This window comes from Rhizobium bangladeshense (assembly GCF_017357245.1).
GTDB classification, from domain to species: Bacteria; Pseudomonadota; Alphaproteobacteria; order Rhizobiales; family Rhizobiaceae; genus Rhizobium; species Rhizobium bangladeshense.
In genome coordinates this window covers 1,705,344-1,760,601 of the sequence record NZ_CP071612.1, presented here as the reverse complement: position 1 = coordinate 1,760,601, position 55,258 = coordinate 1,705,344, and the positions used below count along the sequence as shown (strand labels likewise).

Here is a 55,258-nt window from a genome sequence, read left to right as displayed (position 1 = left end):
GCGCCTTGCCGCCGCCGTCGAGGAAGGTCATCGCCATATTCGCCATGAGGGGCGAGGCGAAGGTCTCGTAATGGGTGAGATCGGGCAGGATCGCCAGCCGGTTCTTCGACATGTTTTCCCGCATCCAGCCGGCATCACGCAGCCCGCCGCCAAGCTTCTGATAGAAGTCGACGATGTGCTCGGGCCGGATCATGTCGGCATCGCCGTACATCAGCATAACCGGCATGGTGAGCTTCGCGACGGCATCGCCATACTCATTGGGCTCGCGCATCAGCGCGCCCATGGCGTCAAGCAGTTTAGGAAATTCGGACACATCAGGCGCCACCGCCTTGTAGGAGAGGAACATCGGCGTGTCCTTCATCATCTCTGCCATGCCGGCGCCGACGGCCGCCTGCTGCGGCAGCATCTCCGGAAAGAAGCCATTCTGCGCATAGGGCGCCGAGAGGATCACCAGGCGGCGCACCTGGTCCGGCGCGTTCGCCGCCATGTGGAGGGCCACGCCGCCACCGAAAGAATAGCCGAAGACATCGAGCTTATCGTAGCCGAGCTGCTTCACCAGCACCGCGAGATCGGCCCCTATTGCCGGAAGCTCGATCGGCCGGTCGCCGAGGGGCGTGCGGCCATGGCCCTGCAGATCGACGGCGATCACCTGCCGGTGGTCCGTGAAGACAGGCATGACGGGCTTAAACATCTCGATCTGCCCAAGTCCGCCGTGAAGCAGAAGCAGCGGTTCGCCCTCGCCGCGGATCTCGTAATAATAATCGATGCCGTTGACCGGCACCCTTCCCTTCCTGACGATCGGCGCGATGATCTTGTGATCCTCGACAACAGGCGCAGCGCCGCCAACTGATATATCCGGCGCGGCCAGGAATGCGGCAGCCGTTGCAACCATCGAAATCAGCGTCATCTTCGACATGTCCTTGCTCCAAGTTTGCATCGATACCGCAAGGACGGCGGCGATCATCCCTTTCCGACACCGCCGCCGAAATTTCTCCCGACCCAAGCAGGCGGCATGGGCTGGAGGGCCGATTTCCAACTTTTCATTAACCCGCGAGCTGGTAAAATCTCGTCGCTACGATTTCAGACGCTGCGAGACCAATGCCGAAACCGAATTTCCGCTTCACCCATTACGATCTCAAGGAACAGCGAGCCGGAGCGATCGTCGAGGTGTCGTTGAATGCGGTGAACAATGTTCGTCTGATGACGGCGCCGAATTTCCAGCGCTTCACCGAAGTTCTCGATTTCAAGTATATCGGCGGAGTGGCGCGCAAGTCGCCCGTCAAGCTTGCCGTTCCGGAAAGCGGCCACTGGCATGTCGTCGTCGATATGGAAGGCCATCACGGCCTTGCCGAATCCACCGTCAAGGTGATCGCCGCGCCAGCCAATCAGAAGACGCCGCGTTCCTCCTAACATTCAGGCGAGGTCAGCGCGGATTGCGCTCCTTGCGAAGCTTCGCCCACCATTCCAGCCGCTTCCGAATATCGCGTTCAAAACCGCGTTCGGGTGGATCGTAGAAGGTCTGGCGGCCCATTTTCTCCGGGAAATAATCCTGGCCGGAAAAGGCGTCCGGTTCGTCATGGTCATAGCGATAACCTTCGCCGTAGCCCTCGCCCTTCATCAGCTTGGTCGGCGCGTTGAGGATATGCTTGGGGGGCAGCAGCGAACCATTCTGCTTTGCGGCCAGGCTTGCCGCCTTGAAGGCGGTATAGACGGCATTCGATTTCGGCGCGGTGGCAAGATAGACGCAGGCCTGGGCCAGCGCCAGCTCCCCCTCCGGCGAGCCGAGGTAGTCATAAGCATCCTTGGCGGCGTTGCAGATCACCAGCGCCTGTGGATCGGCAAGCCCGATATCCTCCACCGCCATGCGCACCAGACGCCGGCCGAGGTAGAGCGGATCCTCGCCGGCATCGAACATGCGGGCGAGGTAATAGAGGGCGGCATCCGGATCCGAACCGCGGACCGACTTATGCAGCGCCGAAATCAGATTGTAGTGGCCGTCCTGTGCCTTGTCATAGACCGGAGCCCTGCGTTGGACGATGCGCGTCAGGCCTTCAGTGTCGAAGCTCTCGCCCTCGCGCGCGGCACGCCAGACCTCTTCGGCAAGCGTCAGCACGGCACGACCGTCGCCATCGGCCATGCGGATCAGGCTGCCGCGCGCCTCCTCGGTCAGCGGCAACGGCTTCTGCTCGATCGCCTCAGCGCGCTTCAGCAGTTCCTCGAGACTCTCCTCGTCATGCGATTTGAAGGTCAGAACGCGGGCGCGCGACAAAAGTGCGGCGTTGAGCTCGAAGGACGGATTTTCGGTGGTGGCGCCAACCAGGATGACGGTGCCGTCCTCCATAACAGGCAGAAAACTGTCCTGCTGGGCGCGGTTGAAGCGATGGATCTCGTCGACGAACAGCAGCGTCTGACGGCCATCCATGCGTCGCATGCGGGCAGCCTCGAATACTTTCTTCAGATCAGCGACGCCGGAAAAGATGGCCGATATCTGCTCGAAGGCCAGCCCCGCCTCGCCGGATAGCAACCGCGCTACCGTCGTCTTGCCGGTGCCGGGCGGACCCCAGAAGATCATCGAACCGAGGGAACCGCTCTCGATCATGCGTTTCAGCACGCCGTCCTCACCGGTCAGATGTTCCTGACCGGTGACATCGGCGAGCGTCTTCGGCCGCAGCCGGTCGGCGAGCGGCCGCCTGGCGGCAACCTCCTCCGGAACGCGCGGCGCGAAAAGATCATCGCTCATCGGAAGAACTGCCGTATCCGCTGCCCATCGCGCTCGATCTCCACACGCCAGAGGCCGGGGTCGCTGTTGGCAATTTCGACAAGTTCGCTGGTCGACTTCACTTCCGTGCCATTGATCGAGACAATGATATCCTTGGGCTCGAAACCGAGACGGGCAGCCGGCGAGTCCTCCTTGACATCGGAAACGACGACGCCGGCAGATTCAGGCGGCATGCGCAACTCGTCGGCGACGCGCGGCGAAAGATTCTCGACAACAACGCCGGTAAAGGGTGTGCGCCCGCCGATGATGCGCTGATCGCGCGGCGAAGTCTCCGGCGCGCGCGCAAGCGCAAGCGACAACTGCTCCTCGTGGCCGTTGTCGATGACGGTAAGATTGACCGTTTTGCCGAGGCCGGCCGTTGTCAGGCGATAGAGCAGTGCGTCGGGATGCTCGACGGCGATGCCGTTCACTGATGTGACAATCTGGCCGGCTTTCAGTCCGGCCTTTGCCGCCGGCCCGCCTTCCGAAACCTTGACCACCAGCGCGCCGAGCACTTTGTTGAGCCCAAGTGCTTCTGCGACCTCTGACGTCACCGCATCGAAGCTTGCGCCGACATAGGGCCGCTCGAAGGATTTGACGCCGGCATCGGCCGAAGCGAGGAAGACCTTGACGAGGTTGGCGGGAATGGCGAAGCCAATGCCGTTCGAGCCGCCGCCACGCGAGAAGATCGCGGTGTTGATGCCGATCAGCTCGCCCTTCATGTTCATCAACGCGCCGCCGGAATTGCCCGGATTGATCGAGGCGTCGGTCTGGATGAAGAAGCCGAACTCGTTCCTGACCACCTGGTTGCGGGCAAGTGCGGAGACGATACCGCTCGTTACCGTCTGGCCGACGCCGAAGGGATTGCCGATCGCCAGCACGAGATCGCCGACCTCGACGGTATCGGAATTGCCGATCGGCAGCGTCGGGAAGCTCTCCTTGGTGTCGATTTTTAGAACGGCGAGGTCGAGGCGGTCATCGCGCAGCACCACCTTGCAGGGGAATTCGCGGCCATCCGAGAGCGCCACCTTGATGTCGTCGGCGCCTTCGACGACGTGATTATTGGTGACTACGGTGCCATTCGCCTCGACGATGACGCCGGAACCGAGCGAAGACTGCTTTTCCGAGCGGTTCGGCATCTGCTGGCCGAAAAACTGCTCGAAGAAGGGATCGCCGGCAAAGGGAGACTGACGCTGGATAATCTTTTCCGCGTAGACATTGACGACGGCGCCCGAGGTCTGCTTGACCAGCGGCGCGAAGGAGAGCTGCATCTGCATCTGGCTCTCAGGCACGGTCTTTGCCGTCTGCGCCTGGGCCGCAGCCGGCAGGACGAGCATGAGAGCGAACAGCGAAACGGAGGCGCGCTTGAACAGGCCTTGCATGGGTATCCCTTTTGAATCCTCTTGAGCAACGTTGTAGAGCATGATGCCGAAAAGTGTGAGCGGTTTTCAGGCGACATCATGCTCTAACTATTTAACTGCGAACAGGAATCAGAATTTAGGCCGAACCGGCCTAAAATCATCCTGCTCTGCGGCCCGACGCTAGAAAGGAAAGAGGGCGGAAGCATGGAAGAATAAGGCAAGGAAATGTCCTGAAGGCGCGCCGAATTTGATTCAGGAAGATTGGCCATGCAGCTGATATCAAAAGCCAAAAACTGGGCAAAGTCACTGAAGCGTGACATCGTTGCACTGTGGCTCGCCGCCCGGGACCGTCGGGTCCCCTGGTATGCGAAAGCGGTCGTCGGCGCCGTCGCGGCGTACGCGCTTTCGCCGATCGATCTGATCCCCGATTTCATTCCCGTGCTCGGCTATCTCGACGATCTCGTCATCGTTCCGCTCGGCATCCTGCTGGCGACACGTCTTGTTCCGGCAGAGGTGATGGCCGCGCTTCGCGTGGAGGCGGCAAGGCGGATCGAACGCCCTTCCAGCCGGGCCGGATTGATCTTCATCCTTGCCGTCTGGCTCACCTGCATCATCTTTCTGGCTCTGGCAGTGCGCAAGCTGATTTGATCGGCAGTAAAGGAAGATGATGACACGGCGAATGTTGGCCGCTTTCGGTTTGGCGATCCTGATTTCCACATCGGATCTGGCATGGTCTGCGAGCTTCGATTGCGATGGCAAGGAATTGAAGCCGGACGAAAGGCTTATCTGCGACAACCGCGCGCTCAATGATGCCGATGTGAAGATGGTGACGACCTTCGAACTGCTCTCCGGGCTGATGGCCATGGGCTCGCGCGGAACATTGCAGGACGAGCAGACCGCCTGGCTGAAGAAGCGGCAGGAATGCGGGGCCGACGCGGCCTGTATCCAGGCTGCCTACGACGAGCGGATGAAGCAGCTCGACGAGACCTATAAAAACATCAACCGGCCGCTTTGACAGCGGCCGGTCGGAAGAGAAGCTGACTCTCAATCAGCCTGTCCGTAGGTTGGTCCGCTCAGCGGACGTTCAGATCCCGGACGGCGCCGCGATCGGCGCTCGTCGCGAAGGCAGCGTAAGCCTTGAGCGCGGTGGTGACGTTGCGCTTGCGAACTTCTGTGGGATGCCAGCCCTTGCTATCCTGCTCGGCGCGGCGGGCGATGAGTTCGGCCTCGCCGACCCGCAGGCTGATTGTGCGGTTCGGGATGTCGATGTCGATCATGTCGCCTTCACGGACGAGACCGATCGTCCCGCCATTCGCCGCTTCCGGCGAGACGTGGCCGATCGAAAGGCCCGAGGTGCCGCCGGAGAAGCGGCCATCGGTGATGAGCGCGCAGGCCTTGCCGAGACCCTTCGATTTCAGATAGCTCGTCGGGTAGAGCATTTCCTGCATGCCGGGGCCGCCCTTCGGGCCTTCGTAGCGGATCACGACGACATCGCCGGCCTTGATCTCGTTGGCGAGGATCGCCTTGACAGATGCGTCCTGGCTTTCGAAGACACGGGCCGGACCGGAGAATTTCAGGATCGATTCATCGACGCCGGCGGTCTTGACGATGCAGCCGTCAATCGCAAGATTGCCCTTCAGCACGGCAAGGCCGCCATCTTTGGAGAAGGGATGCTCGACCGAACGGATGACGCCGTTCTGGCGATCCGTGTCGAGCTCGTCCCAGCGGGCCTCCTGGCTGAAGGCGACCTGGGTCGGGATGCCGCCGGGGGCGGCGCGATAGAAGCTGCGGACGGTTTCGCTGTTGGTGCGGGTGATGTCCCAGCGATCGATCGCATCGCCGAGCGTCTCTGCATGAACGGTCGGGCAATCCCGGTTTAGGAGCCCGCCTTTATCGAGCTCTCCGAGAATAGACATAATGCCGCCGGCGCGGTGAACGTCTTCCATGTGGACATCGCTCTTGGCTGGCGCGACCTTCGACAGACACGGCACGCGGCGCGACAGCGCGTCGATATCGGCCATGGTGAAGTCGACTTCGCCTTCATGGGCGGCGGCAAGGATATGCAGGACAGTATTGGTCGAACCGCCCATGGCGATATCGAGGGCCATGGCATTCTCGAAGGCCTGCTTGGAGGCGATCGTGCGTGGCAGCGCCTTGACGTCCTCCTGCTCGTAATAACGGCGGGCAAGATCGACGATCAGGTGACCGGCTTCGACGAAGAGCCGTTTACGGTCGGCATGGGTGGCGAGCGTCGAGCCGTTGCCGGGCAGCGACAGCCCGAGCGCCTCCGTCAGGCAGTTCATGGAGTTTGCGGTGAACATGCCGGAGCACGAGCCGCAAGTCGGACAGGCTGAACGCTCGATGACCTTGACGTCTTCGTCGGAAATCTTGTCATCGGCAGCCGCAACCATGGCGTCGACGAGATCAAGCGCATGCGTCTTGCCGTGCAGCACGACCTTGCCGGCTTCCATAGGGCCGCCTGAGACGAAGACCGTGGGGATATTGAGGCGCAGCGACGCCATCAGCATGCCGGGGGTGATCTTGTCGCAGTTGGAAATGCAGACCATGGCGTCGGCGCAATGAGCATTGACCATGTACTCGACGCTGTCGGCGATCAGCTCGCGCGAGGGCAGCGAATAAAGCATGCCGTCATGGCCCATGGCGATGCCGTCGTCGACGGCGATCGTATTGAACTCCTTGGCGACGCCACCGGCCGCCTCGATTTCGCGGGCGACGAGCTGGCCGAGGTCCTTCAGGTGCACGTGGCCCGGCACGAATTGGGTGAAGGAATTCACCACTGCGATGATGGGCTTGCCGAAATCCGAATCCTTCATGCCCGTTGCGCGCCAAAGGCCGCGCGCGCCCGCCATGTTGCGGCCGTGGGTCGTGGTTCTGGAACGGTAAGCTGGCATCGGTTTCTTCCTCGACGTGTCGGAAATATCAGGCGAAGCGGGCGGCTGTGGAGCTTGCGGCCAGGCGATCGCTGCTGTTTGGAATTGTCCTAATCCAATCGACGGGGACTGTCACTACCGGGAAGGCCAAATCCGGTACGCCGCCGGAGAAGCGATGCGAAGGGCATCGGTCATATACGGCTCGACGAGAGGATTTGTTACAACCTATTCCATCACAGGCGAACACAAAAAATTGGCTACCTGTCGGCAGTATTCAAGGCATAGAGATTGATCCGAACATGCAGGCGGCTCGTTTAAGGACTATATTCGGAATATCCGCCCTGGAGGTTTTCGACATGCCAAGCTATCGCCCCCCCAAAATCGCGTCTTCGGAGATCACGCCGCGCCAGGTTTATCTGGGCCGTCGTGAATTCCTGGGTGCTGCAACGCTTGGCGCGATGGCGCTTTACAGCGCAGGCAAGGCGCGCGCGGCGGCGCTTTCCGTCGTCGAGAGCAAATACAAAGTCGATGAGAAGACCACGCCGCTCAAGGATGTGACGACCTACAACAACTTCTATGAGTTCGGCCTCGACAAGGGCGACCCCGCCGCTCTGTCCGGCGATTTCAAGCCGCTGCCCTGGACGGTCAAGGTCGACGGCATGGTCAACAAACCGGGCACCTTCGACATTGAGGCGCTGATGAAGGAATTCCCGATCGAGGAGCGCACTTATCGCATGCGCTGCGTCGAGGCCTGGTCAATGGTCATCCCCTGGGACGGTTTTCCGCTGGTATCGCTGCTCGACAAGGTGGAGCCGCTCGGCAGCGCCAAATATGTCGCCTTCGAAACCGTCGTGCGGCCGGAAGAGATGCCGGGGCAGAGGGGTTTCTTCCAGTCGCTCGACTGGCCCTATGTCGAGGGCCTGCGGCTGGACGAGGCGCGCCACCCGCTGACGCTGCTTGCCGTCGGGCTCTATGGCGAGACACTGCCGAACCAGAATGGTGCGCCGATCCGCCTCGTCGTGCCGTGGAAATACGGCTTCAAGGGCATCAAGTCGATCGTCAGGATCACGCTCACCGACCAGCAGCCGAAGAACACCTGGCAGGTGACCAATCCGCAGGAATACGGCTTTTACGCCAACGTCAATCCGGCCGTCGACCATCCGCGCTGGAGCCAAGCTACCGAGAGGCGCATCGGCGAAAGCGGCTTCTTCGGCGCAAGCCGCCACCCCACCCTGCTCTTCAACGGCTATGCCGACGAGGTGGCTAACCTTTATGCCGGTATGGATCTGAAGGCGAATTTCTGATGGCCGAACTGTCGCTTGCCATTCCGAAGCGCTGGCAGCCCGCATCCGTCTGGCTGCTTTACATCGCTGGGCTCTCACCTGCGGCCTGGACCTTCTATCTCGGCGCAACCGATCAGCTCGGCGCCGATCCGGTCAAGACCTTCGAGCTCTTCCTTGGCATCTGGACGATCCGCTTCCTGATCGCAACACTTGCGGTATCCCCTGCCCGCGAGTTATTCGGCTGGAACTATCTGCGCTACCGCCGCGCTCTCGGCCTTTTGACCTTCTACTACGCGCTGATGCACTTCACCGTTTACATGGTGCTAGACCAGGCGATGGATATTCAGGCCGTCATCAACGACGTGCTGAAGCGCCCGTTCATCATGTTCGGCATGGCAGCCCTCGCGATGCTCATTCCGCTGGCGGTGACATCCAATAATTTCTCGATCCGTCACCTCGGCCAAAACTGGATCTGGCTGCACCGGCTCGTCTACATCATCGCCGCTAGCGGTGCACTGCATTTCGCGCTCTCGACCAAGATCCTCGATCTCGAGCAGTATATCTATCTCGGGCTGATCATCGCGCTCATCCTCTACCGCTCCTGGCGACCGATTGCGCGTAGCCGGAAGAAAGGTCAGGGGCGGCAACGCAATCGTGCGGTGGCGTCGGTCTCCTGAGGGCGAAAGCAATCCAGGAAAAGAGCGAAGCCGTTTCCGTCCGGAAATGCTGCGGCTTCCGTAGAAGCTGAGCCGCGCTGGCCAGCCGAGGGCGACGCGCGGGACCGAAGGCAGAGGCTGCGCCACTTCCGTTCTCAACTGATGCAAAACGAAAACAGCCGGGCTTTGCAGCCCGGCTGTTCCGTTTCCGGCAAAGCGGAAGATTAAGCGGCGACGGCCTGCTCTTCGGCGGCGACGCGGGCCTTGTCGGCCGCGCCCTTGGCATAGGTGTCGCGGTCAACGAACTCGATCACGGCCATGGCAGCGTTGTCGCCCTGGCGGAAACCAGCCTTCATGATGCGCAAATAGCCGCCGTTGCGGGTGGCGTAACGCGTTGCGATCGTATCGAACAGCTTCGAGACGACGGCGGCATCGCGGATCTGCGAGATCGCCTGACGGCGAGCATGCAGGTCACCACGCTTGCCGAGCGTGACGAGCTTCTCGACGATCGGGCGGATTTCCTTGGCCTTCGGCAGGGTCGTGACGATCTGCTCGTGGGTAATCAGCGAAGCCGCCATGTTGGCGAACATCGCCTTGCGGTGGCTTGCAGTTCTATTCAGCTTGCGGCCGGCTTTACCATGGCGCATTGCTATTCTCCTTTAATGCAGGCGCCCTTACGCTAACCGGGCCTGCCGTTTCCTGGCACATGCAGGCGATCGGCCTGCTGTTTGACGGGGAAAGGCAGCCGAAAGAGCCTGCCTTTTGTTATGTTCTTGCGATCGGCGTTTGGGCGGAAAACCGCTTTGCGCTTTTCCTCACGCCGCTCAGTACTGGTCTTCGTAACGCTTGGCGAGATCTTCGATGTTCTCGGGCGGCCATGCCGGCACTTCCATGCCGAGGTGCAGGCCCATGGAAGCGAGAACTTCCTTGATTTCGTTCAGCGACTTGCGACCAAAGTTCGGGGTGCGGAGCATTTCTGCTTCGGTCTTCTGAATGAGGTCGCCGATGTAGACGATGTTGTCGTTCTTCAGGCAGTTTGCCGAACGGACCGACAGTTCGAGTTCGTCCACCTTCTTGAGGAGAGCCGGATTGAAAGCGAGTTCGGTGACTGCTTCCTCTTCGGTTTCCTTCTGCGGCTCGTCAAAGTTGACGAAGACGCCAAGCTGATCCTGGAGGATGCGCGCCGCGAAAGCGACGGCGTCTTCACCGGTGATCGAGCCATCGGTTTCGATGGTCATGTTCAGCTTGTCGTAGTCGAGAACCTGTCCTTCGCGGGTGTTTTCAACCTTGTAGGACACCTTCTTGACCGGCGAATAAAGGCTGTCGACCGGAATGAGGCCGATCGGAGCATCTTCCGCGCGATTGCGCTCGGCAGGAACATAGCCCTTGCCGTTGTTGACGGTGAATTCCATCCGGATTTCGGCGCCCTCGTCGAGCGTGCAGATCACATGCTCGGGATTGAGGATTTCAATATCGCCGACCGTCTGAATGTCTCCAGCCGTGACAACGCCCGGGCCCTGCTTACGCACGACCATGCGCTTTGCGTCGTCGCCATCCATCTTGATGGCGATTTCCTTAATGTTGAGCACGATATCCGTGACGTCTTCGCGGACGCCGGGAATCGATGAGAATTCATGCAGCACGCCGTCAATCTGCACTGCCGTGACGGCAGCACCGCGCAGCGAGGAGAGCAGAACGCGGCGCAGCGCGTTGCCGAGGGTGAGGCCGAAGCCGCGCTCCAGCGGTTCGGCGACAAGCGTCGCCCTGGTGCGCGAGCTCGAGGAGAACTCCACCTTGTTCGGCTTGATCAGTTCCTGCCAGTTCTTCTGAATCATGAGTTTGCCTTCCGTTCGTTGCCACCATCCAATCGTGGCAACCGAGCTTGAAAACCACCGGGAGCGCCATGGCGCTCACCGGTGACGAGAGCGATGATCAGACGCGGCGCTTCTTGCGCGGACGGCAGCCATTGTGCGGGATCGGCGTCACGTCGCGGATGGACGTGATCATGAAACCCGCAGCCTGGAGCGCGCGCAGAGCCGATTCACGACCCGAACCCGGACCGCAGACTTCGACTTCCAGCGACTTCATGCCGTGCTCCTGGGCCTTCTTGGCGCAGTCTTCGGCAGCGATCTGGGCAGCGAAGGGGGTCGACTTGCGCGAGCCCTTGAAGCCCTTGGCGCCGGCCGACGACCAGGCGATCGCATTGCCCTGCGCATCGGTGATGGTGATCATCGTGTTATTGAAGGTCGAGTTGACGTGAGCGACACCCGACGAGATATTCTTGCGCTCGCGACGGCGAACGCGGACGGCTTCCTTAGCCATGTTATTCCTTTCGTTGATCTCTTCACCGCCGTAATACCAGCGGCTACACCGGAACGGCGCCTATATGGTCCCGCTCCAAACTCAAAAGAGGCCGGCGCGGACCGCCAGCCTCCCTACCCCGGTTTCCCGGAAATTACTTCTTCTTGCCAGCAATTGCCTTTGCCGGACCCTTGCGGGTGCGGGCATTGGTGTGCGTGCGCTGACCACGGACCGGAAGGCCGCGACGATGACGCAGGCCGCGGTAGCAGCCGAGGTCCATCAGACGCTTGATGTTCATCGCGGTTTCGCGACGAAGATCACCTTCGACCTGATAGTCACGGTCGATGGTTTCGCGGATCTGAAGGACTTCAGCGTCCGTCAGCTGATGCACACGGCGTTCAGCCGGAATACCGACCTTCTCGACGATTTCCTGTGCGAATTTCGGACCGATCCCGTGAATGTAGGTCAGCGCGATGACCACGCGCTTTGCAGTCGGGATGTTGACGCCAGCGATACGTGCCACGCCTGTTCTCCTTGCATTCCAGTTGCCATCCGGCAAGTGGGCTTCGTTATGCGGCCCTCAGGACCGCTCGTTCAGATTTAATGTCCGTAACATGTCAAAACGACCGCACCCGGACTTCCCAGGGAAATCCGCGCCGATCGCAGGGAATGTCGCGAGTTGGCGCGGTGTTTAGCGGAATCACTGCTGAAAAGCAACCGTTTCCGCCAAGTTTATTTTCAAGCCTTAAAGCTTGGAAAGAATGGTTTCGACCTCGGCAGTCACCTGATCGATCTCCGCCATGCCGTCCACGGACTTGAGTTTGCCCTTGGCATGGTAATAGCCGATCAGCGGTGACGTCTCCTTGTAGTAGACCTGCAGCCGGGCCGTCATCGTCTCCGGATTGTCGTCGGGACGGCGCTTGAAGTGGGTAGAGCCGCACTTGTCGCACACGCCTTCATTGGCCGGAGCCTTATCCGTGTCGTGATAGACGCTACCGCACTGCGCACAGGAGTAGCGACCGGCAACACGCCGGACGAGCTCAGCGTCATCAACGCGGAATTCGATGACCACAGAGAGATCGAGACCCTTTGCTCTCAGCATCGCTTCCGTGGCGTCCGCCTGAACGAGCGTCCTGGGGAAGCCATCGAGAATGAAACCGTTTGCGCAATCGGGCTGATCGATTCGCTCCGAGACGATGGCGATGACGATCTCATCCGAGACAAGCTTGCCAGCGTCCATGACAGCCTTGGCACGCTTGCCGACCTCCGTGCCGGCGTTGACCGCTGCCCGCAGCATATCTCCCGTGGAAAGCTGCGGAATTCCGTGCTTTTCCACGATCCGCTGGGCTTGGGTTCCCTTGCCCGCGCCCGGCGGCCCCAAAAGGATAAGTCTCATCGCCCCCTCTTTCCTCCACGCAACTTCGATTTCTTGATCAGGCCTTCGTATTGCTGCGCGATCAGGTGACCCTGGATCTGTGCCACCGTATCAAGAGTTACGCTAACCACGATCAAAAGCGAAGTCCCACCAAGGGCTAATGGAATGCCGGTTTGCGACACCAGAATCTCAGGAAGGATGCAGACGAAGACAAGATAGATGGCGCCGATCACCGTGATGCGGGTCAGCACATAGTCGATATATTCGGCAGTGCGCTCGCCGGGACGGATGCCGGGAATGAAGCCGCCGTGCTTCTTCAGATTGTCGGCCGTGTCCTTCGGATTGAAGACGATAGCCGTATAGAAGAAAGCGAAGAAGGCGATCAGCGCCGCATAGAGCACCATGTAGAGCGGCTGACCGTGGCCGAGCGCGGCAACGATCGAGGTCGCCCAGGCCGGCATCGACGTCGTGCTGGCGAAGCCGGCGATCGTTGCGGGCAGAAGCAGCAGCGACGAGGCGAAGATGGCCGGAATGACGCCCGATGTGTTGAGCTTCAGCGGCAGGTGCGAAGTGTCGCCCTGGAACATGCGGTTGCCGACCTGGCGCTTCGGATACTGGATCAGCAGGCGGCGCTGGGCGCGCTCGACGAAGACGATGATGCCAATGACGGCTATCGCGACGACGATGACGAGCAGGATAAGGCCGGTCGACAGCGCGCCGGTGCGGCCGAGTTCGAGGGTGCCGGCAAGAGCGCTCGGAAGGCCGGCTGCGATACCGGCGAAGATGATCAGCGAAATGCCGTTGCCGATGCCGCGCGAAGTGACCTGCTCACCGAGCCACATCAGGAACATCGTGCCGCCAAGCAGCGTCAGGACGGTGGATACGCGGAAGAACCAGCCCGGGTCGACGACCAGGCCCTGGCCGCTCTCCAGACCAGCGGCGATGCCGTAGGCTTGCAGCGCACCCAGAATGACGGTGCCGTAGCGGGTGTACTGGTTGATGATCTTGCGGCCCTGCTCGCCTTCCTTCTTCAGGTTTTCGAGCGCCGGCACCACCGAGGTCATGAGCTGCACGATGATCGAAGCGGAGATATAGGGCATGATGCCGAGCGCGAAGATCGCCATGCGCTCGACCGCGCCGCCCGAGAACATGTTGAAAAGGCCGAGAATGCCGCCCGCCTGGCCGCGGAAAGCCTGGGCATAGGCTTCAGGATTGAGGCCTGGAAGCGGAATATGCGTGCCGAGCCTGTAGACGAGGAGAGCTGCCAGTGTGAACCACAGGCGCTTCTTCAAATCCTCGGCTTTGGCAAAGGTCGAAAAATTGAGGTTGGATGCCAATTGTTCCGCTGCAGAAGCCATGCGATTCTCCGCGCTACCAATTCCGGCGTCTCTGGGGAAATAGCCGGCCCCGGAATCGGTATGAAAATTATTCAAAACCGGGCTCTGGACGGATTGCAGCGCAACCCCTTGCCTCACCCTTGTTTTCCAGTCTTACCGGCATGACGCGGGCGCGCCAGCCAAGTTTTTGTGAGGCCCACATATGGGAGCAAAATCGCCCGGTGTGAAGCACCCCGGGCGATATATCATCAGATATTATTCTGCTGCAGCCGGAGCCGAAAGCAGCGTCACGGTGCCGCCGGCCTTTTCGATCTTCTCGACGGCAGGCTTGGAAGCGCCTGCAACGACAATGGTGATCTTGGCCTTGAGCTCGCCGTCGGCGAGAACGCGAACGCCGTCCTTGGCGCGGCGAATGACGCCAGCGGCCTTCAGGGCAGCTGCGTCAACAGTCGCCTTGGCATCGAGCTTGCCGGCGTCGATCGCCGCCTGAATGCGAGCAAGCGACACGACAACAAAGTCGGAAGCGAAGATGTTGTTGAAGCCGCGCTTCGGCAAGCGACGATAGATCGGCATCTGGCCGCCTTCGAAGCCGTTGATGGCGACGCCGGAACGGGACTTCTGACCCTTGACACCGCGACCACCGGTTTTACCGGAGCCCGAGCCGATACCGCGGCCGAGGCGCTTGCGGGCGTGGGTAGAGCCTTCGTTGTCCTTGATTTCATTAAGTTTCATGAGCGTTTCCTCCGTCTCACTTCTCGTCGACGATGCGAACGAGATGCTGGACAGCACGGATCATGCCACGAACGGAAGGAGTGTCCTCCAGCGTGCGGCGACGGTGCATCTTGTTCAGTCCGAGACCGATCAGCGTGCGCTGCTGGACGTCCGGACGACGAATCGGGCTGCCGATCTGTTCGATCGTGACAGTCTTCGCTTCAGCCTTCTTGGTAGCCTTGGCCATTGGTCAGCTCCTCTTATTCTTCAGAGGCGTTGCCGGAGGCGCTACGACGAGCCTGCAGCGTTGCATACTTGATGCCGCGCTGAGCTGCGATGTCCTTCGGGTGAACCTGGTGCTTCAGAGCGTCGAAAGTGGCGCGAACCATGTTGTAGGGGTTCGACGAACCCGTCGACTTAGCGACGACGTCGTGCATGCCGAGAGTTTCGAACACGGCGCGCATCGGGCCGCCGGCGATGATGCCGGTACCAACCTTGGCCGAGCGCAGCAGAACCTTGCCGGCGCCGTGGCGGCCATGAACGTCGTGATGCAGCGTACGGCCGTCACGCAGCGGTACGAAGATCAACTCGCGCTTGGCGGCTTCGGTTGCCTTGCGGATGGCTTCCGGCACTTCGCGTGCCTTGCCATGGCCAAAGCCGACGCGGCCCTTCTGGTCGCCAACGACGACGAGTGCTGCGAAACCAAAACGACGGCCGCCCTTGACAACCTTGGCGACGCGGTTGATCGCGACCAGCTTGTCGACGAATTCGCTATCGCGCTCTTCACGGCTCTGGCGGTCTTCCCGCTGCGGCCTTCTTTCCTGTGCCATTGTCCTCTTCCTTTTTCTTTTCCGGGTGCAATCGGCAAACACATGTGGACCGCATCAGCCTCCCCTTCTTGCCGGGGAGTGCCTGCGGTCCGGCGAAAAATCCGGCCGGAGCGACAGCGCCGGCCGGAAACTGATCAGAAGGTCAGACCGCCTTCGCGGGCCGCTTCGGCGAGAGCCTTGATGCGGCCGTGATAGATGAAGGCGCCACGGTCGAACACGACGTCCGTAACACCGGCCTTGGAGGCGCGCTCGGCGACGAGCTTGCCCACGGCGGCGGCGGCGGCGGTATCGGCACCGGTCTTCAGAGAACCGCGCAGATCCTTGTCGAGGGTGGAGGCGGACGCAAGCGTCTTGCCGGCCACGTCATCGATGATCTGGGCGTAGATGTTCTTCGAGGAGCGATGAACCGACAGGCGCGGACGGCCATTGGCCACCGACTTGATATGACGGCGCACGCGGTTGGCACGACGTGCAAGTGCTTCTTTCCTGCTAGCCATTTCGCGTGATCCTTACTTCTTCTTGCCTTCTTTGCGGACGATCCGCTCGTCGGCATACTTGACGCCCTTGCCCTTGTAGGGCTCGGGACCGCGATATTCACGGATTTCGGCGGCAACCTGGCCGACCTGCTGCTTGTTGATGCCACTGACAACGATTTCAGTCGGCTTCGGAACAGCGATCGTAATGCCGACCGGCGGTTCGTAGACCACGTCGTGGCTGAAACCGAGGGCCAGCTGCAGGTTCTTGCCCTGCATGGCGGCACGGTAACCGACGCCGTTGATTTCAAGCTTGCGCTCGTAACCGTCCTTTACGCCCTTGAAAATGCCTTCGATCATCGTGCGGGACATGCCCCACTTCGAGCGCGCATCCTTGGACTGGTTCAGCGGCGTCACGACGACCGCGTTGTTTTCGAGCTTGAGGCTGATTTCGTCGTTAGCGACGAAGAACAGCTCGCCCTTCGGGCCCTTTGCAGTAACCTTCTGGCCATCGACCGTAGCCGTGATTCCAGCAGGCACCTGAACGGGCTTCTTACCGATACGAGACATGTTTCAATCCTGTCTGTTCGCTATGGAGATCCTTGCCCGATCTTAGAAGACCGAGCAAAGAACCTCGCCACCAACGTTCTGTTCGCGAGCCTGGTGATCGGCCATCACGCCCTTCGGAGTCGAAAGGATGGTGATGCCGAGGCCGTTCGCGACCTGCGGAATGGACTTGACCGAGACATAAACCCGGCGGCCCGGCTTCGACACACGGCCGATCTCGCGGATCACCGATGCGCCTTCGTAATATTTCAGCTCGATGTTGAGCTCCGACTTGCCATTGCCGAAATCGACAACGGAATAGCCACGGATGTAGCCTTCGGACTGCAGGACATCGAGAACACGCGCACGGAGCTTGGACGCAGGCGTCGAAACCGACGACTTGCGGCGGGAAGCGCCGTTGCGGATGCGGGTGAGCATATCACCCAACGGATCAGTCATTGTCATCTAACCTGCTCCTTACCAGCTCGACTTGACGATGCCCGGCACCTTGCCGAGATTGCCGAGTTCACGCAGCGCGATACGCGACATGCGCAGTTTGCGGTAGTATGCGCGCGGACGGCCCGATACTTCGCAACGGTTGCGAATACGGGTCTTCGATCCATCGCGCGGCAGGGATGCCAGCTTGATCGAGGCCTTGAACCGCTCTTCGATCGGAAGAGCCTGGTTCATGATGATCGCCTTCAACGCAGCCCGCTTTGCGGCCTGGTTGGCGACCGTATTACGGCGGCGCTTGTTCTTTTCAACTGCGCTTGTCTTCGCCATGTCAGGTTCCTTTTCTACGCTCGTCGTTACGGTTATTGACGGAACGGGAAGCTGAACTCCGTCAGGAGAGTCCGTGCTTCGTCGTCGGTCTTCGCCGTCGTGCAAACGATGATGTCCATGCCCCACATCTGATCAACCTTGTCGTAGTTGATTTCAGGGAACACAATGTGCTCCTTGATGCCCATGGCGAAGTTGCCACGGCCGTCAAAGCTCTTCGGGTTCAGGCCGCGGAAGTCGCGAACGCGCGGGAGCGCGATATTGACCAGACGATCCAGGAACTCGTACATGCGAGCGCCGCGCAGGGTTACCTTTGCGCCGATCGGCATGTTTTCGCGGACCTTGAAGCCAGCGATAGAGTTGCGTGCGCGGGTGATGACCGGCTTCTGACCGGCGATTGCTGCGAGGTCGGCGGCAGCAACCGTCGGCTTCTTCGAGTCAGCAGTCGCTTCACCGACGCCCATGTTGATGACGATCTTGTCGAGCTTCGGGATCATCATCTCGTTGGAGTAGGAGAACTTCTCCTGCATCGCCTTACGGATGCGCTCGACATATTCCTTCTTGAGCCGCGGCTCGTACTTTGCCTCAGCCATCGATCACTTCTCCAGAACGCTTGGCCACACGGACCTTCTTGCCGTCAACGACCTTGAAACCGACGCGGGTCGGCTTGCCGTCCTTGTCGACGATTGCAATGTTGGACAGGTGAACCGGGGCTTCCTTGCTGATGATGCCGGCTTCCTGGGTCTGCGTCTGGCGCTGATGGCGCTTCACGACGTTGACGCCACGGACGACCGCACGATCTTCCTTCGGCATGACCTGTACGACTTCGCCGGTGCGGCCCTTGTCCTTGCCAGCGAGCATGACGACCTTGTCGCCTTTACGAATCTTCTGCATCGCTTCGCTCCTTACAGTACTTCGGGAGCCAGCGAGATGATCTTCATGTGGTTCTTGGCGCGAAGTTCGCGCGGAACCGGTCCGAAGATACGGGTACCGATCGGCTCTTTCTTGTTGTCGATGAGGACTGCTGCGTTGGTGTCGAAGCGGATGACCGAGCCATCCGGACGACGGATGTCCTTGGCGGTGCGAACGACGACCGCCTTCATCACGTCACCCTTCTTCACGCGGCCGCGCGGGATCGCTTCCTTGATCGAAACGACGATGACGTCGCCGATCGAGGCATACTTGCGCTTCGAGCCGCCCAGCACCTTGATGCACATGACACGACGTGCGCCGGAATTATCCGCGACGTCGAGGTTTGTTTGCATCTGAATCATATCAGGTCGCCTTCTTGGTTTACCGGAATGGTTGGGCCATGCCCCCTATTCCGGCTTATGAAAATGTCAGCCGGCCAGCCTGCCGTAACGGCAAGCAAAACACGGCAATAGCTGAATAGCGCGGGGTCGATCGTGCCAGGGTGGTTTCCCGAACGGGACCTTCCGTGCGCTCAAAGCAAAAGAACGCCCGGCATTCGAGCGTTCCGACGCTGCTTCATACAGATATTTCGGCGAGACGCAAGGCCTCGCGCAAAATTCTGTTACTTGCCCTGGGCGGCGATGACCGTCCAACGCTTGTCCTTGGAGATCGGCGCGCATTCCTCGATGGATACGGTATCGCCGATCTTGTACTGGTTGTTCTCGTCGTGGGCCTTGTACTTCTTGGAACGACGAACGGTCTTCTGGAGCAGCGGGTGAGCGAAACGACGCTCAACGCGAACTACTACCGTCTTCTCGTTCTTGTCGCCAACGACGACGCCCTGCAGGATGCGCTTCGGCATGTTTTTCTTCCTTTAGGCCTTAACTTCTGCCGCCTTCTGGCGGGCAATGGTTTTCACGCGGGCGATGTCCTTGCGGACTTCGTTGATGCGCGAGGACTTTTCGAGCTGGCCGGTCGCCTTCTGGAAGCGCAGGTTGAACTGCTCCTTCTTCAGCTTGGCAAGCTCGTCCTTGAGTTGGTCGGCGCTGAGCGCGCGAACGTCTGAGGCTTTCATGAGCTCAATCCCTTACTCTGCAATGCGCTGAACGAAGCGCGTCTTGACCGAGAGCTTGGCAGAGCCGAGGCGAAGCGCCTCGCGGGCGATCTCTTCGCTGACGCCGTCGATCTCGAACATCATACGACCGGGCTTGACCTTGCATGCCCAGTACTCAACGGAGCCCTTACCTTTACCCATGCGGACTTCGGTCGGCTTTGCGGTTACCGGAACGTCCGGGAACACGCGGATCCATACACGGCCGGCGCGCTTCATGTAACGCGTGATCGCGCGGCGGGCCGCTTCGATCTCGCGTGCGTTGACGCGGTTGGGTTCCTGAGCCTTCAGGCCGAATTCGCCGAATGCCAGGTCAGAACCGCCCTTGGCGACGCCCTTGATGCGGCCCTTGAACTGCTTGCGGTACTTAGTACGCTTTGGCTGCAACATTTTCTTACTTCTCCGAGCTTATCTTTCGCCAGCGCTAATTACGCGTTGTCGCGTTCGCGGCGACGATCGCCACGGTCGCGTTCGCGGCTTGCCGGACCCTGTGCGTCGCCTTCCAGCGCGCGACGTTCGGAAGCCATCGGATCGTGCTCAAGGATTTCGCCCTTGAAGATCCAGACCTTGATGCCGCAGATACCGAATGCGGTCTCTGCTTCAGCCGTGCCGTAGTCGATGTCGGCGCGCAGCGTGTGCAGCGGCACACGACCTTCGCGGTACCATTCAGTACGGGCGATTTCAGCGCCGCCGAGACGGCCGGCGCAGGTGATCTTGATGCCTTCGGCGCCAAGACGCATTGCCGACTGAACGGCGCGCTTCATGGCGCGGCGGAAAGCCACGCGGCGCTCGAGCTGCTGGGCGATCGACTGAGCTACCAGCGTCGCGTCGACTTCGGGCTTGCGCACTTCGACGATGTTGAGGTGCGTTTCCGAATTGGTCATGTCCGACAGCTTCTTGCGGAGCTTGTCGATGTCGGCGCCCTTGCGGCCAATGATCAGGCCTGGACGGGCCGAGTGGATCGTGACGCGGCACTTCTTGTGCGGACGCTCGATGACTACCTTGGAGATGCCTGCCTGCTTCAGTTCGCTCATGACGAACTTGCGCATCTTCAGGTCTTCGTGCAGCAGCTGGCCGTACTCGGCATTGTCCGCGAACCAGCGGCTATCCCAGGTACGGTTGATGCCGAGACGGAAACCGATCGGATTGATTTTCTGACCCATTATGCGGCCTCCTCTGCTGCCTGCACTTCACGAACGACGATCGTCAGGTGCGCGAAGGGCTTTTCGATGCGTGACGCACGACCGCGGCCACGAGCGTGGAAACGCTTCATGACGATCGACTTGCCGACATACGCCTCGGCGACGACAAGAGCGTCGACGTCGAGGTCGTGGTTGTTCTCGGCGTTGGCGATCGCGGATTCGAGCGTCTTCTTGACGGCACCTGCGATGCGCTTGCGGGAGAACTCCAGCTCAGCGAGTGCACGCTCGACCTTCTTGCCGCGGATCGCCGCAGCAACCAGGTTGAGCTTCTGGGGGCTGACGCGGAGCGTGCGGGCGACTGCTTGCGCCTCGTTGTCCTTCAGCCGGCGTTCGGCTTTTGCCTTGCCCATTGTTACTTCCTCTTCGCCTTCTTGTCCGCGCCGTGACCGTAGTAGGTGCGGGTCGGAGAGAATTCACCGAATTTGTGGCCGACCATGTCTTCATTGACGCTGACCGGAACATGTTTGCTGCCGTTGTAGACGCCGAAGGTAAGACCGACGAACTGCGGCAGGATCGTGGAGCGACGGCTCCAGATCTTGATCACTTCTGCACGTCCGCCTTCACGAACCTTCTCAGCCTTCTTGAGAAGATAGCCGTCAACGAACGGACCTTTCCATACTGAACGAGCCATTGGAGACTTCCTCTCTTACTTCTTACGCTGATGACGCGAGCGCATGATCATCTTGTCGGTCGACTTGTTCGACCGGGTGCGCTTGCCCTTGGTCGGCTTGCCCCACGGTGTCACCGGATGGCGACCGCCGGAGGTGCGGCCTTCACCACCGCCGTGCGGATGGTCGACCGGGTTCATGACAACACCGCGGTTATGCGGACGCTTGCCGCGCCAAACGGTACGACCGGCCTTACCGTCGTTGATGTTGGCGTGGTCCGGGTTGGACACGGCGCCGATCGAAGCAAGGCAGACGCCGCTGACGAGGCGCTGTTCACCGGAGTTCAGGCGAAGGATCGCCATGCCCTGGTCACGACCGACGAGCTGCGCGTAAGAGCCGGCGGAACGAGCGATCTGACCGCCCTTGCCCGGCTTCATTTCCACGTTGTGAATGATGGAGCCGACCGGGATGTACTGCAGCGGCATGGTGTTGCCGGGCTTGACGTCGACAGCCTTTTCCGAAGCGATGACCTTGTCGCCGGCAGCGAGACGCTGCGGAGCGATGATGTAGGCCTGCTCACCATCCGTATAGGTCACCAGCGCGATGAAAGCGGTGCGGTTCGGATCGTATTCGATCCGTTCGACCGTGCCCTCAACATCGAACTTGCGACGCTTGAAGTCGACCAGACGGTAGCTGCGCTTATGACCGCCGCCGATGAAGCGGGCAGTGATGCGGCCGAGGTTGTTACGACCGCCGCTCTTGGTCAGACCTTCCGTCAGCGCCTTGACCGGCTTGCCCTTGTAGAGCGAGGAGCGGTCCACGATGACCAGCTGACGCTGGCTCGGGGTCGTCGGATTGAATGTTTTCAATGCCATTTTTTTATTCCTCAGAGACCGGTGGAGACGTCTATCGTCTGGCCTTCAGCCAGCGTCACGACAGCCTTCTTCACGTCCTTCTGCTTGCCGACGAAACCGCGGAACCGCTTGGTCTTGCCCTTGCGCAGCAGAGTGTTGACGGCCGTAACCTTGACGCCGAACAGCGCCTCGACAGCAGCCTTGATTTCCGGCTTTGTCGCCTGCTTGGCGACATTGAAAACAACCTGGTTGTTTTCAGATACCAGCGTGGACTTTTCGGTGATCGCCGGAGAGACGATCACATCGTAGTGGCGAAGATCGGTCACTTGAATCGCTCCTCTAGCGCTTCAACCGCAGCCTTGGAAAGCACGAGCTTGCCGCGGCGCACGATATCGTAAACATTGATGCCCTGAATCGGCAGAACATCGATGTTCGGGATGTTCTGAGCGGCGAGCTTGAAGTTGCCATCAAGCTCTGCGCCGCCGATGAAGAGGGCGTTGGTCAGGCCGAGCGTCTCGAAAGCCGACGCGAGAGCCTTGGTCTTGGCTTCAGCGGCAACCAGGTTGTCGATGACGATGACGTCATCGGCCTTGATCTTGGCCGAAAGGGCGTGGCGAAGGCCAAGTGCGCGAACCTTCTTCGGAAGGTCGTGCTCGTGGCTGCGGACGACCGGGCCGTGGGCCTTGCCGCCGCCGCGGAACTGCGGAGCGCGAGCCGAATGGTGGCGGGCGCGGCCCGTACCCTTCTGCTTGTACATCTTGGCGCCGGTGCGCGAAACTTCAGCGCGGCCCTTTGCCTTGTGCGTGCCCTGCTGCTTCTTGGCAAGCTGCCAGCGGATGACGCGGGCGAGAATGTCTTCGCGGGGCTCGAGGCCGAAAATCTCGTCCGAAAGGGAAACCTTCCCGGCGTCTTTTCCCTCGAGGGTCTTGACGTTCAATTCCATTGATCTGGCTCCCTTACTTCGCGGCCGACTTGACGGCGTCGCGCACGATGATCCAGGCACCCTTGGAACCGGGAACAGCACCCTTGATCAGGATCAGACCACGATCTTCGTCGGTCGAAACCACTTCCAGGTTCTGCGTCGTGACGCGCGTCTGGCCCATGTGACCAGCCATCTTCTTGTTCTTGAAAACCTTGCCCGGATCCTGGCGCGAGCCCGTCGAACCGTGCGAACGGTGTGAAACCGACACACCGTGCGTGGCGCGCAGACCGCCGAAGCCGTGGCGCTTCATGGCGCCGGCAAAACCCTTACCGATCGTCGTACCCGTCACATCAACGAGCTGACCGGCGGCAAAGTGACCAGCCTTGAGCTCCGTGCCGATCTCCAGCAGATTGTCTTCCGACACGCGGAATTCTGCGAGCTTGGCCTTCGGCTCGACGTTGGCGACGGCAAAGTTGCCGCGCATCGCCTTCGACGTGTTCTTTACCTTCGCCTGGCCGGCACCGAGCTGAACTGCGGTATAGCCATTCTTTTCGACAGTGCGCGTGGCAACGACCTGGCAGCCGTCCATACGCAGTACCGTTACCGGGACATGCTCGCCGGCGTCGTTGTAGACGCGGGTCATTCCCACCTTCTGTGCAATCACACCTGAACGCATCGGTTCAATCCTTCCAACTCAGCTCGAGCAAGCTCAGAGCTTGATCTCAACATCGACACCGGCGGCGAGATCGAGCTTCATCAGCGCGTCTACCGTCTGCGGGGTCGGGTCTACGATGTCGAGCAGGCGCTTATGCGTGCGCATCTCGAACTGTTCGCGGCTCTTCTTGTCGATGTGCGGGGACCGGTTGACCGTAAACTTCTCGATGCGGGTCGGAAGCGGAACGGGGCCCCGGACGCTTGCACCGGTGCGCTTCGCCGTCGACACGATCTCGCGCGTAGAAGCATCGAGAATCCGGTGATCGAACGCCTTCAGGCGAATGCGGATATTTTGGCCGTTCATTCGACGTTATCCTTGTGTTTGTTTCCTCATGTCTCTGGACAAGACACGGGTTGTTCTTTCTTCCTAAGGCGGACCACCGGTTTCAAAGATCGAGAGGGCGCCGATGCCAGCATCCCTATCCAGTCTTCAGGGCCTTCTAGCCCACCTTATTTGGTTGTTTAGTCACCGCTTCGTTGTCCAAAGCGGTACGCAAATCGCGCTCGCGCGCCATTTGCTACATTTCTGTGTAATAAGCAAGCGGCTTACGCCGCCTGCATCATAATATTGTCATCGAATCGGCCACCCCACCGGAGTGGCCGAATGAATTACTCGACGATCGAAGCGACGATACCTGCGCCGACGGTGCGGCCGCCTTCGCGAATAGCGAAGCGCAGCTTTTCTTCCATCGCGATCGGAACGATCAGCTCGACGTCAACCGTGACGTTGTCGCCCGGCATGACCATTTCCGTGCCTTCCGGCAGCGTCACGATGCCGGTAACGTCGGTCGTGCGGAAGTAGAACTGCGGACGGTAGTTGGTGAAGAACGGCGTATGACGGCCGCCTTCTTCCTTCGTCAGGATGTAGGCTTCTGCCTTGAACTTCTTGTGCGGCTTGACAGAGCCCGGCTTGCACAGGATCTGACCACGCTCGACACCGTCACGGTTAACACCGCGGATCAGCGCGCCGATGTTGTCGCCAGCCTGGCCCTGGTCGAGCAGCTTGCGGAACATTTCAACGCCGGTCACCGTCGTCTTCGACGTCGGACGGATGCCGACGATCTCGACTTCTTCACCAACCTTGACGATGCCACGCTCGACGCGGCCGGTCACCACAGTACCACGGCCCGAGATCGAGAACACGTCTTCGATCGGCATCAGGAACGGCTGGTCAACCGGACGCTCAGGCGTCGGGATGTAGGAGTCAACCGCAGCCATCAGTTCGCGGATCGCGTCTTCGCCGATCTTCTTGTCCGAATCTTCAAGAGCAGCAAGCGCCGAACCCTTGACTACCGGAATGTCGTCGCCCGGGAAGTCGTAGGACGACAGAAGCTCGCGAACCTCAAGCTCAACAAGCTCGAGAAGCTCGGCGTCGTCAACCTGGTCGACCTTGTTCAGGAACACAACGATCGCCGGAACGCCGACCTGGCGGGCCAGCAGGATGTGTTCGCGCGTCTGCGGCATCGGGCCGTCAGCAGCCGAGCAAACCAGGATCGCGCCGTCCATCTGCGCTGCACCGGTGATCATGTTCTTAACGTAGTCGGCATGGCCGGGGCAGTCGACGTGCGCGTAGTGGCGGTTCGGAGTCTCATACTCAACGTGCGCCGTCGAGATCGTGATGCCACGCGCCTTCTCTTCCGGAGCCGCGTCGATCTGGTCATACGCCTTGAACTCACCGAAGTACTTCGTGATCGCTGCCGTCAGAGACGTCTTGCCGTGGTCAACGTGGCCGATCGTGCCAATGTTGACGTGCGGCTTGTTGCGCTCAAACTTACTCTTTGCCATTTTCGGCTCTCCGTTTTGCTAGTCCCCGAGGGGATCTAATTCTTGTTATCGGTCAATTGGTATTCCGGTCACTTCTGACCGGAATACTTTGCCTGGATTTCGGTTGCGACGTTCGAGGGGACCGGTGCGTAGTGATCGAAGGTCATCGTGTACTGAGCGCGGCCCTGCGACATGGAACGCAGGTTGTCGACGTACTTGAACATGTTCGCCAGCGGAACGTTGGCGCTGATGACAACCGCGATACCACGGCTTTCCTGACCCTGGATCTGGCCACGGCGGGAGTTGAGGTCGCCGATAACGTCGCCGACGTAATCTTCCGGGGTGACGACTTCGACCTTCATCATCGGCTCGAGGAGCTGAGCGCCGGCCTTCTTGGCTGCTTCACGGAAGCAAGCGCGGGAAGCGATTTCGAACGCCAGGACCGAGGAGTCGACGTCGTGGAAGGCGCCGTCGATGAGGGTCGCCTTGACGCCGAGCATCGGGAAACCAGCCAGCGGACCAGAGGACAGGACGCTTTCGATACCCTTCTGAACGCCGGGGATGTATTCCTTCGGAACGGCACCGCCGACGATCTTGGATTCGAACTTGAAGTCTTCGCCATCCGGGTTCGGTTCGAAGATGATCTTGACGCGCGCGAACTGGCCGGTACCCCCGGTCTGCTTCTTGTGCGTGTAGTCTTCTTCGGTCTGGCGCGTGATCGTTTCGCGGTATGCAACCTGCGGCGCACCGACGTTTGCTTCGACCTTGAACTCGCGGCGCATGCGGTCGACGATGATGTCGAGGTGCAGTTCGCCCATGCCGGCAATGATCGTCTGACCGGATTCCTGGTCCGTCTTCACGCGGAAGGACGGGTCTTCAGCTGCCAGGCGGTTGAGCGCGAGGCCCATCTTTTCCTGGTCACCCTTGGACTTCGGCTCGATGGCGATCTGGATCACCGGCTCGGGGAATTCCATGCGCTCGAGGATAACCGGCTTCAGCGGGTCGCAGAGCGTATCGCCAGTGGTGGTTTCCTTGAGGCCGGCGAGAGCAACGATGTCGCCTGCAAAGGCTTCTTCGATGTCTTCACGCGAGTTGGAATGCATCTGCAGCATGCGGCCGACGCGCTCGCGCTTGTCCTTGACCGTGTTCAGAACCGAAGAGCCCTTTTCAAGCTTGCCGGAGTAGATGCGGGCAAAGGTGAGCGAACCGACGAAGGGGTCGTTCATGATCTTGAAGGCCAGCATCGAAAGCGGCTCGGCATCGTCTGCATGACGCTCGATGTCGGCTTCGGTCTTGAAGTCGATGCCCTTGATCGCCGGAATGTCGAGCGGCGACGGCAGGTAGTCGACGACGGCGTCGAGCAGCGGCTGAACGCCCTTGTTCTTGAAGGCGGTACCGCAGAACATCGGATGGAACTTGACGTCGATTGTACCGCGGCGAACGAGCTCACGGATCTTATCGTTGTCGGGCATGTTGCCTTCGAGATAGGCTTCCATCGCAGCTTCGTCGATCTCGACAACGGTCTCGATCAGCTTCTCGCGATATTCTTCAGCCTTGGCCTTCAGGTCATCCGGGATCTCGACGACGTCCCACTGAGCGCCGAGCGATTCGTCACGCCAGATCAGGGCGTTCATTTCGACGAGGTCGACAACGCCCTTGAAGTCGCTTTCAGCGCCGATCGGCAGCTGCATGACGACAGCGGTGGCGCCAAGACGAGTCTTGATCATCTCGACCGAGCGGTAGAAGTCCGCACCGGTCTTGTCCATCTTGTTGCAGAAGATCATCCGCGGAACGTTATACTTCTCAGCCTGGCGCCAGACGGTTTCCGTCTGCGGCTCCACGCCGGCGTTGGCGTCGAGCAGCGCGATGGCGCCGTCGAGAACACGCAGCGAACGCTCGACTTCGATGGTGAAGTCGACGTGGCCGGGAGTGTCGATGATGTTGAAGCGGCGCATCTTGCCGTCACGGCCCTTCCAGAAGGTCGTGGTGGCAGCCGAGGTGATCGTGATGCCACGCTCCTGCTCCTGCTCCATCCAGTCCATGGTGGCTGCGCCGTCGTGGACTTCGCCGATCTTGTGCGACTTGCCGGTGTAGTAAAGGATACGCTCGGTGGTCGTGGTCTTGCCGGCGTCGATATGCGCCATGATACCGAAATTACGGTAGTCTTCGATCTTATATTCGCGAGCCATGGTGGACTGCCTTTCGATACCGTTCGGAATTACCAGCGATAATGCGAGAACGCGCGGTTGGCGTCAGCCATCTTGTGCGTATCTTCGCGCTTCTTGACGGCCGAGCCGCGGTTGTTGGACGCATCGAGCAGTTCGCCGGACAGACGGTCGATCATGGTAGTTTCGTTGCGCTTGCGGGCGGCAGCAATCAGCCAGCGAATGGCGAGAGCCTGGCGGCGCTCCGGACGGACATCGACCGGAACCTGGTAGGTCGCACCACCGACGCGGCGCGAGCGGACTTCAACGTGCGGGGCAATGTTGTCGAGCGCAGAATGGAAAACCGAAAGCGGCTCCTGCTTGGACTTACCCTGGACGGCGTCGAACGCACCGTAGACGATGTTTTCAGCAACGGACTTCTTACCATCGAGCATGATGGCATTCATGAACTTGGTCACTACGAGGTCACCGAACTTCGGATCCGGATTGATCTCGCGCTTTTCTGCTTTATGACGTCTGGACATACTTTTTCGTCTCTTCAACCGTTAAGGCGCTTTACCACGCGGAGGACCTCGCGCAGCGCCGGATTATTCAAACCCGAATTACTTCGGACGCTTCGCGCCGTACTTGGAGCGGCGCTGCTTGCGGTTCTTGACACCCTGGGTATCGAGAACGCCGCGGATGATGTGGTAGCGGACACCCGGAAGGTCCTTGACGCGGCCGCCACGGATCATGACGACAGAGTGTTCCTGAAGGTTGTGACCTTCGCCGGGAATATAACCAATGACTTCGAAGCCGTTGGTCAGGCGGATCTTTGCGACCTTACGCAGAGCCGAGTTCGGCTTCTTCGGCGTGGTCGTGTAGACGCGCGTGCAAACGCCGCGCTTCTGCGGGTTCTCCTGGAGAGCGGGAACCTTATTACGCTTTACGTTCGCCTGGCGAGGCTTGCGGATCAGCTGGTTTACGGTAGGCATTCAACCATCCCTTACGTTTATCTCAGTACCCTTGCGGGCTTGAACTCACGCCGTCTCCGGCAATGACGCACACTTTCTGTCAATGCGCAAAATATGGCCCGATCCGCTTCCGCAGATGGACCACAAGGAGCAGAGGACGCATGAAACCATGCGTCATGCGTGCAGCATCATGACTTCAACGTGCGTTTAGAACCTTGTTTGAGGTGAACTTCAGGGCGCGTCGCTCCGAACAGCCAAGCCTCACATGGGATCTGATGGGCGGGGTACTACTGGTTTCCACCCTTCTCGTCAAGGCCGATTAAGAAATAAACTTGGCCACATCACCTTGATATGCGGGCCGAACGCCCTGTTTTCATCCTTCTAGACGCATTCAGGGACGTGCGCCAAGATAAAAACTTGGGCCTTGCAGCAAAAGCGGTTAAGGAATCAGCAATTGCGGCGTTAGGTCCTCTCAGCGGATTCGACAAAGCGAATCTCCAGAACCGAGGACAGGCGATGATCACGACACCTGACAACGACAATAACTTCGACGGGCCTATGATCTTCATCATCATCGGCAAGGGCTACGAGTCCGAGGCCAGCGAAGGCATCGACCTGCACATTCTGCTGAAGGCGCCCGATGACGACACCGCGGTGCGCGAAGCCTTGAACGCCCTTGCCGAGGAGGGCTTCATCGAGGCTGATCTCGATCAGATCGGCATGCTAACCGAAGTTCCGGCGGAAGAGCCGCACGCCTCGGCCTATCAGGGTGCGATTGATGGCGAGGTCGCGATCATCCGGTTCAACTGACGGGAACGCCTTCCCTCCCCCGATCAATCAGAGAATAGCACAAACGAAAACCGCCCGGATCGCTCCGGGCGGTTTTTCAATTCGTGGGCGTCAGCTGCGAATTATTCCGCGGCCGGAGCGTTTTCAGCCATATCCTGCAGCATCGGGGTGGCAACGGCTGCGCCGCTGCCCTTGCGCCGCTCTTCGAGGATCAGCTCGTCGCGCGAGGTGGCGATACGGCGGATCTGGGTCATGGTGCCACCGGTACCGGCCGGAATGAGGCGGCCGACGATGACGTTTTCCTTCAGACCCTGCAGGCCGTCGGTCTTGCCGGCGATCGCAGCTTCCGTCAGCACCTTGGTCGTTTCCTGGAAGGACGCGGCCGAGATGAAGGACGGAGTCTGCAGCGACGCCTTGGTGATGCCGAGAAGGACCGGCTCGCCGCGGGCGGGCTTCTTGCCCTGCTCGATCAGGTGGTCGTTGACGTCTTCGAGCTCGATCCGATCGACATTGTCGCCGACGATATAGGTCGAGTCGCCTGCATCGGTGATCTCCACCTTCTGCAGCATCTGACGGACGATGACCTCGATGTGCTTGTCGTTAATGACCACGCCCTGCAGACGATAGACTTCCTGGATTTCGTTGACGAGGTAGGAAGCCAAAGCCTCTACGCCCTTGATCGCCAGGATGTCGTGCGGAGCCGGGTTACCATCGAGGATATAATCACCCTTTTCGATATAGTCGCCGTCCTGAAGGTGGAAGGGCTTGCCCTTCGGGATCAGGTATTCGACAGGCTCGACACCGTCTTCCGCCGGCTCGATGATGACGCGACGCTTGTTCTTGTAGTCGCGGCCGAGGCGGATCGTGCCATCGATCTCTGCGATGATGGCATGGTCCTTCGGACGGCGTGCCTCGAACAGCTCGGCAACACGCGGCAGACCACCGGTGATGTCCTTGGTCTTGGCGCTTTCCAGCGGCGAACGGGCGAGAACGTCACCTTGGGAGACCTTCGTGCCCGGCTCGACGGACAGGATCGCGTCGACCGACAACAGGAAGCGAGCGTCGCCACCGCGAGACAGCTTGGCGACATTGCCATTGGCGTCCTTGATGACGATCGCCGGCTTGAGGTCAGAACCGCGCGGTGTCGAACGCCAGTCGATGACCTGGCGCTTGGTGATGCCGGTCGATTCGTCGGTCGCTTCGAGAACAGAGAGGCCGTCGACGAGGTCTTCGAACTGAACGGTACCGGCGACTTCCGTCATCATCGGACGGGTATACGGGTCCCACTCAGCCAGACGCTGCCCGCGCTTGACCTTGTCGCCTTCGTCCACATGCAGCTTCGAACCGTAGGCGACGCGCTGCGAGGAGCGCTCGACGCCACGCTCGTCCAGAATCTGGACGGTCATGTTGCGGCCCATGGCAACGAGGCTGCCTTCGGAGTTGCGCAGAACGTTGCGGTTCTTGATCTGCACCGTACCTTCGTACGAGGCTTCCAGGAACGACTGGTCGACCACGGTTGCCGTACCGCCAAGGTGGAAGGTACGCATGGTGAGCTGGGTTCCCGGCTCGCCGATCGACTGAGCGGCAATGACGCCCACGGCTTCGCCCATGTTGACAGGCGTACCGCGCGCGAGGTCGCGGCCGTAGCAGACCGAGCAGACGCCCGTCTGGATTTCGCAGGTCAGCGCCGAGCGGATGCGGATGGACTGGATACCGGCCTTCTCGATCTCGATGACATCGGGCTCGAGGATCATCTTGCCGGCATCGACGATGCGCTCACCCGTCACCGGATGGTCGATGTCGTCGAGCGCCGTGCGGCCGAGGATACGGGCGCCGAGCGAAGCGACGACCTGGCCGGCATCGACGATGGCGGTCATGGTCAGGCCGGTTTCGGTGCCGCAATCGACGTGCGTAACAATGCAATCCTGCGCGACGTCGACGAGACGGCGGGTCAGGTAGCCGGAGTTGGCGGTCTTCAGGGCGGTGTCTGCCAGACCCTTACGGGCGCCGTGCGTTGAGTTGAAGTACTCGTTGACGGTCAGACCTTCCTTGAAGTTCGAGATAATCGGCGTCTCGATGATTTCACCCGACGGCTTGGCCATGAGGCCGCGCATGCCGCCCAGCTGGCGCATCTGGTTCGGAGAACCGCGGGCGCCGGAATGGCTCATCATGTAGATCGAGTTCATCGGCTTCTGACGGCCGGTGTTCTCGTCGAATTCGACCGCCTTGATGCGCGCCATCATCTCTTCGGCGACCTTTTCGGTCGCCTTGCCCCAGGCGTCGACAACCTTGTTGTACTTTTCGCCCTGGGTGATGAGACCGTCATTGTACTGCTGCTCGTATTCCTTCACCAGGTTTTCGGTGTCGGCAACGATCTTCGCCTTGGTGGCCGGAATAACCATGTCGTCCTTGCCGAACGAAATGCCGGCGCGGCAGGCGTGGGCGAAGCCGAGCTGCATGATGCGGTCGCAGAAAATGACCGTGTCCTTCTGGCCGCAATGGCGGTAGACCGTGTCGATCATCTTGGAGATGTTCTTCTTGGTCATTTCCTGGTTGCAGATATCGAAGGGCACCTTGCCGTTCTTCGGCAGCAGTTCGCCGATGAGCAGACGGCCGGGCGTCGTCTCATAGATCTTCGAGTAAGGCTTGCCGTCCTCGCCGATCGACTTGAAACGGCCGCGGATCTTGGTGTGCAGCGTGACGACCTTGTTTTCCAATGCGTGATGCAGCTCGCCGAGATCGGAGAAAGCCATGCCTTCGCCCGGCTCGTTCTGATTCAGGATCGACAGGTAGTAGAGGCCGAGAACCATGTCCTGCGAGGGAACGATGATCGGCGCGCCGTTTGCCGGATGCAGGATGTTGTTGGTCGACATCATCAGCACGCGGGCTTCGAGCTGAGCTTCGAGCGACAGCGGCACGTGAACGGCCATCTGGTCACCGTCGAAGTCGGCGTTGAAGGCCGTGCAGACGAGCGGGTGCAGCTGGATGGCCTTGCCTTCGACCAGGGTCGGTTCGAAGGCCTGGATGCCCAGGCGGTGCAACGTCGGTGCGCGGTTCAGGAGAACCGGATGTTCGCGGATGACCTCGTCGAGGATATCCCAGACCTCAGGCTTTTCCTTCTCGACCAGCTTCTTGGCCTGCTTGACGGTCGAGGAATAACCTTTCGCGTCGAGGCGGGCGTAGATGAAGGGCTTGAAGAGTTCGAGCGCCATCTTCTTCGGAAGACCGCACTGATGCAGCTTCAGCTCCGGACCGGTGACGATGACCGAACGGCCGGAATAGTCGACGCGCTTGCCGAGCAGGTTCTGACGGAAGCGGCCCTGCTTGCCCTTCAGCATGTCGGACAGCGACTTCAGCGGACGCTTGTTGGCGCCGGTGATGACGCGGCCGCGGCGACCGTTGTCGAAGAGCGCATCGACGGATTCCTGCAGCATGCGCTTTTCGTTGCGGATGATGATGCCGGGCGCACGCAGTTCGATCAGGCGCTTCAGGCGGTTGTTACGGTTGATGACGCGGCGATAGAGATCGTTGAGATCGGACGTCGCGAAACGGCCGCCGTCAAGCGGAACGAGCGGGCGCAGATCCGGCGGGATCACCGGAACGACCTTCATGATCATCCATTCCGGGCGGTTGCCAGATTCCATGAAGTTCTCGACGATCTTCAGGCGCTTCATCAGCTTCTTCTGCTTGAGGTCCGACGTGGTGTCGGCAAGCTCGGAACGCAGATCGCCAGCGATCTTTTCCAGGTTCATCGATGCGAGCATCTCATAGATGGCTTCCGCACCGATCATGGCCGTGAACTGGTCTTCGCCGTATTCGTCGACGGCCAGCATGTACTCTTCTTCCGTCAGGAGCTGGTGCTCCTTGAGCGCGGTCAGGCCCGGCTCGGTGACGATATAGTTTTCGAAGTAGAGGACGCGCTCGACATCCTTCAGCGTCATGTCGAGCAGCGTCGAAATGCGCGACGGCAGCGACTTCAAGAACCAGATGTGGGCAACGGGAGCGGCGAGCTCGATATGGCCCATGCGCTCACGGCGAACGCGCGACAGCGTGACTTCGACGCCGCACTTTTCGCAGATGATGCCCTTGTACTTCATGCGCTTGTACTTGCCGCACAGGCATTCGTAGTCCTTGATCGGTCCGAAAATGCGCGCGCAGAACAGACCGTCGCGTTCAGGCTTGAACGTACGGTAGTTGATGGTTTCCGGCTTCTTGATCTCACCGTAGGACCAGGAGAGGATCTTCTCCGGAGACGCGATCGAAATCCGTATGGAATCGAAATTCTGTGCAGGCACCTGCGGATTGAAAAGATTCATGACCTCTTGGTTCATGCCTGTCTCCTTCATGGGCGAAAGCGCCCTTAGCTTGCGAGGTTGGCGGCAAATCCCGGGAGCCGCGCCATCGCTTAAAACGACAATAACCGCAGAATGCGGCAAAAGCGTCCCTGCCCGGCCGACACGTTACGGGGCCTTGGCGGGAACGGTGTGCGCCCTTTTAAGAGCGCACACCCTATCAAGTGGTTACTCGGCGGCGTCCGGCAGCTGACTTGCAGCCTGCAGATCCTCGACCTTGGAGTTCTCCAGCTCGACCGAGAGACCCAGCGAGCGCATTTCCTTGACGAGAACGTTGAAGCTTTCCGGAATGCCCGCCTCGAAGGTGTCGTCGCCACGGACGATCGCCTCGTAGACCTTGGTGCGGCCGGCGACGTCGTCCGACTTCACCGTGAGCATTTCCTGCAGTGTGTAGGCTGCGCCATAAGCTTCGAGCGCCCAGACTTCCATTTCGCCGAAGCGCTGACCGCCGAACTGCGCCTTGCCGCCCAGCGGCTGCTGGGTCACGAGCGAGTAAGGACCGATCGAACGGGCGTGGATCTTGTCGTCGACCAGGTGGTTGAGCTTCAGCATGTAGATGTAGCCCACTGTCACCTGGCGGTCGAACTGCTCGCCGGTACGGCCGTCGTAAAGCGTCGACTGGCCGGTGTCCTTGAGACCTGCCAGACGCAGCATCTCGTTGACATCGCCTTCGTTCGCGCCGTCGAACACCGGCGTTGCAATCGAAACGCCGCGCTTCCACTGATCGGCGAGACGCAGAACGGACTCGTCGTCGAAGTCCTGGACCTGCTCGGCCTTCGGACCGGCACCGACGACATCGCCGATGGTCTTGCGCAGCGGCTCGATGTTGCCGTTCGCCTTATAAGCTTCGATCAGTTCACCGATCTGGCGACCCATGCCGGCGCAAGCCCAACCCAGGTGCGTTTCCAGGATCTGGCCCACGTTCATGCGCGAGGGCACGCCGAGCGGGTTCAGAACGACGTCGACATGCGTGCCGTCTTCGAGGAACGGCATGTCCTCGACAGGCACAATGCGCGAGACCACGCCCTTGTTCCCGTGACGGCCGGCCATCTTGTCGCCCGGCTGGATCTTACGCTTCACGGCGACGAAGACCTTGACCATCTTCATGACGCCCGGAGGCATTTCATCGCCGCGCTGAACCTTCTCGACCTTATCCATGAAGCGCTGTTCAAGGCGCGACTTGGACTCGTCGTACTGGCCGCGGAGCGCTTCGAGTTCGCTCTGGACCTTCTCGTCCTCGACGGCGAACATCCACCACTGCGAGCGGGGATATTCGGAGACGACGGCGTTCGAAAGTTCGGTACCCTTCTTGAAGCCCTTCGGGCCGGCAATCGAGACTTGGCCGCGCAGCATGTCGATCAGACGACCATAGACGTTACGGTCGAGGATCGCCTGCTCGTCGTCGCGGTCCTTTGCGAGACGCTCGATCTCTTCGCGTTCGATCGCCATCGCGCGCTCGTCCTTCTCGACGCCATGGCGGTTGAAGACACGGACTTCGACGATCGTACCGTAGGTGCCGGGCGGCATGCGCATGGACGTGTCGCGCACGTCGGAGGCCTTTTCGCCGAAGATGGCGCGCAGAAGCTTTTCTTCCGGCGTCATCGGGCTTTCGCCCTTCGGCGTGATCTTGCCGACGAGGATATCACCTGGCTGAACCTCGGCGCCGATGTAGACGATGCCGGCTTCGTCGAGGTTCTTCAGCGCTTCTTCCGAAACGTTCGGGATATCGCGGGTAATTTCCTCCGGGCCAAGCTTGGTGTCGCGCGCCATCACTTCGAATTCCTCGATGTGGATGGAGGTGAACACGTCGTCGGCAACGATGCGCTCGGAGAGCAGGATCGAGTCTTCGTAGTTGTAGCCGTTCCAGGGCATGAACGCGACGAGCGCGTTGCGGCCGAGCGCCAGGTCGCCGAGATCGGTCGATGGGCCATCGGCGAGAATGTCGCCGCGGTTGACGACGTCACCTACGGTGACCAGCGGACGCTGGTTGACGCAGGTGTTCTGGTTCGAACGCTGGAACTTCTGCAGCCGGTAGATATCGACGCCGGACTTGCCGGCTTCGAGGTCTTCCGTGGCGCGGATAACGATACGCGTCGCGTCGACCTGGTCGACCACGCCGCCGCGGCGGGCACCGATAGCGGCACCGGAGTCACGCGCGACGACCGGCTCCATGCCGGTGCCGACGAACGGCGCTTCGGCACGCAGCAGCGGTACGGCCTGACGCTGCATGTTCGAGCCCATGAGGGCGCGGTTGGCGTCGTCATTTTCCAGGAACGGAATGAGCGCTGCGGCAACCGAAACAACCTGCTTCGGCGAAACGTCCATCAGGTTCATGCTGTCGCGGGGCGCGAGCATAACTTCACCCGCGTGACGGCAGACGACGAATTCGTCGACGAAAGAACCATCGGCGTTGAGCTCGGCGTTGGCCTGGGCGACGTAATACTTCGCCTCTTCCATGGCGGAGAGGTAGAGCACGTCGTTCGTCACCTTGCCGTCGACGATGCGGCGGTACGGGCTTTCGATGAAGCCGTATTTGTTGACGCGGGCAAAGGTCGCAAGCGAGTTGATCAGACCGATGTTCGGGCCTTCCGGCGTTTCGATCGGGCAGATGCGGCCGTAATGGGTCGGATGCACGTCGCGGACTTCGAAGCCGGCGCGCTCGCGGGTCAGACCGCCCGGGCCAAGGGCCGAAAGACGGCGCTTGTGGGTGATTTCCGAGAGCGGGTTGACCTGATCCATGAACTGCGAGAGCTGCGAGGAACCGAAGAATTCGCGGACGGCTGCGGCAGCCGGCTTGGCGTTGATCAGGTCCTGCGGCATGACCGTGTCGATCTCGATCGAGGACATGCGTTCCTTGATCGCGCGCTCCATGCGGAGCAGGCCGAGACGATACTGGTTCTCCATCAACTCGCCGACCGAGCGGACGCGACGGTTGCCGAGGTTATCGATGTCGTCGATCTCGCCCTTGCCGTCACGCAGTTCGACCAGCATCTTGACCACAGCCAGGATGTCATCCTTGCGCAGGATGCGAACGGTGTCCTCTACGTTGAGATCGAGACGCATGTTCATCTTGACGCGGCCGACGGCGGAGAGGTCGTAACGCTCCGCGTCGAAGAACAGCGAGTTGAACATGGCTTCGGCCGATTCCATCGTCGGCGGTTCACCCGGGCGCATGACGCGATAGATGTCGAACAGAGCATCCTGACGGTTCTCGTTCTTGTCTGCAGCAAGCGTGTTACGGATATAGGCGCCGACATTGATGTGGTCGATGCCGAGAACCGGGATCTCGTCGAAACCGTTCGCGAGGATAACGGCAAGCGTCTTCTCGTCGATCTCGTCGCCGGCCTCGAGATAGATCTCACCCGTCGAGTAGTTGACGATATCTTCGGCGAGGTAGTTGCCGTAAAGGTCGTCGTCACCGGCCTTCAAGGCCTTCAGGCCCTTCTCCGAGAGCTGGCGCAGCAGACGCGGGGTCAGCTTCTTGCCGGCTTCCACGACGACTTCGCCAGTATCGGCGTCGATCATGTCGGTGATCGCCTTGGCGCCCTTGAGCGTTTCCGGCTTGAAGGGAATGCGCCAGCCTTCGCCGTCGCGCTTGTAGAGCGACTTCGTGTAGAAGGTGTCGAGGATTTCCTCGCCGTCCATGCCGAGCGCCATCAGGAGCGACGTGACGGGGATCTTACGGCGGCGATCGATACGGGCGTAGACGATGTCCTTGGCGTCGAATTCGATATCGAGCCAGGAGCCGCGATAGGGAATGACGCGGGCAGCAAAGAGCAGCTTGCCGGAAGAATGGCTCTTGCCCTTGTCATGGTCGAAGAAGACGCCTGGCGAACGGTGCATCTGCGAGACGATGACACGCTCGGTGCCGTTGACGATGAACGTGCCGTTGTTGGTCATGAGCGGCATGTCGCCCATGTAGACGGATTGTTCCTTGATGTCCTTGATCGACTTCGCACCGGTATCTTCGTCGATATCGAACACGATGAGACGGAGAGTGACCTTCAGCGGCGCGGCATAGGTCAGGTCGCGCTGGCGGCACTCGTCAACGTCGAACTTCGGCGGCTCGAATTCATAGGACACGAACTCCAGCATCGAGGCGCCGGAGAAGTCGGTGATCGGGAAAACGGACTTAAAGACAGCCTGAAGGCCTTCGTCGGGGCGACCGCCCTTCGGCTCTTCAACCATCAGAAACTGGTCGTAGGACGCCTTCTGAACCTCAATGAGGTTCGGCATTTCTGCGACTTCGGGGATCTTACCAAAAAACTTGCGTACGCGCCTGCGACCATTGAACGAAAGGGTCTGAGCCATCGTCGCTCCTTCAAAAATTGCATCCGGGCCTGCAACGGACGGGAACCGATGGCCAGTCGACCCCGCCGATCAATGAGTAGTTCAACCTCGTCCCACCTCCCGAAACGGCCAGGCCGGATTGCCTTGGCGCTTCGGTTCGAGACCATGCTCTTGAAGAACCCATTACCCAAAAGCCGTTTTCACGCGGCTTTTGGGTAATTCGTTCAGAAAAACGGCAAATGGGAGGCAGTAAATGCCGCCTCCCACGTGCAGTTCAAGATTACTTGACGTCGGCCTTTGCGCCTGCGTCTTCAAGCTTCTTCTTGATGTCGGCAGCTTCAGCCTTGGAAACGCCTTCCTTGACAGCCTTCGGAGCGCCTTCGACGAGATCCTTGGCTTCCTTGAGGCCGAGGCCGGTGATGGCGCGGACTTCCTTGATGACATTGATCTTGTTGGCGCCGGCATCCGTGAGGATGACGTCGAACTCGGTCTTTTCTTCTTCAGCCGGAGCAGCTGCACCGCCTGCAGCGCCACCAACGGCAGCAACAGCTACCGGAGCAGCGGCGGAAACGCCCCACTTTTCTTCGAGAAGCTTCGACAGTTCTGCAGCTTCCAGAACGGTCAGCGAGGAGAGGTCTTCAACGATCTTTGCGAGATCAGCCATTTTCTAGTTCCTTTTGTTCGGTTCGAACTGTTGAGTATGTACAGCGAAAAACCGCCTTAAGCGGCTTCGTCCTTCTTGGCGTAGGCCGAGAACACGCGAGCAAGCTGGCTTGCCGGTGCTGCAACAACGCCTGCAATGCGGGTAGCCGGGGTCTGGATCATGCCCAGCAGCTTCGCACGCAGTTCGTCCAGCGAAGGCAGGGTCGCGAGCGACTTGACACCTTCGGCGTTCAGCGTTGTCGTGCCCATGGCGCCGCCGAGAACCACGATCTTGTCGTTGGTCTTGGCGAAATCCATGACGACCTTCGGAGCGGTGATCGGATCATTGCTGTAAGCAATGAGGGTCTGACCCTTGAAGAGATTGGAAATCCCTTCCGCTTCCGTACCCTGAAGGGCAATTTTGGCCAGGCGGTTCTTCGCGACTTTGACGGTGCCGCCAGCAGCGCGCATCTTCGAACGAAAATCGTTCATCTGTGCGACTGTAGCACCAGCATAGTGGGCCACGACAACCGAGCCCGAAGCCTTGAAGACTTCGTTCAGTTCCGTGACGAATTCGCGTTTTTCCGCTCTTTCCACTGCCTATCTCCAGTTGGCGGGACCATTTGAACGGACCCACCGGGTTGCCTTTTGCCCCTTGGGATCAAAGGAGATCCCAAGCGACGCTTGAGGATCCTGTCCCCTCGCGCTCCGCGCCAATCAAGGCTAAAGAGGCACAAGGCATCCAAGGCTCGAACCGAGTTCCTAGAAGCGAACTTCTTGCAATTCGGGTCTTACCCGTCTCATGCAGGCCAAGTGATTAAGGGAAAACCACCTGCAATCTCGGACAGGATTCCGGATTTCTCCGGAATATTCCGGCCCCTTGCGAGGCCGGAAATTCAGTCGCCGGGCGCAAGCCCGACCATAAACTTATGCAGTCGGAGCCGCGGTGACCGAGCCAACTTCGATCTTGACACCCGGGCCCATGGTCGAGGAAATCGCCACGCGCTTGACATAGTTGCCCTTGGCGCCAGCCGGCTTCGCCTTGATGACGGCGTCAGCAAAGGCCCGGATGTTTTCTTCCAGAGCCTTGGCGTCGAAAGAGGCCTTGCCGATGCCGGCGTGAACGATGCCAGCCTTTTCGACGCGGAACTCGACGGCGCCACCCTTGGAAGCCTTGACGGCTCCGGCGACGTCCATGGTGACCGTGCCAACCTTCGGGTTCGGCATCATGCCGCGCGGGCCGAGAACCTTACCGAGACGACCGACGAGCGGCATCATGTCGGGGGTGGCGATGCAGCGATCGAATTCAATCTTGCCGCCCTGGACGATTTCGACGAGGTCTTCAGCGCCAACAACATCGGCACCGGCAGCCTTGGCTTCGTCAGCCTTGGCGCCACGAGCGAAGACGGCGACGCGAACCGTACGGCCCGTGCCGTTCGGCAGGTTGACGACGCCGCGAACCATCTGGTCCGCATGGCGGGGGTCAACGCCCAGGTTCATCGAAACTTCGATGGTTTCATCGAATTTCGCGGTAGCCCGCTCCTTGACCATGCCGATGGCCTGGGTCAGAGCGTAAAGCTTGGTGGGATCAACACCTTCGTTGATCTTGCGTGTGCGCTTACCAGCCATGATCTTAACCCACCACTTCCAGGCCCATGGCGCGGGCAGAGCCCTCGATCATCGCCATTGCGCCTTCGATATCCGCTGCATTCAGGTCCTTCATCTTGGCTTCTGCGATCGTCTTGATCTGAGCCTTGGTGAGGGAGCCGGCCTTGGGGCCCTTGCCGGGCGTCTTGGAACCGGAGGTGATCTTTGCTTCCTTCTTCAGCCAGTAGCTGACCGGCGGCTGCTTCATTGCGAAGGTGAAGGACTTGTCCTGGTAATAGGTGATGACGACCGGGATCGGCATACCCTTTTCCATTTCCTGCGTGGCGGCATTGAACGCCTTGCAGAATTCCATGATGTTAATGCCACGCTGACCAAGCGCCGGACCAATCGGCGGGGACGGGTTTGCCGATCCTGCCTTGACCTGAAGCTTGAGCTGGCCTGCAACTTTCTTAGCCATATCTCTCTGCCTTTCATGAACGGCCGGTCGCCCGGCCCGTGATGCCGGATCGCTCCGGCGGCTGCGGTTGCGTGGTACGGATCATTGGCGTCTGGCTAAGACCCCTCACCTTCCACGCGGATGCGGACCAGGTCCGCGGGAAGCAGGTCACAAGGACCAGCCTCCAATCTCCAGCAATCAGACCTTCTCGACCTGCGCGTATTCCAGTTCGACCGGCGTTGCACGGCCAAAGATCGACACTTCCACCTTCAGGCGCGAACGCTCTTCGTCCACATCCTGAACCGTGCCATTGAACGAGGCGAAGGGGCCGTCGGAAACGCGGACCTGCTCGCCGATCTCGAATGTAACGGATGCCTTCGGCCGCTCGACGCCTTCCTGAACCTGGCCGAGAATGCGCTCGGCTTCATAATCCGGAATCGGAACAGGCTTATTGTCGGAGCCGAGGAAACCGGTGACCTTCGGTGTATTCTTGATCAGATGGTAAGCCTCGTCCGTCAGATTGGCGCGGACCAGGACATAACCCGGGAAGAACTTGCGCTCGCTATCGACCTTGCGGCCGCGACGCACTTCCACAACCTTTTCGGTCGGCACGAGGATCTTCTCGAACAGGTGCTCAAGCCCCTTCTGGCGAGCCTTGTTCTCGATGTCTTCAGCCACCTTCTTTTCAAAATTCGAGTACGCGTGGACGATGTACCAACGTGCCGCCATTTTCATCTCCACCCGTATCAGTTGCCGATATTGAGCACGAAGCTCAGGACCCAGCCGATCAACTGGTCAGCGGCAAAGAAAAACAGCGCGGCAAAAACCACCATCACCAGCACCATAACCGTCGAGATCATCGTCTCGCGGCGCGACGGCCATGTGACCTTGGACGTCTCGGAGCGGACCTGCTGCAGAAACGCAAATGGATTGGATTTGGATGCCATCGACTGCCCACGCAATTACGGCGCGTAAAGCTGAAACTATCAGCCCCACGCACCGCGTGTCTGTTGAACCCTAAATAAACACCGATTTCCGAATACACAAGAGGGAAACCGAAGTTTAACGAAATTACTTGCCACCGATCGATCCCCGGCCGGATGCCGCGAGCGCCGCCGCGCTGTCCGCATCAGGGAAGATGGCAGGGGCAGAGGGGCTCGAACCCCCGACCTGCGGTTTTGGAGACCGCCGCTCTACCAACTGAGCTATACCCCTTCATGCCTATCCTTCAGCGCCCGGGCCAAGGCCCGCAAATCGCTGCCGAAATGCATGGCGCTCCCTTTAAGACGGCGGCAGCGGATTGGCAAGCACGATTTTCGATTTTCAAAGCCCTTATGCGCATTGAAAGCGTCCGGCTTTCAAGCGCGTGGCCGGAAAGCCTTCAGACACTCACATATTTCCGCCAGTCGTGTTCTTCCTTGAACCCCAGCACTTCCCGGATCTTGCGGTTCGAAAGCAGCCCTTCATATTCAGCGATCTCGCGGGTGAAGGGCACGTTCGGAAAGAATCGCTTTGCAAGCTCCCTCGAGGGCGTATTGGCCGAAACGGTGTCGTTAGCGGCATTGAAGACCTGGTAACCGAGCCCGTCCTTCTCGATGCAGAGATGGCAGATCTGCCCGAGGTCGCGAGCATCGATATAGCTCCAGGCGATGCGCTTGCGCATCTCGGGATGGGCAAAATAGGTGGGGAACCTCTCGTATTCGTGCGGCTCGATAACGTTGCCGATTCGCAGCGCATAGATGTCGAAGCCCGACCTTTCGGCAAAGGCGCGCGCCGTCTTTTCGTTGACCACTTTGGAAAGCCCGTAGGAATCCATCGGATTGACATCGTAATCCTCCTCCAGCGGAAACTGGTGGAAATCGCGATGACCTTCTGCGAAGCAGACGCCGTAGGTCGTCTCGCTCGACGCGACGATGATCTTCCGGATGTCGAGCTTCACCGCCGCTTCGATGACGTTGTAAGTGCCCATCACATTGATGCGGAAGGTCTCGTTGTCGGGCTTGATCAGGATGCGCGGAATGGCGGCGAAATGCACGACGGCATCGAAGGGCTGAACGCCCCTGCCCGCGTCGAGATCGGGAAAATCGCGATGCATCGACAGCGCATTGAAGACCTGGCCGCTATCAGTGATGTCGGCGATGAGATTGGTGACGCCGGGGCTGTCCAGCGGCACGAGATCGAGGTTGTGAACCTCGTAGCCTGATTTGACGAGCCACGGCACGGCGTGGCGACCTGCCTTGCCGGAACCGCCTGTGAATAGAATCCGCTTCTTCATGGAAATGTCCTCCGCATCATGAAACCGGAGGCATAGTTAGACGCTTCCGCGCGAAGAGCAAGCGAGCGTCCTGCAAGGGGTTAACCCCGCCGCGCCAGGAGCACCCGATCCGGGAGCACCTGGCCAATTATTGCCCTATCACCGCAGCCCCCCCTGCGATGAACTGGAAAGCACGTCACTTGACGATGCTTACCTCATTAATCTGTGCTCCGGCCGACTGAACGACCTCTTGCGGAATCGCAGCGATGAAAAACATCGTGAAAACATACATTGCGAATATCGTCGCGACGAATGTGGCCTTTGGAATCATCCCGACTCTCCTCTTTACAAGGAGGAGTCTGGACTAAAATGAGCCAATCACAACTGCTTTCTGAACGTGAGATGAACAAAATACTGTGACGGGCATTTTTAACGGTATTTTTACAACACCTGTTAAACGGCTCGGATCAATCAAAAACGAAAAACCCCGCTGTTTCCAGCGGGGTCTCCGTGATTGTGGATAACCTGAAAGGTTACTCGACGATCGAAGCGACGATACCTGCGCCGACGGTGCGGCCGCCTTCGCGAATAGCGAAGCGCAGCTTTTCTTCCATCGCGATCGGAACGATCAGCTCGACGTCAACCGTGACGTTGTCGCCCGGCATGACCATTTCCGTGCCTTCCGGCAGCGTCACGATGCCGGTAACGTCGGTCGTGCGGAAGTAGAACTGCGGACGGTAGTTGGTGAAGAACGGCGTATGACGGCCGCCTTCTTCCTTCGTCAGGATGTAGGCTTCTGCCTTGAACTTCTTGTGCGGCTTGACAGAGCCCGGCTTGCACAGGATCTGACCACGCTCGACACCGTCACGGTTAACACCGCGGATCAGCGCGCCGATGTTGTCGCCAGCCTGGCCCTGGTCGAGCAGCTTGCGGAACATTTCAACGCCGGTCACCGTCGTCTTCGACGTCGGACGGATGCCGACGATCTCGACTTCTTCACCAACCTTGACGATGCCACGCTCGACGCGGCCGGTCACCACAGTACCACGGCCCGAGATCGAGAACACGTCTTCGATCGGCATCAGGAACGGCTGGTCAACCGGACGCTCAGGCGTCGGGATGTAGGAGTCAACCGCAGCCATCAGTTCGCGGATCGCGTCTTCGCCGATCTTCTTGTCCGAATCTTCAAGAGCAGCAAGCGCCGAACCCTTGACTACCGGAATGTCGTCGCCCGGGAAGTCGTAGGACGACAGAAGCTCGCGAACCTCAAGCTCAACAAGCTCGAGAAGCTCGGCGTCGTCAACCTGGTCGACCTTGTTCAGGAACACAACGATCGCCGGAACGCCGACCTGGCGGGCCAGCAGGATGTGTTCGCGCGTCTGCGGCATCGGGCCGTCAGCAGCCGAGCAAACCAGGATCGCGCCGTCCATCTGCGCTGCACCGGTGATCATGTTCTTAACGTAGTCGGCATGGCCGGGGCAGTCGACGTGCGCGTAGTGGCGGTTCGGAGTCTCATACTCAACGTGCGCCGTCGAGATCGTGATGCCACGCGCCTTCTCTTCCGGAGCCGCGTCGATCTGGTCATACGCCTTGAACTCACCGAAGTACTTCGTGATCGCTGCCGTCAGAGACGTCTTGCCGTGGTCAACGTGGCCGATCGTGCCAATGTTGACGTGCGGCTTGTTGCGCTCAAACTTACTCTTTGCCATTTGAATGCTTCCTGTGAACGAAATGGTGGCCCCGGCGAACCGGTTTAGTGCCGCCGTTTAAGGCTTTCGGCGAAATTGCGCAAGACCTAATTACAGACGCCAATCTTGGCGTGACAGCGCATATGGGAGACAATTCGCCGCCTGCAAGGCGATTCGCCTCGGCCCTTCCAAAATTCGCTGAAATCTTAGAGAAAATCGAACGGATCCCAGGAATGAGCCGCAGCCGCCGGCATTGACATTCCTCGCCTGCAGCAACGGGCGGCAGGCTTTCCGCCGCGGCCGGAAACATCGCTCGCGACGAGCGTGGGTGGGATCTTACCGTCTGGCTTACGGGAGATTGGAGCGGGTAGCGGGAATCGAACCCGCGTATTCAGCTTGGAAGGCTGCTGCTCTACCATTGAGCTATACCCGCGGGATGGTCAGATCCGATGACGAATGGTGGAGAGAGTTGGATTTGAACCAACGTAGGCTGAGCCAACGGATTTACAGTCCGTCCCCTTTAACCACTCGGGCATCTCTCCAGTTTTCGTCCGGATCTTGAAGACCAAGTTCGTCAGACTTCGAAGCGTTGCCGCCCGTCGTCTGCGCCGCGTATATGACCGGAGCATTTCCGTCTGTCAACACGATGACAATGGAAAAAACACGAAAAATTTCATTCACTGCCGAAAGCCGGCACATGAAAGAAAGCCTATGCGGCAGCGAACGCCATGGCTATAAAGCCGCATGAGCAAAGACAACAAATCCGGCGGCAAGGCCGCGTCAGACCCATCAGCCAAGGATACGCACTACGCCAATCTGAGGCGTGCGCACCGTGACGCCAAGCGCGAACGCGGGGAGATTCCGACGCCCCAGCCACAGAAGCGCAGGCGTGGAGCCGAGGACTGGAAGCCGCCGGCGCTCGCGCCCGACCAAGTGTATCTATACGGCCTGCATACGGTGCGCGCCGCCCTCGACAATCCAGAGCGCAAGAAGATCAAGCTGTTTACGACGCAGAATGCGCTCGCGCGTCTGGAAATCGATGTCGATACGCTCGGCATTCCCTTCGAAATCGTCCCGCCGCACGAGATCGACAAGGTGCTGGGTCCCGACGCTATCCATCAGGGCGTCATGCTTGAAACACGGCCGCTACCGACGCGCCGGCTCGAGGCGCTAAAGGACAGCCCTCTCCTGCTGGTGCTCGACCAAGTCACCGATCCGCACAATGTCGGCGCGATCATGCGCTCGGCAGTTGCCTTCAATGCCGGTGCCGTTATCACCACCCAGAGACATAGCCCGACCGAGTCAGGCGTGCTCGCCAAATCCGCCTCGGGTGCTCTGGAGCTGATACCTTATATACAGATCACCAATCTCGCCGATGCGATCGGTGAGTTGCACAAGCTCGGCTTTTCCACGATCGGCCTCGATTCGGAAGGGCCGGCGCCGCTCGAAAGCACCTTCTCAGGCGACAAGGTGGCGCTGGTGCTCGGCTCGGAGGGCAAGGGGCTGAGGCAGAAGACGCGCGAAACCGTTAGCGCGCTTGCCCGCCTTGACATGCCCGGCGCAATCAAATCGCTGAACGTTTCCAATGCCGCGGCAATCGCGCTTTATGCGGCGCGGCTCTACCTCAAGCCGGAGTCCGGCGCAAAGGCTGCGCGCTGATCGCGACGCAAGGCTAGAGCCGGGAAAAAGCCAGTTCTGCCTTGGAATGACCTTCTGGAGCTTTATGATCGGGCAGTGATCGATCGTAGCGACCGGTCACAAGCAAGAAGGAGGATTCCTATATGGCCATTCGACCGCTGATTTTCGGTATCCTCTTCATTGCGGCGTTGGTGGGAATCATCCTCAGCATCATCTGGGTGGACACGTCGCATCCCGTCCGCCAGCCCGACCCCCTGTCGCCGACGACGCCCGGCCCCGCGACGCCGGGACCGGTGCAATAGGCCAAGAGGAACGCGGACGACGATTGCGCGTTAATCCCCAGCCGAACGAGGATTAAACGCTTATGCGCATAATGATCGCCATCGTCGCCGTCATGGTCGCCTCTGTGCTCAGCATCGCGATGATGTCACCTTCCGGTGCCGGACAGACCGGCAATGGCGACAGGATTGAGGCGAGAGTCAACGAACCCGTCGCGCATTGAGGCGAACGCCTTATGCTCAGCTGCGGTATAGCCGCGGCATGTCGCGATCGTAACGGCGCCACTCGCGGCGCTCTTCCCAGCGCTCTGCACGCCATGGCCGCCAATGGCGGCGTTCATAACGCCATTCGGATCGGCGCCAATCGCGGCGATCGCCCCAGTCACGATCACCGCGCCAGTCACGGTCGTCTCGCCAACTGTCGTGTCGCCAGCTGTCATGAACCTGGACGATACCGTTTTGCGCGGAGACCGGCGGCCGGCCGACGGGCATGGTTGCGGCAGGCGCAAAGGCCGCAAAGGCCGCACCGAGGGAAATGGCTGCGGTCAGAAAAAGCGCGAACTTCATGGCTGTTTCCTCATTGACGATGAGGAGACACTGCGCCGCAGCGGCTGAATTGCTGCTGAAGCAATCCTTCAGGCAGGTTCATCAAGGAAAACGCGCCGGTCGCGCAAAGAGGGATGGTGCCCCCGGCAGGGTTCGAACCCGCGACCCCCTGATTACAAATCAGGTGCTCTACCAACTGAGCTACAAGGGCAATAGCTGCCCAACTAACAGATTCTGCGATCCTGTAAAGGGAAATCCGTGCCGGCGCAGGCAGGTCGGCGTATCCAAAACGCCTTCTCATGCAAAACGGCCTTGTCGCAACTGCCATTTATCCTTTAGCTAGAGCAGCTTCACAAAGGGCATTGCATGGGCCGTTCATTCCAGACGCTTTCCTTTATCGCTTCGCCGACGATGGAGGCGCTCGCAGCGCGCGAAGAGCTGATTCGCATCTACGGCGACGTGCCGGAAGACCAGGCTGATGTCATTGTCGCGCTGGGCGGCGATGGCTTCATGCTGCAGACGCTGCACAGCACTATGAATTCGGGCAAGCTGGTCTACGGCATGAATCGCGGCTCGGTCGGCTTCCTGATGAACGATTACAGCACCGAACGGCTTCAGGAGCGTATCTGCGTCGCCGTCGAAAACGCCTTCCGTCCCTTGAAGATGACGACGGCCAACGCCGATGGTACCAGTTCCACGGCGCTCGCCATCAACGAGGTCTATCTTTTCCGCCAGTCTTATCAGGCTGCCAATCTGAGGGTCGTGGTCGACGGGCGCGTGCGTCTGGAGGAACTGATCTGCGATGGGCTGATGGTGGCCACCCCTGCCGGATCGACGGCCTATAATCTTTCCGCCCATGGGCCGATCCTGCCGCTCGAGGCGCCACTGCTTGCCATGACGCCGGTCAGCGCTTTCAGGCCGCGCCGCTGGAGGGGCGCCCTGCTTCCGAACAAGGTGACTGTCGATATCGACGTGCTCGAGCCGGTGAAGCGGCCGGTGAATGCGGTGGCAGACAATACGGAAGTCAAATCCGTGTTGCATGTCCGCATCGCCCAGTCGGAGCATATGACGGCGCGTATCCTCTCCGATCCGGACCGCTCCTGGTCCGACCGTATTCTCGCCGAGCAGTTCAAGGATTGATATGATAGCAATGCGCCTGACATTGATGACCGCGATTTTCCTCGTCGGATGCTTCGCCGCGATCGCCGCTCCCGCGCAGGATGCAATCCTGCCGGCTTCTGTGATTTTCGCGACCAGCACCGGCTACTGGGAGGACGACGGGAATGCGCCGGCCGTCGAGCGGGCGCCCGCTGCTGCTGAGAGCGTTTCCGACCCTGAGGGGAAGCGCCACGGCTACTATAAGCTCTTTGCCGTGCGTCAGCCGGACAGGACGTCGAAAGTCTATCTGCAGCAGGTCGCCCAGACCGAGACCGGTCCGGCGATTGCCTCAACCGTCGAGCTGCAGGAGATCAGCGATCTGAAGCCTTACGTGACCGATATCCGCCCAGAAAATTCGCGCGGCGTCATCAAGCAACCCGGCCTCTTCGCCACAATCTATCTGAAGACCGATCCTGCGGCCGAGCCGGATGGCTGGACCGTGCTGATCGACGAACTCGGTGACATCACCATCGAGAAAGCGACCAATTAAGCAGTGAGACGCTGTTCGCACAGGCGGCAATGATGAAACTCGGCTTTCGCGAGGGCGTCCTATACGACGACCAAAGACCGAATTGGGACGCAGCCGGTCCAAGGCCGGTCCGCTGGTCGCTGTGGTATCCGGCCGCCGATGACGTGCGGGAATGCGATATCCAGGAAAGAAGCTGGTTTCGGAAGGCGGCGGTCGCTCGCGACGCACCGATCCGGCCCTCGGGCAGGCCTTATCCCCTCGTCCTTCTGTCACACGGCACCGGCGGATCGGCGGCAGGGCTGGAATGGCTGGCGCGGCGCCTCGTCGATCGCGGATTTGCGGCGCTCGGCGTCGACCATCACGGCAATACAAGCAACGAGCCCTATCGTGCCGAAGGTTTTGCCTGTCTCTGGGAACGGGCGCCGGACCTGAGCTTGATGCTCGACCGCTGTGACGATTGGCTCGGCGATCTTGCGGGTGGGATCGATGCGGACCGTGCATTCGCGGCCGGATTTTCGGCCGGAGCCTATAGCGTGACGCTGCTTCTCGGCGCTATCGCCCAGTTCTCGCAGTTCGAACCGTCAAGGCTGAAGCCTGGGGGTCCGCGAGGGCCAAGGGAATTTCCCGACCTCGCCGATCATATCCCCTCATTGCTTTGCACCAGCGATGTGTTTCGCGAATCATGGTCCCGGATGTCACGATCCTATCGGGACGACAGGATCACAGCGGCGGTTCTCTGCGCGCCCGGCCGCTCCGTACTCGGCTTCGGGGAGGAAAGCCTGAAGACTGTCGGGGCGCCCACTCTTATCCTTGTCGGCGACGCCGACAAGGCGGCACCGGCCGAGGAATGCTCTTCGTGGCTTCATCACCGGTTGACCCGTAGCGTCCTGAAAATCTTCGGAGGCGGCTTCGGGCATTATGTTTTTGTGCCCGAGGGCACACGGCTCGGCCTTGCCTTTGCGGCCGAGCTCTTCACCGATCCGCCGGGCATCAAGCGGGCGGCCGTTCATGACGAGATTGCCGACCTATCGGCAGCGCTGTTTCATCATGGCGACGTCGGCGCGATAGCCTGAACAAAAGAAAAGCCCCGTTTCCAGGGCTTTTCTGATTTCCATAATGCTGACTATCAGTCGACATCTTCGACGACGGCATCGGCGGCGCCGCTGATGCGATGGGCAAGTGCAGCTTCCATGAACTCGTTCAGATCGCCGTCGAGCACGTCGTCCGGAGCGGTGCTGGCGACGCCGGTACGCAGGTCCTTGACCAGCTGGTAAGGCTGCAACACGTAGGAGCGGATCTGGTGACCCCAACCGATATCCGTCTTGGAAGCGGCTTCGGCGTTCGCGGCCTCTTCTCGCTTCTTCAACTCTGCTTCGTACATCCGGGCACGCAGCATTTCCCACGCCTTGGCGCGGTTCTTGTGCTGCGAACGTTCCTGCTGGCAGGCCACCACAATCCCGGTCGGGATGTGGGTGATGCGCACGGCCGAGTCCGTCGTGTTGACGTGCTGGCCGCCAGCGCCGGACGAACGATAGGTGTCGATGCGGCAATCGCTTTCGTTGATCTCGATGTTGATCGAGTCGTCGACGACCGGATAAACCCAGATCGATGAGAAGGACGTATGGCGACGCGCATTGCTGTCATAGGGCGAAATGCGCACCAGACGATGCACGCCCGATTCCGTTTTCAGCCAGCCATACGCGTTGTGGCCCTTGACGAGCAGCGTCGCGGACTTGATCCCCGCCTCTTCGCCGTCATGGACTTCGAGAAGTTCGACCTTGAAGCGCTGGCGTTCCGCCCAGCGGGTGTACATGCGCAAAAGCATGTTCGCCCAATCCTGGCTTTCGGTGCCGCCGGCGCCCGAATGAACTTCGAGATAGGTGTCGTTGGCATCGGCCTCGCCGGACAGCATCGCCTCCACCTGGCGGCGCGCGGCCTCGGTCTTCAAAGCCTTCAAGGCATCCTCGGCCTCTTTGACGATGCCTTCGTCGCCTTCTTCCTCGCCGAGTTCGACCAGCTCGACATTGTCTTTCAGCTGCTGTTCGAGCTGCCGGACGCCGTTGACGCCGTCATCGAGCTGCTGGCGCTCGCGCATCAGTTTCTGCGCTTCGGCAGCGTCGTTCCAGAGGTTCGGATCCTCTGCCTTGTTGTTCAACCAGTCCAGTCGCCTTATCGCCTGGTCCCAGTCAAAGATGCCTCCTCAGCAGGGTGATAGCCTGCTTGGTTTCATCGACCACGTTTTCGATTTCCGCTCGCATTTTCCGCTTCTCTGTCTCGGTCTTCTCAAGTGCTGGTGACATAGAGACGCCCGCCGCGGATGTAAAGGGCCGCGGCGGGCGTTCAAAAATTCAGATCTCGGTCAGAACAGACCGGGCGTGCCGGTCTGGACGGCCTGGTTGGCCTGCGGCGAGGTCTTCAGGATCTCCTCCGGCGCCATGGTGCTGTCCATGCCGATGACGGAGAAGCTGTCGGCCGGGCCGGTGCCGGGTTTGAAGGCCTCGACGATGGTGTTCGGATCGCCGTCGGCGGCTGCCATGCCGGTCTTGCGGTCGATCGGGATCAGGTTCATGCCTGATGGAATGACGAACTTCGATTCCGGCATGTCCTTGACGGCGGTCTGCATGAATTCGTTGAAAATCGGGGCGGAGAGACCGCCGCCCGTACCGCCGCGGCCAAGCGGCGCCGGTGTATCGAAACCCATATAGAGGCCGGCGACCAGATCCGGCGTGAAACCGACGAACCAGGCATCTTTCTCGTCATTGGTGGTGCCGGTCTTTCCGGCGACGTCACGGCCGCCGAGATCGATCTTGCCTGCGGCGGTGCCGCGCTGGATGACGCCCTGCATCATCGAGGTGATCTGGTAGGCGGTCATCGGGTCGAGAACGGTTTCGCGGTTGTCGACGACATTAGGCTCTTCCTGGTTCTGCCAGTCACCGGCATTGCAGCCCTCGCACAGGCGCTCCTCATGCTTGAAGATCGTCTTGCCGTAGCGGTCCTGGATGCGGTCGATCAATGTCGGCTTGATCTGCTTGCCACCGTTGGCGATGACCGAATAGGCCGAGACCATACGCAGCACTGTCGTATCGCCAGCACCGAGCGACATGGAAAGAACCGGCAGCATGTGATCATAGATACCGAAACGTTCGGCATATTCGGCAACGATGTTCATGCCGAGATCGTTGGCGAGGCGCACCGTCATCAGGTTGCGCGAATGCTCGATGCCCGAGCGCAGCGTCGACGGGCCGCCGACATCGCCGCCATAGTTTTCCGGCCTCCAGACCTGGCCACCCGAAACGATCTCGATCGGCGCATCCATGATGACGGAGGCCGGCGTATAGCCATTGTCCATAGCCGCTGCGTAGACGAAGGGCTTGAAGGACGAGCCTGGCTGGCGCATCGCCTGGGTGGCCCGATTGAATTCGGACTGGGCATAGGAGAAGCCGCCGACCATGGCGAGCACGCGGCCGGTCTTCGGATCCATGGCGACAAGGCCGCCCTGCACCTTCGGCGGCTGGCGCAGACGGTAGGAGGTCGAGGCGTTGTCACCGAGCTTCTCGACATAGACGACGTCGCCCGCACTCAAGACTCCGGTCGGAGATTTCGCCGTCTTGCGGGAGCCGTCCGCCGAACGGAAAGCCCATTGCATGTTCTTGGCGTCGATGGTGCCGCGCTGACGGTCTGCCGCTACCTTGCCGCTCCCGTTCTTGGCCGGCTGCAGGCCGATGTCGACGTTATCGTCGGAGACGGCGAGCACGACTGCGAGGCGCCATTCCGGAACGTCGGACAGGGCGGGAATATCGGCAAGCGCCTTGCCCCAGTCGCCGCTCGCGTCGATCTGCTTGATGGGCCCGTGGAAACCACGACGCTCGTCATAGGTTACGAGGCCATCCTGCAGTGCCTTGCGGGCGGCGAGCTGCATCTGCGGATCAAGCGAAGTGCGCACGGAAAGGCCGCCCTCGTAGAGAACCTTCTCGCCATATTGATCGATCAGCTGGCGGCGCACCGCTTCGGCGAAATAATCGGAAGCGAAGAGCGAGGGACCGGTGGTGCGGGCGGTGACGCCAAGCGGCTGCTTCTTGGCTTCCGCGCCGTCACTCTGGCTGACATAGCCGTTCTCCACCATGCGGTCGATGACCCAGTTGCGGCGCTCGAGCGCTGCCTCGGGATGGCGGAACGGATGATAATTGGCTGGGCCTTTCGGCAGCGATGCCAGGTAGGCGGCCTCGGCGACGGTCAGTTCGGTGACCGACTTGTTGAAGTAGGTGAGCGCGGCGCCGGCGATGCCATAGGAATTCAGTCCAAAGAAAATCTCGTTTAGGTAGAGCTCGAGAATCTTGTCCTTGCTGTAGGCCTGCTCGATACGGAACGAGAGGATTGCTTCCTTGATCTTGCGGTCGATCGTCTGGTCCGAGCTCAAAAGGAAGTTCTTAGCCACTTGCTGGGTGATTGTGGAAGCACCGACGGGACGACGGCCGGAACCGAAATTCTGCAGGTTGACGAGAATTGCGCGGCCGAGACCGGTAAGGTCGACGCCCGGATGATTGTAGAAATTCTTGTCTTCGGCTGACAGGAAAGCGGCCTTGACGCGATCTGGAACGGCCTGGATCGGCAGGAAGAGACGCTTTTCCTTGGCATATTCGGCCATGAGAGCGCCGTTTCCGGCATGCACGCGGGTCGTCACCGGCGGCGCGTAGCTGTTCAGAACGGCGTAGTCCGGGAGATCCTTGGCGACATTGGCGAGATAGATGGCAATACCCGCCGCCGCGACCAGAAACAGGACACAGGCCATTCCGAAGAAATATCCAAGAAGTCTAACCATATTTTCAGCTACCGGTCTCTTCGATCTTCAATCGGCGCAGTCGCAACGATTGCACAGATCGAGGCAATTTGCACGTTTCGCGCGGCTTACTCCATGAGCGCTACCGCCACAAGTCGATTCCGCTCCTCAGACTGCGAAACATAAGCCGGAGTAACGGCGCGAATGTGAGCAAAATAGGGCCCCGCTCGCCGCATTCACCGCTGCGGCAGCGTTTCATCAGGACTGTCACATCCAAGCAACGCCCTTCCCCGCCAACAACCCGAAGTACGCCGCTCAGAGCATGATTCATCGGATGCGGCCAAGTCTCTGTTTTCATGGATGCCGACTGAGCAAACGCGCTGGGATTTTCGGGCGGCGTTCTTCAGCCGCCATTCGCCACGACGCCGGTGCGGTATCGCTTCACCGCCTCGGTCAGGAGATCGGCGATCCTGTTGCGCCAGCTTTCGTCGAGCAGCAGTTTCTCGTCTTCGGCATTCGACAGGAAGCCGAGCTCGAGCAGAATCGATGGCACATCGGGCGCCTGCAGCACACGGAAGCCGGCGTGGCGGTGCGGATTGTTGATGGTGCCGACCTGGTCCTTGAAGGAATTCAGCACGCTCTCGGCCAGCGAGATCGAGAAGGCCTGCGTCTCACGCCGCGTCAGGTCGAGCAGGATGTCGGCAACCTCGGGCGGCTCGGCGACTGTCTCCTTGCCGGCGATCTGGTCGGAAAGGTTTTCGCGCTCGGCAAGATCGGCGGCGAGCTTGTCGGAGGCCCTGTCCGAGATCGTATAGACGGTCGCGCCGCGAATATCCTTCTGTTTCAGCGTGTCGGCATGCAATGAAATGAGCAGGCCGGCATGGTTCTGACGCGCGATCAGCACGCGCTGGGAAAGCGACAGGAATTCGTCATCGCTGCGCGTCAGGACCGCCTTGATGCCCGGCTCCTTGTCCAGCCGATCGGCCAGAGCCTTGGCGAAGGCAAGCGTCACCTGCTTTTCCTCGGTCTTGGTATCGACGCCGATCGCGCCGGTATCGATGCCGCCATGGCCGGCATCGACGGCAATGACGAAATCACCAGGAGCGGTTTTCTCCGGTGCCGGAATGGCGCTTGTCGCCCGGGCCGCCTCGGCCCGATCGTCCCAGGATTGGGTCTTGACCAGTTCGGCAAAGGCCTGCTTGTCGATCATCTCGGCATCGAGTACCAGGCGATGGCCCCTGCCCGCCTCGTCAGCCTGCACCTTGGCTAGCGAAAGTTTCACCGGCCCTGTCGTTGTCAGCACGATGCGGGCGCTCTCCTCGTCCATCTTGCCGTAACGAATATCCTTGAAGAGGCCGCGGGCGGCGAAATCGTTTGCCGGAAAACCGAAAGCGGTGGCCGGCAGATCGACAACGATGCGCTCCGGATTGGCGATATAATGGACAGAGAAACGCGGTTCGCGATCGAAATCGATGACGATGCGCGTTCTGGCATCATCGCCGATGATGCGCGCCCCATAAGCGAGCAACGGATCCTTCGTCTCTGCCGAACCCGCAAGGCCAGGCAGGAGGCAACCTGCAAGGAGCACCGCCGTCTGAACCCGCCTTACGAATGTCGATCGCCGCGTTGCGGACTGCGCCGCGATCCGAGCCCTCTTAAACAATTAGCCGCCACACCTTATCTATACCGCGATGGACCGGACATGACCGGAGCGGACGCCCGAGAGCGAAACGCTTTGCCGCCTGCCGAATCGCAATCGCTTGTCCCCAGCTTCTATGCGTTTCGAAATCCATCAATATTATGGCACATTTGGCTTTTCCCTTGCT

Annotated in this window: 61 protein-coding genes and 4 tRNA genes (1 of these 65 running past the window's edge); 12 read left to right on the top strand and 53 right to left on the bottom strand. The window is 60.1% G+C overall.

Features of this window, described 5'->3' with window-relative positions; genetic code table 11:
• Positions 1–964 carry the 5' portion of an alpha/beta fold hydrolase gene (locus J2J98_RS08515; RefSeq protein WP_207602835.1) on the bottom strand. It extends 29 nt beyond the left edge of the window, so the window shows 964 of its 993 coding nt (coding positions 1–964); its start codon is at positions 962–964; its stop codon lies off the left edge, out of view.
• Between the two features lie 134 nt (positions 965–1,098).
• Between J2J98_RS08515 and J2J98_RS08510 the strand changes: the two genes are divergently transcribed.
• Positions 1,099–1,410, top strand: a complete 312-nt coding sequence (locus J2J98_RS08510; protein ID WP_064692646.1) for a DUF1883 domain-containing protein — start codon at positions 1,099–1,101, stop codon at positions 1,408–1,410.
• A 13-nt stretch (positions 1,411–1,423) separates the two neighbouring features.
• Here the strand turns inward: J2J98_RS08510 and J2J98_RS08505 are convergent, their stop codons facing one another.
• Together J2J98_RS08505 and J2J98_RS08500 are read right to left on the bottom strand one after the other, a co-directional pair.
• Complete coding sequence (locus J2J98_RS08505; RefSeq protein WP_207602834.1) at positions 1,424–2,740, bottom strand: replication-associated recombination protein A; 1,317 nt, start codon at positions 2,738–2,740, stop codon at positions 1,424–1,426.
• A complete protein-coding gene (locus J2J98_RS08500) occupies positions 2,737–4,140 on the bottom strand; it encodes a DegQ family serine endoprotease (protein WP_064706987.1) in 1,404 nt (467 codons plus the stop codon). The genes J2J98_RS08505 and J2J98_RS08500 overlap by 4 nt, the downstream gene beginning before the upstream one ends.
• Before the next feature lie 246 nt (positions 4,141–4,386).
• On the opposite strand from J2J98_RS08500, the gene J2J98_RS08495 reads away from it, so the two are divergent.
• Both J2J98_RS08495 and J2J98_RS08490 read left to right on the top strand, forming a co-directional pair.
• Positions 4,387–4,767: a YkvA family protein gene (locus J2J98_RS08495; RefSeq protein ID WP_207602833.1), complete on the top strand. Its 381-nt coding sequence runs from the start codon at positions 4,387–4,389 to the stop codon at positions 4,765–4,767.
• Positions 4,768–4,783: 16 nt separating this feature from the next.
• On the top strand, positions 4,784–5,134 hold the full coding sequence (locus tag J2J98_RS08490) for a lysozyme inhibitor LprI family protein (RefSeq protein WP_207602832.1): 351 nt from the start codon (positions 4,784–4,786) through the stop codon (positions 5,132–5,134).
• Between the two features lie 58 nt (positions 5,135–5,192).
• Here J2J98_RS08490 and ilvD read toward each other — a convergent pair whose 3' ends face one another.
• Positions 5,193–7,031, bottom strand: coding sequence for a dihydroxy-acid dehydratase (gene ilvD, locus J2J98_RS08485; RefSeq protein ID WP_064706984.1), 1,839 nt, complete (start codon positions 7,029–7,031; stop codon positions 5,193–5,195).
• Positions 7,032–7,366: 335 nt separating this feature from the next.
• On the opposite strand from ilvD, the gene msrP reads away from it, so the two are divergent.
• Together msrP and msrQ are read left to right on the top strand one after the other, a co-directional pair.
• Positions 7,367–8,314 (top strand): protein-methionine-sulfoxide reductase catalytic subunit MsrP, encoded by a 948-nt coding sequence (msrP, locus tag J2J98_RS08480; RefSeq protein WP_207602831.1) that lies wholly within the window; start codon positions 7,367–7,369, stop codon positions 8,312–8,314.
• Positions 8,314–8,970 carry a protein-methionine-sulfoxide reductase heme-binding subunit MsrQ gene (gene msrQ / locus J2J98_RS08475; protein WP_064706982.1) on the top strand — a complete coding sequence of 219 codons (657 nt, stop codon included), beginning with the start codon at positions 8,314–8,316 and terminating at the stop codon, positions 8,968–8,970. The genes msrP and msrQ overlap by 1 nt, the downstream gene beginning before the upstream one ends.
• A 203-nt stretch (positions 8,971–9,173) precedes the next feature.
• Here the strand turns inward: msrQ and rplQ are convergent, their stop codons facing one another.
• The 31 genes from rplQ to rpsL all read right to left on the bottom strand — a co-directional run bounded on the left by rplQ (position 9,174) and on the right by rpsL (position 28,528).
• The gene (gene rplQ, locus J2J98_RS08470; protein WP_011424993.1) at positions 9,174–9,596 is read right to left on the bottom strand and encodes a 50S ribosomal protein L17; all 423 of its coding nucleotides are present in this window, start codon (positions 9,594–9,596) and stop codon (positions 9,174–9,176) included.
• Positions 9,597–9,773: 177 nt separating this feature from the next.
• A complete protein-coding gene (locus J2J98_RS08465; RefSeq protein WP_003547579.1) occupies positions 9,774–10,784 on the bottom strand; it encodes a DNA-directed RNA polymerase subunit alpha in 1,011 nt (336 codons plus the stop codon).
• Between the two features lie 97 nt (positions 10,785–10,881).
• Complete coding sequence (gene rpsK, locus J2J98_RS08460; protein WP_003547577.1) at positions 10,882–11,271, bottom strand: 30S ribosomal protein S11; 390 nt, start codon at positions 11,269–11,271, stop codon at positions 10,882–10,884.
• A 133-nt stretch (positions 11,272–11,404) separates the two neighbouring features.
• A complete protein-coding gene (gene rpsM / locus J2J98_RS08455) occupies positions 11,405–11,773 on the bottom strand; it encodes a 30S ribosomal protein S13 (RefSeq protein WP_011424992.1) in 369 nt (122 codons plus the stop codon).
• A 222-nt stretch (positions 11,774–11,995) separates the two neighbouring features.
• Complete coding sequence (locus tag J2J98_RS08450; protein ID WP_064706981.1) at positions 11,996–12,646, bottom strand: adenylate kinase; 651 nt, start codon at positions 12,644–12,646, stop codon at positions 11,996–11,998.
• Positions 12,643–13,983: a preprotein translocase subunit SecY gene (gene secY / locus J2J98_RS08445; protein WP_064706980.1), complete on the bottom strand. Its 1,341-nt coding sequence runs from the start codon at positions 13,981–13,983 to the stop codon at positions 12,643–12,645. Before secY ends, J2J98_RS08450 begins: the two co-directional genes overlap by 4 nt.
• A 234-nt stretch (positions 13,984–14,217) precedes the next feature.
• On the bottom strand, positions 14,218–14,694 hold the full coding sequence (rplO, locus tag J2J98_RS08440) for a 50S ribosomal protein L15 (RefSeq protein WP_064706979.1): 477 nt from the start codon (positions 14,692–14,694) through the stop codon (positions 14,218–14,220).
• Between the two features lie 16 nt (positions 14,695–14,710).
• Positions 14,711–14,920, bottom strand: coding sequence for a 50S ribosomal protein L30 (gene rpmD / locus J2J98_RS08435; RefSeq protein ID WP_011424988.1), 210 nt, complete (start codon positions 14,918–14,920; stop codon positions 14,711–14,713).
• Between the two features lie 13 nt (positions 14,921–14,933).
• Complete coding sequence (gene rpsE / locus J2J98_RS08430; RefSeq protein WP_003573784.1) at positions 14,934–15,503, bottom strand: 30S ribosomal protein S5; 570 nt, start codon at positions 15,501–15,503, stop codon at positions 14,934–14,936.
• A gap of 134 nt (positions 15,504–15,637) precedes the next feature.
• Entirely contained in the window at positions 15,638–16,000 is a 363-nt protein-coding gene (gene rplR, locus J2J98_RS08425) for a 50S ribosomal protein L18 (RefSeq protein ID WP_011424987.1), read from the bottom strand.
• Between the two features lie 12 nt (positions 16,001–16,012).
• On the bottom strand, positions 16,013–16,546 hold the full coding sequence (gene rplF, locus J2J98_RS08420; protein WP_064706978.1) for a 50S ribosomal protein L6: 534 nt from the start codon (positions 16,544–16,546) through the stop codon (positions 16,013–16,015).
• 42 nt (positions 16,547–16,588) lie between these two features.
• A complete protein-coding gene (gene rpsH / locus J2J98_RS08415; RefSeq protein WP_004674934.1) occupies positions 16,589–16,987 on the bottom strand; it encodes a 30S ribosomal protein S8 in 399 nt (132 codons plus the stop codon).
• 12 nt (positions 16,988–16,999) lie between these two features.
• Positions 17,000–17,305, bottom strand: coding sequence for a 30S ribosomal protein S14 (rpsN, locus tag J2J98_RS08410; protein WP_018115514.1), 306 nt, complete (start codon positions 17,303–17,305; stop codon positions 17,000–17,002).
• A gap of 32 nt (positions 17,306–17,337) precedes the next feature.
• A complete protein-coding gene (gene rplE, locus J2J98_RS08405) occupies positions 17,338–17,895 on the bottom strand; it encodes a 50S ribosomal protein L5 (RefSeq protein ID WP_138397008.1) in 558 nt (185 codons plus the stop codon).
• Positions 17,888–18,196 carry a 50S ribosomal protein L24 gene (gene rplX / locus J2J98_RS08400; protein WP_064706976.1) on the bottom strand — a complete coding sequence of 103 codons (309 nt, stop codon included), beginning with the start codon at positions 18,194–18,196 and terminating at the stop codon, positions 17,888–17,890. Before rplX ends, rplE begins: the two co-directional genes overlap by 8 nt.
• Before the next feature lie 11 nt (positions 18,197–18,207).
• Positions 18,208–18,576: a 50S ribosomal protein L14 gene (gene rplN, locus J2J98_RS08395; RefSeq protein ID WP_003573790.1), complete on the bottom strand. Its 369-nt coding sequence runs from the start codon at positions 18,574–18,576 to the stop codon at positions 18,208–18,210.
• Positions 18,577–18,836: 260 nt separating this feature from the next.
• Positions 18,837–19,076 (bottom strand): 30S ribosomal protein S17, encoded by a 240-nt coding sequence (gene rpsQ, locus J2J98_RS08390; RefSeq protein WP_004674926.1) that lies wholly within the window; start codon positions 19,074–19,076, stop codon positions 18,837–18,839.
• 12 nt (positions 19,077–19,088) lie between these two features.
• Positions 19,089–19,289 carry a 50S ribosomal protein L29 gene (gene rpmC, locus J2J98_RS08385; protein WP_008521335.1) on the bottom strand — a complete coding sequence of 67 codons (201 nt, stop codon included), beginning with the start codon at positions 19,287–19,289 and terminating at the stop codon, positions 19,089–19,091.
• A gap of 12 nt (positions 19,290–19,301) precedes the next feature.
• The gene (rplP, locus tag J2J98_RS08380; RefSeq protein WP_003573792.1) at positions 19,302–19,715 is read right to left on the bottom strand and encodes a 50S ribosomal protein L16; all 414 of its coding nucleotides are present in this window, start codon (positions 19,713–19,715) and stop codon (positions 19,302–19,304) included.
• A 38-nt stretch (positions 19,716–19,753) separates the two neighbouring features.
• A complete protein-coding gene (rpsC, locus tag J2J98_RS08375; RefSeq protein ID WP_003573793.1) occupies positions 19,754–20,488 on the bottom strand; it encodes a 30S ribosomal protein S3 in 735 nt (244 codons plus the stop codon).
• On the bottom strand, positions 20,488–20,877 hold the full coding sequence (gene rplV / locus J2J98_RS08370) for a 50S ribosomal protein L22 (RefSeq protein ID WP_004674922.1): 390 nt from the start codon (positions 20,875–20,877) through the stop codon (positions 20,488–20,490). The genes rpsC and rplV overlap by 1 nt, the downstream gene beginning before the upstream one ends.
• A gap of 2 nt (positions 20,878–20,879) precedes the next feature.
• A complete protein-coding gene (gene rpsS / locus J2J98_RS08365) occupies positions 20,880–21,158 on the bottom strand; it encodes a 30S ribosomal protein S19 (protein ID WP_007531666.1) in 279 nt (92 codons plus the stop codon).
• Positions 21,159–21,173: 15 nt separating this feature from the next.
• Complete coding sequence (gene rplB / locus J2J98_RS08360; protein WP_064706975.1) at positions 21,174–22,010, bottom strand: 50S ribosomal protein L2; 837 nt, start codon at positions 22,008–22,010, stop codon at positions 21,174–21,176.
• A gap of 11 nt (positions 22,011–22,021) precedes the next feature.
• Positions 22,022–22,315 (bottom strand): 50S ribosomal protein L23, encoded by a 294-nt coding sequence (locus tag J2J98_RS08355; protein ID WP_003547550.1) that lies wholly within the window; start codon positions 22,313–22,315, stop codon positions 22,022–22,024.
• Positions 22,312–22,932, bottom strand: a complete 621-nt coding sequence (gene rplD / locus J2J98_RS08350) for a 50S ribosomal protein L4 (protein ID WP_004674918.1) — start codon at positions 22,930–22,932, stop codon at positions 22,312–22,314. Before rplD ends, J2J98_RS08355 begins: the two co-directional genes overlap by 4 nt.
• Before the next feature lie 13 nt (positions 22,933–22,945).
• The gene (gene rplC, locus J2J98_RS08345; protein ID WP_004674916.1) at positions 22,946–23,587 is read right to left on the bottom strand and encodes a 50S ribosomal protein L3; all 642 of its coding nucleotides are present in this window, start codon (positions 23,585–23,587) and stop codon (positions 22,946–22,948) included.
• A gap of 33 nt (positions 23,588–23,620) precedes the next feature.
• Complete coding sequence (gene rpsJ / locus J2J98_RS08340; RefSeq protein WP_003547547.1) at positions 23,621–23,929, bottom strand: 30S ribosomal protein S10; 309 nt, start codon at positions 23,927–23,929, stop codon at positions 23,621–23,623.
• 305 nt (positions 23,930–24,234) lie between these two features.
• Entirely contained in the window at positions 24,235–25,410 is a 1,176-nt protein-coding gene (tuf, locus tag J2J98_RS08335; RefSeq protein ID WP_064706966.1) for an elongation factor Tu, read from the bottom strand.
• A gap of 68 nt (positions 25,411–25,478) precedes the next feature.
• Positions 25,479–27,578 carry an elongation factor G gene (gene fusA / locus J2J98_RS08330; protein ID WP_064706974.1) on the bottom strand — a complete coding sequence of 700 codons (2,100 nt, stop codon included), beginning with the start codon at positions 27,576–27,578 and terminating at the stop codon, positions 25,479–25,481.
• A 29-nt stretch (positions 27,579–27,607) separates the two neighbouring features.
• Positions 27,608–28,078, bottom strand: a complete 471-nt coding sequence (gene rpsG / locus J2J98_RS08325) for a 30S ribosomal protein S7 (protein ID WP_004669085.1) — start codon at positions 28,076–28,078, stop codon at positions 27,608–27,610.
• Between the two features lie 78 nt (positions 28,079–28,156).
• A complete protein-coding gene (gene rpsL / locus J2J98_RS08320) occupies positions 28,157–28,528 on the bottom strand; it encodes a 30S ribosomal protein S12 (RefSeq protein WP_003547537.1) in 372 nt (123 codons plus the stop codon).
• 495 nt (positions 28,529–29,023) lie between these two features.
• Here rpsL and J2J98_RS08315 point away from each other — a divergent pair, with 495 nt between their 5' ends.
• Positions 29,024–29,317 carry a hypothetical protein gene (locus J2J98_RS08315; RefSeq protein ID WP_064706973.1) on the top strand — a complete coding sequence of 98 codons (294 nt, stop codon included), beginning with the start codon at positions 29,024–29,026 and terminating at the stop codon, positions 29,315–29,317.
• Positions 29,318–29,418: 101 nt separating this feature from the next.
• Here the strand turns inward: J2J98_RS08315 and rpoC are convergent, their stop codons facing one another.
• The 13 genes from rpoC to J2J98_RS08250 all read right to left on the bottom strand — a co-directional run bounded on the left by rpoC (position 29,419) and on the right by J2J98_RS08250 (position 45,108).
• Positions 29,419–33,627, bottom strand: coding sequence for a DNA-directed RNA polymerase subunit beta' (gene rpoC, locus J2J98_RS08310; protein ID WP_064706972.1), 4,209 nt, complete (start codon positions 33,625–33,627; stop codon positions 29,419–29,421).
• A 189-nt stretch (positions 33,628–33,816) separates the two neighbouring features.
• Positions 33,817–37,959, bottom strand: a complete 4,143-nt coding sequence (rpoB, locus tag J2J98_RS08305; RefSeq protein WP_064706971.1) for a DNA-directed RNA polymerase subunit beta — start codon at positions 37,957–37,959, stop codon at positions 33,817–33,819.
• Between the two features lie 259 nt (positions 37,960–38,218).
• On the bottom strand, positions 38,219–38,602 hold the full coding sequence (gene rplL, locus J2J98_RS08300; RefSeq protein WP_011424974.1) for a 50S ribosomal protein L7/L12: 384 nt from the start codon (positions 38,600–38,602) through the stop codon (positions 38,219–38,221).
• A gap of 56 nt (positions 38,603–38,658) precedes the next feature.
• Positions 38,659–39,177 (bottom strand): 50S ribosomal protein L10, encoded by a 519-nt coding sequence (rplJ, locus tag J2J98_RS08295; protein WP_008521410.1) that lies wholly within the window; start codon positions 39,175–39,177, stop codon positions 38,659–38,661.
• A gap of 330 nt (positions 39,178–39,507) precedes the next feature.
• Positions 39,508–40,209 carry a 50S ribosomal protein L1 gene (rplA, locus tag J2J98_RS08290; protein WP_064706970.1) on the bottom strand — a complete coding sequence of 234 codons (702 nt, stop codon included), beginning with the start codon at positions 40,207–40,209 and terminating at the stop codon, positions 39,508–39,510.
• Positions 40,210–40,213: 4 nt separating this feature from the next.
• Positions 40,214–40,645, bottom strand: a complete 432-nt coding sequence (rplK, locus tag J2J98_RS08285) for a 50S ribosomal protein L11 (RefSeq protein ID WP_064706969.1) — start codon at positions 40,643–40,645, stop codon at positions 40,214–40,216.
• Positions 40,646–40,822: 177 nt separating this feature from the next.
• On the bottom strand, positions 40,823–41,353 hold the full coding sequence (gene nusG / locus J2J98_RS08280; RefSeq protein WP_007791989.1) for a transcription termination/antitermination protein NusG: 531 nt from the start codon (positions 41,351–41,353) through the stop codon (positions 40,823–40,825).
• 17 nt (positions 41,354–41,370) lie between these two features.
• The gene (gene secE, locus J2J98_RS08275) at positions 41,371–41,571 is read right to left on the bottom strand and encodes a preprotein translocase subunit SecE (RefSeq protein WP_064706968.1); all 201 of its coding nucleotides are present in this window, start codon (positions 41,569–41,571) and stop codon (positions 41,371–41,373) included.
• A gap of 192 nt (positions 41,572–41,763) precedes the next feature.
• A tRNA-Trp gene (locus J2J98_RS08270) sits at positions 41,764–41,839 on the bottom strand.
• A 166-nt stretch (positions 41,840–42,005) separates the two neighbouring features.
• On the bottom strand, positions 42,006–42,899 hold the full coding sequence (locus J2J98_RS08265) for an NAD-dependent epimerase/dehydratase family protein (protein WP_207602830.1): 894 nt from the start codon (positions 42,897–42,899) through the stop codon (positions 42,006–42,008).
• 512 nt (positions 42,900–43,411) lie between these two features.
• Complete coding sequence (gene tuf / locus J2J98_RS08260) at positions 43,412–44,587, bottom strand: elongation factor Tu (RefSeq protein WP_064706966.1); 1,176 nt, start codon at positions 44,585–44,587, stop codon at positions 43,412–43,414.
• Positions 44,588–44,925: 338 nt separating this feature from the next.
• A tRNA-Gly gene (locus tag J2J98_RS08255) sits at positions 44,926–44,999 on the bottom strand.
• Positions 45,000–45,023: 24 nt separating this feature from the next.
• A tRNA-Tyr gene (locus J2J98_RS08250) sits at positions 45,024–45,108 on the bottom strand.
• 202 nt (positions 45,109–45,310) lie between these two features.
• On the opposite strand from J2J98_RS08250, the gene rlmB reads away from it, so the two are divergent.
• The 3 genes from rlmB (at position 45,311) to J2J98_RS08235 (ending at position 46,706) form a co-directional block, all read left to right on the top strand.
• On the top strand, positions 45,311–46,225 hold the full coding sequence (gene rlmB / locus J2J98_RS08245; protein WP_138395160.1) for a 23S rRNA (guanosine(2251)-2'-O)-methyltransferase RlmB: 915 nt from the start codon (positions 45,311–45,313) through the stop codon (positions 46,223–46,225).
• Between the two features lie 122 nt (positions 46,226–46,347).
• Positions 46,348–46,506, top strand: a complete 159-nt coding sequence (locus J2J98_RS08240) for a hypothetical protein (RefSeq protein WP_171049253.1) — start codon at positions 46,348–46,350, stop codon at positions 46,504–46,506.
• A gap of 62 nt (positions 46,507–46,568) precedes the next feature.
• Positions 46,569–46,706: a hypothetical protein gene (locus J2J98_RS08235; protein ID WP_167358957.1), complete on the top strand. Its 138-nt coding sequence runs from the start codon at positions 46,569–46,571 to the stop codon at positions 46,704–46,706.
• A gap of 16 nt (positions 46,707–46,722) precedes the next feature.
• On the opposite strand, the gene J2J98_RS08230 is transcribed toward J2J98_RS08235, so the two are convergent.
• Entirely contained in the window at positions 46,723–47,121 is a 399-nt protein-coding gene (locus J2J98_RS08230) for a hypothetical protein (protein ID WP_207603101.1), read from the bottom strand.
• Between the two features lie 42 nt (positions 47,122–47,163).
• Positions 47,164–47,239 (bottom strand) — tRNA-Thr (locus J2J98_RS08225).
• A gap of 155 nt (positions 47,240–47,394) precedes the next feature.
• On the opposite strand from J2J98_RS08225, the gene J2J98_RS08220 reads away from it, so the two are divergent.
• Genes J2J98_RS08220 through J2J98_RS08210 form a run of 3 tightly spaced genes read left to right on the top strand, consistent with a single transcriptional unit; the run spans position 47,395 to position 49,728 of the window.
• Positions 47,395–48,168: an NAD kinase gene (locus J2J98_RS08220; RefSeq protein WP_064706963.1), complete on the top strand. Its 774-nt coding sequence runs from the start codon at positions 47,395–47,397 to the stop codon at positions 48,166–48,168.
• A gap of 4 nt (positions 48,169–48,172) precedes the next feature.
• Positions 48,173–48,676 (top strand): hypothetical protein, encoded by a 504-nt coding sequence (locus J2J98_RS08215; protein ID WP_064711309.1) that lies wholly within the window; start codon positions 48,173–48,175, stop codon positions 48,674–48,676.
• A gap of 32 nt (positions 48,677–48,708) precedes the next feature.
• Entirely contained in the window at positions 48,709–49,728 is a 1,020-nt protein-coding gene (locus J2J98_RS08210) for an alpha/beta hydrolase family protein (protein WP_207603100.1), read from the top strand.
• Positions 49,729–49,781: 53 nt separating this feature from the next.
• Here J2J98_RS08210 and prfB read toward each other — a convergent pair.
• The 3 genes from prfB to J2J98_RS08195 all read right to left on the bottom strand — a co-directional run bounded on the left by prfB (position 49,782) and on the right by J2J98_RS08195 (position 55,095).
• A protein-coding gene (prfB, locus tag J2J98_RS08205; RefSeq protein ID WP_171049251.1) for a peptide chain release factor 2 occupies positions 49,782–50,913 on the bottom strand; the annotation gives its coding sequence in 2 pieces (ribosomal slippage) (positions 49,782–50,843 and positions 50,845–50,913; 1,131 coding nt in all).
• 101 nt (positions 50,914–51,014) lie between these two features.
• Positions 51,015–53,474, bottom strand: coding sequence for a penicillin-binding protein 1A (locus J2J98_RS08200; protein WP_207602829.1), 2,460 nt, complete (start codon positions 53,472–53,474; stop codon positions 51,015–51,017).
• A gap of 361 nt (positions 53,475–53,835) precedes the next feature.
• Positions 53,836–55,095 (bottom strand): N-acetylmuramoyl-L-alanine amidase, encoded by a 1,260-nt coding sequence (locus J2J98_RS08195; RefSeq protein ID WP_207602828.1) that lies wholly within the window; start codon positions 55,093–55,095, stop codon positions 53,836–53,838.
• Between the last annotated feature and the right edge of the window lie 163 nt (positions 55,096–55,258).

Bases quoted from the DNA above. Each gene is read 5' to 3' on its own strand.
- J2J98_RS08510 (WP_064692646.1), top strand. From the start codon at position 1,099: ATGCCGAAACCGAATTTCCGCTTCACCCATTACGATCTCAAGGAACAG.
- J2J98_RS08505 (WP_207602834.1), bottom strand. From the start codon at position 2,740: ATGAGCGATGATCTTTTCGCGCCGCGCGTTCCGGAGGAGGTTGCCGCC.
- J2J98_RS08500 (WP_064706987.1), bottom strand. From the start codon at position 4,140: ATGCAAGGCCTGTTCAAGCGCGCCTCCGTTTCGCTGTTCGCTCTCATG.
- J2J98_RS08495 (WP_207602833.1), top strand. From the start codon at position 4,387: ATGCAGCTGATATCAAAAGCCAAAAACTGGGCAAAGTCACTGAAGCGT.
- J2J98_RS08490 (WP_207602832.1), top strand. From the start codon at position 4,784: ATGATGACACGGCGAATGTTGGCCGCTTTCGGTTTGGCGATCCTGATT.
- ilvD (WP_064706984.1), bottom strand. From the start codon at position 7,031: ATGCCAGCTTACCGTTCCAGAACCACGACCCACGGCCGCAACATGGCG.
- msrP (WP_207602831.1), top strand. From the start codon at position 7,367: ATGCCAAGCTATCGCCCCCCCAAAATCGCGTCTTCGGAGATCACGCCG.
- msrQ (WP_064706982.1), top strand. From the start codon at position 8,314: ATGGCCGAACTGTCGCTTGCCATTCCGAAGCGCTGGCAGCCCGCATCC.
- rplQ (WP_011424993.1), bottom strand. From the start codon at position 9,596: ATGCGCCATGGTAAAGCCGGCCGCAAGCTGAATAGAACTGCAAGCCAC.
- J2J98_RS08465 (WP_003547579.1), bottom strand. From the start codon at position 10,784: ATGATTCAGAAGAACTGGCAGGAACTGATCAAGCCGAACAAGGTGGAG.
- rpsK (WP_003547577.1), bottom strand. From the start codon at position 11,271: ATGGCTAAGGAAGCCGTCCGCGTTCGCCGTCGCGAGCGCAAGAATATC.
- J2J98_RS08450 (WP_064706981.1), bottom strand. From the start codon at position 12,646: ATGAGACTTATCCTTTTGGGGCCGCCGGGCGCGGGCAAGGGAACCCAA.
- secY (WP_064706980.1), bottom strand. From the start codon at position 13,983: ATGGCTTCTGCAGCGGAACAATTGGCATCCAACCTCAATTTTTCGACC.
- rplO (WP_064706979.1), bottom strand. From the start codon at position 14,694: ATGAAACTTAATGAAATCAAGGACAACGAAGGCTCTACCCACGCCCGC.
- rpmD (WP_011424988.1), bottom strand. From the start codon at position 14,920: ATGGCCAAGGCTACCAAGAAGGCTGAAGCGAAGACTGTCACGATCGAA.
- rpsE (WP_003573784.1), bottom strand. From the start codon at position 15,503: ATGGCACAGGAAAGAAGGCCGCAGCGGGAAGACCGCCAGAGCCGTGAA.
- rplR (WP_011424987.1), bottom strand. From the start codon at position 16,000: ATGGCTAGCAGGAAAGAAGCACTTGCACGTCGTGCCAACCGCGTGCGC.
- rplF (WP_064706978.1), bottom strand. From the start codon at position 16,546: ATGTCTCGTATCGGTAAGAAGCCCGTTCAGGTGCCTGCTGGAATCACG.
- rpsH (WP_004674934.1), bottom strand. From the start codon at position 16,987: ATGACAATGACTGATCCGTTGGGTGATATGCTCACCCGCATCCGCAAC.
- rpsN (WP_018115514.1), bottom strand. From the start codon at position 17,305: ATGGCGAAGACAAGCGCAGTTGAAAAGAACAAGCGCCGCCGTAATACG.
- rplE (WP_138397008.1), bottom strand. From the start codon at position 17,895: ATGGCTGAGGCAAAGTACGAGCCGCGGCTCAAGAAGGAATATGTCGAG.
- rplX (WP_064706976.1), bottom strand. From the start codon at position 18,196: ATGCAGAAGATTCGTAAAGGCGACAAGGTCGTCATGCTCGCTGGCAAG.
- rplN (WP_003573790.1), bottom strand. From the start codon at position 18,576: ATGATTCAGATGCAAACAAACCTCGACGTCGCGGATAATTCCGGCGCA.
- rpsQ (WP_004674926.1), bottom strand. From the start codon at position 19,076: ATGCCGAAGCGCATCCTGCAGGGCGTCGTCGTTGGCGACAAGAACGAG.
- rpmC (WP_008521335.1), bottom strand. From the start codon at position 19,289: ATGAAAGCCTCAGACGTTCGCGCGCTCAGCGCCGACCAACTCAAGGAC.
- rplP (WP_003573792.1), bottom strand. From the start codon at position 19,715: ATGTTGCAGCCAAAGCGTACTAAGTACCGCAAGCAGTTCAAGGGCCGC.
- rpsC (WP_003573793.1), bottom strand. From the start codon at position 20,488: ATGGGTCAGAAAATCAATCCGATCGGTTTCCGTCTCGGCATCAACCGT.
- rplV (WP_004674922.1), bottom strand. From the start codon at position 20,877: ATGGGCAAGGCAAAAGCCGAACGCCGGCTGAAGGACAACGAGGCGCAA.
- rpsS (WP_007531666.1), bottom strand. From the start codon at position 21,158: ATGGCTCGTTCAGTATGGAAAGGTCCGTTCGTTGACGGCTATCTTCTC.
- rplB (WP_064706975.1), bottom strand. From the start codon at position 22,010: ATGGCATTGAAAACATTCAATCCGACGACCCCGAGCCAGCGTCAGCTG.
- rplD (WP_004674918.1), bottom strand. From the start codon at position 22,932: ATGGAATTGAACGTCAAGACCCTCGAGGGAAAAGACGCCGGGAAGGTT.
- rplC (WP_004674916.1), bottom strand. From the start codon at position 23,587: ATGCGTTCAGGTGTGATTGCACAGAAGGTGGGAATGACCCGCGTCTAC.
- rpsJ (WP_003547547.1), bottom strand. From the start codon at position 23,929: ATGAACGGCCAAAATATCCGCATTCGCCTGAAGGCGTTCGATCACCGG.
- tuf (WP_064706966.1), bottom strand. From the start codon at position 25,410: ATGGCAAAGAGTAAGTTTGAGCGCAACAAGCCGCACGTCAACATTGGC.
- fusA (WP_064706974.1), bottom strand. From the start codon at position 27,578: ATGGCTCGCGAATATAAGATCGAAGACTACCGTAATTTCGGTATCATG.
- rpsG (WP_004669085.1), bottom strand. From the start codon at position 28,078: ATGTCCAGACGTCATAAAGCAGAAAAGCGCGAGATCAATCCGGATCCG.
- rpsL (WP_003547537.1), bottom strand. From the start codon at position 28,528: ATGCCTACCGTAAACCAGCTGATCCGCAAGCCTCGCCAGGCGAACGTA.
- J2J98_RS08315 (WP_064706973.1), top strand. From the start codon at position 29,024: ATGATCACGACACCTGACAACGACAATAACTTCGACGGGCCTATGATC.
- rpoC (WP_064706972.1), bottom strand. From the start codon at position 33,627: ATGAACCAAGAGGTCATGAATCTTTTCAATCCGCAGGTGCCTGCACAG.
- rpoB (WP_064706971.1), bottom strand. From the start codon at position 37,959: ATGGCTCAGACCCTTTCGTTCAATGGTCGCAGGCGCGTACGCAAGTTT.
- rplL (WP_011424974.1), bottom strand. From the start codon at position 38,602: ATGGCTGATCTCGCAAAGATCGTTGAAGACCTCTCCTCGCTGACCGTT.
- rplA (WP_064706970.1), bottom strand. From the start codon at position 40,209: ATGGCTGGTAAGCGCACACGCAAGATCAACGAAGGTGTTGATCCCACC.
- rplK (WP_064706969.1), bottom strand. From the start codon at position 40,645: ATGGCTAAGAAAGTTGCAGGCCAGCTCAAGCTTCAGGTCAAGGCAGGA.
- nusG (WP_007791989.1), bottom strand. From the start codon at position 41,353: ATGGCGGCACGTTGGTACATCGTCCACGCGTACTCGAATTTTGAAAAG.
- secE (WP_064706968.1), bottom strand. From the start codon at position 41,571: ATGGCATCCAAATCCAATCCATTTGCGTTTCTGCAGCAGGTCCGCTCC.
- J2J98_RS08265 (WP_207602830.1), bottom strand. From the start codon at position 42,899: ATGAAGAAGCGGATTCTATTCACAGGCGGTTCCGGCAAGGCAGGTCGC.
- tuf (WP_064706966.1), bottom strand. From the start codon at position 44,587: ATGGCAAAGAGTAAGTTTGAGCGCAACAAGCCGCACGTCAACATTGGC.
- rlmB (WP_138395160.1), top strand. From the start codon at position 45,311: ATGAGCAAAGACAACAAATCCGGCGGCAAGGCCGCGTCAGACCCATCA.
- J2J98_RS08240 (WP_171049253.1), top strand. From the start codon at position 46,348: ATGGCCATTCGACCGCTGATTTTCGGTATCCTCTTCATTGCGGCGTTG.
- J2J98_RS08235 (WP_167358957.1), top strand. From the start codon at position 46,569: ATGCGCATAATGATCGCCATCGTCGCCGTCATGGTCGCCTCTGTGCTC.
- J2J98_RS08220 (WP_064706963.1), top strand. From the start codon at position 47,395: ATGGGCCGTTCATTCCAGACGCTTTCCTTTATCGCTTCGCCGACGATG.
- J2J98_RS08210 (WP_207603100.1), top strand. From the start codon at position 48,709: ATGAAACTCGGCTTTCGCGAGGGCGTCCTATACGACGACCAAAGACCG.
- J2J98_RS08200 (WP_207602829.1), bottom strand. From the start codon at position 53,474: ATGGTTAGACTTCTTGGATATTTCTTCGGAATGGCCTGTGTCCTGTTT.